The sequence below is a fragment of the Thiomicrospira sp. S5 genome (assembly GCF_003991075.1).
GTDB lineage: Bacteria > Pseudomonadota > Gammaproteobacteria > Thiomicrospirales > Thiomicrospiraceae > Hydrogenovibrio > Hydrogenovibrio thermophilus.
Genome location: NZ_CP014470.1, coordinates 57,672 through 115,342 on the forward strand (window position 1 = coordinate 57,672; position 57,671 = coordinate 115,342).

Genomic DNA, 57,671 nt, shown 5'->3' on the forward strand with positions numbered 1-57,671 from the left:
CATGGTGAGTCTGGCGTTGGTGTTGAGTTTTTACCGATTATTGAAAGGACCGGACATTCCCGACCGTATTCTGGCGTTGGACACGCTGTACATCAATTCCATCGCTTTATTGATTCTGTTCGGATTGTATCTGGGCAGTCCACTGTATTTCGAAGCGGCGCTCTTGATTGCGGTGATGGGATTCGTCGGCACCGTCGCCTTAAGCAAATACCTGCTTCGTGGCGACATCATGGAATAAGGTGAGCATCATGTTGGAATATCTTTTAGCCGCGCTGATTCTCATCGGCGCTTTCTTCACGCTGGTGGGCTCCATCGGGCTGTTCAAACTGCCGGATTTCTTCATGCGTCTGCATGGACCGACCAAAGCCACCACTTTGGGCGTGGGCGCGATTTTATTGGCCTCGGCGCTGTATTTCAGCCTGGATAAGGACGGCGTGAGCCTGCACGAAATCCTGGTGACCTTCTTTTTGTTCATCACCGCGCCGGTCAGCGCGCATTTGATGGCCAAAGCGGCTTTACACATCAAAATCAAACAGATCGACAAAACCCGAAACCGTATCGATTGAAACGCTTTTCATGGAATTACATTAATAAAAAACGCCCAGGCCTGGGCGTTTCTTGTATTTGAATAACGTTATTTAACGTTTTCCGGCACTTTGACGCCGTGGAAAATCGCATAGAGTACCGGCACGAACAATAACGTCAGAACGGTCGCGAACGCCAAACCGGCCATGATCGCCACCGCCATGGCAACGAAAAACGCATCCGACAACAGTGGAATCATCCCCAGCACCGTGGTCAAAGCGCCCATACTCACCGGACGGGTTCTCGACAAAACCGAATGGATGACGGCATCGAATTTTTCACGCCCTAGCGACAATTCCAAATTGATTTCATCAATCAGAACAATCGAGTTTTTGATCAACATCCCCGACAGACTGAGGAAACCCAGTAGGGCCATGAAATCGAAAGGCTGGTCGGCAATATACAAACCAAAACCGACCCCGACCAACGCCAAAGGCACCGTCAACCAGATAATCAACGGTTCGCGAATCGAGTTGAACAAGGCAATGACAATCAAAATCATCAATATCAGGAACATCGGAATCGACGCCATCAAACCGGCTTTGGCATCGTTCGACGATTTGAATTCGCCTTCCCATTCCAGGTGATACCCTTCCGGCAACGGCAACGCTTCAATCGGTTCGCGTACTTTTTTGAAAATGGAACTTTTCAAAGCGCCGATGGCCGGATCGCACATCACTTTATAAATCCGTTTTCGGTTTTTTCGATGCGAAGCGGCGTCGACAAATTCGACTTTGATGTCTTTGACCACCTGATTGATCGGCACGTATTTACGCGCCCCGCTGCTCCAAACCTGAATATTGTTCAGCTGGTCGATATCAGAACGGTCTTTCTCGTCGCTTCTGATAACCATAGGGATCATTTCATCCTTTTCACGATAATGACCCACGGTTAAACCTTTAAACGTGATGTCTAGCGTCTGATTGAAGTCCTCGCGGCTCACTCCCAGTTCACGGGCACGCACTTCGTCAAATACCGGAATGACTTCCTTAACCCGTTCACGCCATTCGGAACGGATGGCGGTGGCGCCGTTTTCACGCATGATGTCTTCGATTTGATGGCCAATGTGGCGAAGAGTATCGGCATTTTCGCCGTAAATGACCGCTTCCACCGCCGGTTTGGTCGGCCCGAGCGCGAAGGCTTCCGGCCGCGGCAAAACCGATGGATAATGCGCTTCAACATAGTCGTAATATTTTTTCATCAACGCCGGAATGGTCTGATAATCTTTGACGGTGATGACCATGTAAGCGTAAGCGGACGGGTCTTTTTCCGGCGAATAGGTCAATAGGAATCTCGGCGCGCCACTGCCGACGAAGGTGGACACATCTTTGATTTCGTCGTCTTTCAGCAGAACTTGCTCGAATTCATGACTGACTTCACTGACCACACGGATATCGGTCCCTTCCGGAAAATACATGTGGAACATGAACTGATCTCGGGTGGAAGACGGAAAAAAACTGTCCTTGAGTTGCGCAAACGCCAGAAAGGAACTGTAAAGCAGCCCCAGCATCACCACAACAGTGATCCAACGATGTTTGAGAAGGACGATCAGCACCGATTTCAAACTGCGATAAAAGCGGCTCGCGAAAGGGTCGCCTTGCTGTTCCGAAACCTTGATGAACATCACACCCAATAACGGCACCACGGTAATCGCCACCAACCAGCTCAGCAATAACGAATATAGAATCACGTAAAACAACGAACGGGTGTATTCCCCCGTGCTGTCTTGAGACAGGCCGATGGCGCCGAACGCCAGAATCGCCACGGAGGTGGCACCCAATAACGGCCAAAGATTTTGTTTGACCACTTCCCGCGCCGCTTGAACCCGTTCCATTCCTTTTTGAATTCGCACCAACATGCCGTCAATAATGACGATGGCGTTATCGACCAACATCCCCAAAGCGATGATTAACGCCCCCAAGGAAATCCGTTCCAGCAGAATGCCCTGGGTTTTCATCAGAATAAAGGTGGCCATCACCGTCACGAACAAGGCCGTTCCGATAATCAAAGCGCTGCGGAAGCCCATGAAAATCACCAGCACCGCCACCACGATCAAGACCGCTTCAATCAGGTTGATAATGAACGCATTGATGGATTCGGTCACTCTGTCGGATTGCATGGAAATGGCGTTCAATTCGATACCGACCGGAATCTGAGTTTCGATTTCCGCCAGGCGTGCTTCAATGGCTTCGCCCATCTTGACGACATTACCACCCTGCACCGTCGAAATTCCCAAAACAATTGCCGGAAAGCCGTTATAGCGAATCATCTCGCTCGGCGGATCTTCATAACCGCGGTAGATATTGGCGATATCTTTGAGGTAAATCAGATTGGTTCGACCGTCCGAACCACTCGAATGAGAACCGATGACCAGGTTTTTAATGTCTTCAATGGCATCGACTTTACCGGTGGGGTTCAAGGTAATGTATTCCGGACCGACCTTTACCGCCCCGGCCGACAAAATGGTGTTTTTGTTGTGCAGATTATCGACGATTTCATCAATGCCGATTCCCAACGACACCATTTGGCTGCGATCCAATTGGATGTAAATGGTTTCATCCTGAACGCCGGTCATTTCGACTTTGGCGACGTCCGGCACCAGCAACAATTCCTTACGCAACAGTTTGGCGTATTCCTTGATTTCCGCGTAAGAAAAGCCGTCCCCGGTCATGGCAAATAAAATACCGTAGACATCCCCGTAATCGTCTTTGACGATGGGTTTCGACACGCCGGGCGGCAAACTCGGCGTGATATCGTTCACTTTGGAACGTAATTTCTGCCAGATTAGCGGTAAATCCTTTTTACCGTATTTATCTTTCATCTGAACGGTAATCACAGAGGAACCGCGTTTATTGAGCGAGCGGATTTCTTTGACTTCGCCCAGTTCCTGAATTTTGGTTTCCAATTTGTCGGAGACTTCTTCCGCAACTTGTTGAGCCGACGCGCCAGGATAGAAAGTGATGATCACCGCTTCTTTGATGGTGAATTCCGGATCTTCCAAACGGCCCATGTTTTCGTAGGAAAATAAACCGCCGACAATCACAAAAAGCGTCAAAATCAGGGTGACGGTTCTTTTTCGAATGGCGTATTCCGCGATATTCATAACCGTCTCCTCAAGGGGTTTGAGAAGCCGGAAGCAATTTCACCGGTTGATTTTCAACCAGGTGATGCACACCGGCGGTGACGATTTTGTCATCGGTTTCCAAACCGCTGAGGATTTCGATTTGGTCGCCTTTTAACTGGCCGATTTCAACCGGATGCTGATGCACCCGGTTGTCCGAATCGATTTTCCAGACCACAGAAGCCCGCTTACCGTCTGGATCGGCGAACACGGCGTTAACCGGAACCAGATTGACTTTTTTGCCCGCTTTTCCGGAAATATAAACATTGGCGGTCATCCCCGGATAGAGGTTGTAACCTTTTTTATCCAGAATGCCTAAGGTCACTTTGTAGGTTCGGGTGGAGGAATCGGCTTCGGTGGCGAATTCATTCACTTTCAAATCGAAGGTTTCTTTGGGAATGTTCTGAAACACCGCTTTAAGGTCAAAGCCGCCCTGACGTTTGTCTTCATCATTCATCACCATCAGATATTCCGGAACCGAAACCACAATTTCCAATTCGTCGTTGTTCTGCAAACTGGCGATGGGTTCCTTGGCCTGGACATCGGTGAAATTCCGGACATATTGTTTGGCAATGGTTCCGGAAAAAGGCGCTTTTAAAACAGTGTCTTCAAGCGCTTTTTTGGCCAAACGGACATTGGCGTCGGTCATATCCTTTTTGGCGCGGAGTTTGTCAAAATCCGATTGGGATATAAACTCTTTTTTGATGAGTTTTTTCGCCCGCTCATAGTCGGCTTGGGCGTTTTCAAAATCGGCCACCGCCGAATCGTATTTGGCTTGATAATCCCGTTGATCCAATTGACCGATCAAATCGTCTTTTTGGATGATTTGACCTTCTTTAATCGGCAGTTTTTTGAGTTTTCCCGACACCTGGAAAGACAGATCGACCCGGTCTTTGGCTTGCAACACCCCCGGAAATTCGCGCTGCGTCAAGAGGGTGGGCTCGGAAACGATGGTGTATTTCACTGGCCTGATGCTATTTTCCGTTTCCGGATCCTGTTGTTGAGATTCACATCCTGCCAAAAGCACCAGGCCTGGCAATAAACATAACATCAGTAAACGTTTCATGATTTTTCAAATCCTATTCAAAGTTGAAATCATCCAGATTCGGTGCCGGTGGATTGCCGTTATAAATCAGATTCATACGATATTGCATATAACTCTCGCGCATGAAAATATACGGATCCGGTTGGGAACGGATTTCACCCATTAATGTGATGACTTGGGTGTAATCGACGAATTTCTCGCCCAGAAAGAGCATGATACGACCGACATCATCGGTTTCGATCAAATACGGGTAGGTCGGGTTATAGACTGCATCGATACTGCCACCGACCAATTCCCGCGTGGTGTAAGGCCCGAGAATCGGCACCATGAAGAAAGACGCTTCCGACCAAACCCCCCATTTATAGAGCGTTTGTCCCAAATCTTCTTTTTCGTATGTCAGACCGGCCGGCGTCGCCACATCCAATAAGCCGAACAAACCAAACGTGGTATTCATCGCCAAGCGCATGAAACTGGTCAACCCGGCTTCGACATTGCCTTGAAAAAAGGCGTTGACGGTATTCAGAGGTTCTTTTAAATTCCGAAAGAAATTGCTGATCCCGGTTCGCGCCGGGGTCGGAACATAACGGTTATAGGCATCCGCCACCGGTTCCCCGACGGCATCGTTAAACGCCATATTGAACTGATAAACCGCCCGGTTATAGTCTTCATACGGATCCTGCGTGTTCATCGCCGGGCGAGTGGGAAAATCATAATCTTTCAAAATATCTTCGTCCGCCTGAACCGACAAGGAGGTCAGGCTCAAGCAAACGGCCAATAAAGCGCTTTTTAATCGAATCACGGTGTCTCTTCTTCTTTTAAATCCGGTTTTAGGGTACAGGGTAACTCAATGCCGTGCAGCGTTTCTTTAAAGGTTTGTAACACTTTGTGCCTTGGAAAGCTTTTTCGCCAGGCCATGACCACTTCCCGCTTCGCAACAGGGTCCTTAAGCGGCTTATACACCAATAAATCGTCCTGTTTCTGGCAGGCGGTACAGGGCAGAACCGTAATACCCGCTCCTGAGGCGACCATATAACGAATGGTTTCCAGTGAACTGCCTTCCAGAGTTTTTTGTAACGGATTGCTTTGGTAATTCAGATGCATCAAGCTGGGATACGCTTCCACCACCTGATCACGAAAACAATGGCCGGCGCCTAATAATAAAACCGTTTCGTTATGCACTTCTTCCAAAGCGATTTCATCTCTTGCCGCCAATGGATGATCTTTCGGCATGGCCACCACAAAATTTTCCTCGTAAAGTGGAAACACTTCCGTATTCGGTTCGGAAAAGGGCAAGGATACGATGATGATGTCCAATTCACCACTGTGCAATTTTTTCGCCAATTCATGGGTGTAATTTTCTTCAATGGATAAACGAATATTTTGGGCTTTCTGATGAAATTCCGAAATCAGATGGGGCAATAAATAGGGACCAATGGTATAGATGACGCCAAGTTTCAATTCCGTGGTTTGGGATTGTTCATCCTGGGTGATTTGCTTGATGGTTTTGGTTTTTTGAATGATTTCTTCCGCCAAATCGACCACTTGTTGTCCAATTGGAGTTATCAAGACATCGTTTTTGCGTCTTTCGAATAAAGTGACATCCAGTTCGTCCTCGAGCTTTTTGATGGCGATACTTAAGGTCGGCTGACTGACAAAGCAGTTTTCCGATGCTTTTCGAAAATGTTTTTCTTTGGCCAATTCCACCAAATATTTAAGTTCGTTTAATGTCATTCCGATTATTCACATTGAGATATAGATTTATGTATTCTTTATTTTGTTTTGTTCTTTTTGTTTTTCTTAGTCAGGCCCATTTACAGGGATAAGTTTGTTTTTGGTTTTGAATTCAATTTATTAGCCTGTTTATAATCTTAGTAATAATTGGACTATTTTTGACTGTATGAGATGTGAAACAATTGTGGATAACCGACTGGAAAAAGTTTATCCAAGATTTTATTCACAATTTGTTACAGTTTATCCAAGTCTCCATACCGAAGTTATTCAAGAGTTATTCTATGTCAATCTTACAGACAATTAAATCACGCCGCAGCGTTTATCAGTTCTTGCCCGCCCGAATTGAACGGGAATGGATCGATCAATGTCTGGAAGCGGCGATTTGGGCTCCGAATCATAAAGTCACCGAACCCTGGCGTTTTTGGGTCTTGGGTCCCAGAATGAAATCCGTTTTGGCGCATATTTACGCCGATAACCGGGCCGGGAAACGTGCTGAACCGCAAACAGAAGCGTTTAAGGACATTTACGACAAAGCGATGCTCAAGTTTCAAGCCATTCCGGAAATCGTTCTGGTAGGCCAGGTATTGCATTCGGATCCGGTCATGCGTAAAGAAGATTATGCCGCCTGCAGCTGTGCCATCCAGAACTTTCAATTGGCGGCCTGGGAATTGGGTTTGGGGGTGCAGTGGAGTACCGGTCCGATTATTGAGGATAAACGGACATTTGATGCCTTGGAAATCGATTCTAATGCCCTGGCGTTGATTGGTGCCTTATATCTTGGAAAACCGGCATGTGTCGGGGAATCCGGCCGTAAACCGATTGAAAAGGTGACGACGTATCTGGATTAAAAATTCAAGGATTCTTCGTCGTCAATCAAACTGATTTCCGGGTTCAGGGATTCCCGTAGGGAACGTTTGAACAGGAGTTTGTTCTGAACCGGCTGTGGGAGATCGGTGAACAGAATCAAGCGTTTTTCAATCATCAAATCGACCATATCTTCGATGACACGGACCATATCCAAGTCGAGTTTGTTAAGCACTTCCTTGATGAGTTCCTCGTTCTGGGAGTTTTGCAGGAACGCTTTGACTTGCGGATCGAATAGACTCGATTCGAGGTAACCCTCGGTTTCCGAAAAAGTGATGTCTTCGATTTGGTTTTGTGCGTCACACTTAATGTAAATCATAGAATAGTCGCAATTTTAGGATGGAAAATTCTAGTATAGACGGTCAGTCTGTATTTTGCATGAGTAAAAAATCTTATCAATATCATTGACCGTCAGGATTCGATTTCCGAAATGACATTCCCTAACAGTTCGGTCAAACGGTTGTTTTCCGAATAATCCACCGGACAATCGATAATCGTTACCGTATGGCTGTTTAAGGCGGTTTTCAGTGCCGGAAGCAGTTCGTTGGCGGCTTTGATGCGCACGCCGGTGGCGCCGAAGGATTCGGCGTATTTGACGAAATCCGGGTTTTTGAAATCGATGTAGGCCGAACGACCGTAACGACGTTTCTGTTTCCAGTTAATGAGGCCGTATTGACTGTCGTTCCAAATCAAAACCACAATCGGGGTTTCACAGCGCAAGGCGGTTTCGATTTCCTGGGCATTCATCATAAAGCCGGCATCGCCGGTGACGGCGACAATCGCTTTTTCGGGAAAAGCCAGTTTGGCACCGATCGCACCCGGTACGGCAATGCCCATGCTGGCAAATCCGTTGGAAATAATACAGGTGTTGGGAATCTCGGAACGGAAGAATCGCGCCATCCACATTTTATGGGCGCCGACATCGCAAATCGCAATGTCTTCTTTGTTCATGGCGGTCCGTAAATCCCAGATGATTTTTTGCGGTTTCATCGGCCAGGCATCGCTGTCGCCGAGACGGTTCATTTCCTGAATCATCGATTCACGCAATGGAAAAGGGGCTGGAACCGATTCTTTTTTCGGCAGTCTTTCGGTCAAAGCCTTGAGGTTTCGACCGATGTTGCCGACCAGTTCCACATCCGGAATGTAGCTGTAATCCACTTCGGCCGGATAGGTATCGATGTGAATAATCGTATGTTCGCGGTTCGGGTTCCAGAGATGTGGGTGGTATTCCACCATATCGAAACCGACACAAATCACCAAATCCGATTCGGCAAAACCGCCGTTTTCATAATCGCCTTTTTGCAATCCCGCCGTGCCCACCGACAAGGGGTTTTTATAGTGGGGCACCGCACCTTTCGCCATAAAGGTATTCACCAATGGAATCTGGTAATGATTGGAAAAAGCTTCCAGTTGAGAAGTGGCTTTGGCACGGACGGCACCGTTACCGACCAGAATCATCGGTTTATCGGCTTTCTGGATAATGGCGACGGCCTTGTCGATGAGTTTGTTATCCGCCAGACTGAGGCGTGATTCCACCACTGGCAGGGGTTTTTCCGGTGTGGTCATTTCGCTGACGTTTTCCGGAAAATCGATAAAGGCCGCGCCCGGTTTTTCCGCTTGTGCCAATTTAAAGGCTTTACGAACCACTTCCGGCAGAATTTCCGGTTCCAATACCTGAGTGGCGTATTTGGTGATGGGTTTGAATAAATTGACCAAATCCACGACCTGATGCGATTCTTTATGCAATCGGGTGGTGGCGGCTTGACCGGCGATGGCTACGACGGGTGAATTGTCCATATTGGCATCGGCGACGCCGGTGACCAGGTTGGTGGCGCCTGGACCAAGGGTGGAAAGGCAAACACCGGCCTTGCCAGTCAAACGGCCGTAAACGTCCGCCATAAAGGCGGCTCCCTGTTCATGACGGCAGGTAATGAAACGGATTTTGGAGTCCAGCAGGGCGTCCATCATGTCCATATTCTCTTCGCCGGGAATTCCGAATACGTATTCAACTTGTTCGTTTTCAAGACATTGCACGAAGAGTTTGGAGGCTTTCATTGACGGTTCCGTTTTGTAAATGGTTAAAAATCACCAGGCCTGGTGATTTCTGAATAATTTTGTGTTTCTAACGATTATAAACGTAAAAACAGGAGAAGCGCAAAATTCAGCTAAGAGAGGGGGGACAGAATGCCCGATTACGAGCATTCCAAACGGATAGAGATTATTTATTGACGAGGGTATTGACCACTTTCCAAAGCCCTTCACGGGAAGACGCCATGGGCACATCGGTCAGGTATTTTCCGTTGACGATAACGGCCGGAACACCGTCAATGCCATAATCCTGTGTTTTTTGTTTCGCTTTGGCGATGGCGCTGTTGACTTGGAAACTGTTGAACATTTTCTTGTAGTCTTCCGGTTTCACGCCCATCGGTTCGACGAATTTCGCCAAGGCATCGACATTGAAAATCGGTTTACGATCGCGCTGGATGGCGTCGAAATACCGATTGTGAAATTGCGTTTCAATGCCGAGAAGCTTTGCCGTGTAATACACCCGCGCCATAAAGACCCAATTCGGGTTGTTCAACACCGCCGGCATGCGTTCGAAATGAACGTCTTTCGGTTTGGTTTCCAGCCATTTGTGCAGGCTGGGTTCCAGATTGTAGCAATGCGAACAACCGTAATAAAAGACTTCCACCACGGATTTTTTATGCGGTGCAATGGATTGCGGGTTGGGCACTTTCTTGTATTCAACGCCTTCAACAATGCCCATGTCGGTATTGGCTTGCACTGGCTGAAACGCCAGTGCAAGCAGGAAGAAGGCATAAGTGACGAATCCTTTTGTCATGAAAAACCTCACTTACAGCTCACCGTAGGAATGCAGACCGGACAGGAACATATTCACGCCTAGGAAAGCGAAAGTGGTGACCAACAAGCCGACTAAAGCCCACCAGGCCATTGGACGACCGCGCCAGCCTTTCGACATGCGAATGTGCAACCAGGCCGCATAGTTTAGCCAAACAATCAGCGCCCAGGTTTCTTTCGGGTCCCAAGACCAGTAACCGCCCCAAGCTTCCGCAGCCCACATCGCACCCAAAACGGTGGCGATGGTGAAGAAAGCAAAGCCCAGTGCAATGGTTTTGTACATCAGGTCATCCATTTTTTCCAAGCTCGGCATGGTTTTAAGGAAGGACGAATCCGGGTTTTTCTGTTTGATGTTATCGGTCAACAGATAAGCCAAACCAACCATGGCTGCGATGGAGAAAGCGCCGTAACCGATGAAGTTGGCCGGTACGTGGATTTTCATCCAATAACTTTTCAGGGCCGGCACCAATGGCTGAATCACGTGGGCTTGACGATCAAACGTATACCAAAGCAGGAAAGCGACGGATGCACTGACGATCAGCATGACGAAACCGCCCATGGATCGAGTGCGCATCTTTTGCTCGTAATACAGGTAAATCAACGTCGTCAATACCGCAAATAGGATAAAGACCTCATACAGACTGCTGACCGGAATGTGGCCGTAGTCCGGGTTGATGAGATAAGATTCGCGCCAGCGAACCATCATTCCGACCAAGCCGAAAGTGGAACCGGCCCAAGCCAGGAAGGAGGCTACTTTACCGACATAATCCGATTTGGAGAACAGGGCTAGGAAATAGGCGACGGTGGCCAAGACAAACAAGGCGCTCATCCACATAATGGCGGATTGGCTGGACACCAGGAATTTCAGGAAAAATGCCTGTTCGTTAATGGCAATTTGATTACCGTGGGTCTGGTAAGTCCAAACCGCGAGTAAGCTCAAGGCCGCGACCGAGTAGGTCAGGGGTTTGATACTTTGCCAAAAACGTCCCAGTGCGATCAAACCGATGGCGGAACCGATCAGAATGCCGATTTCATAGTTATCCATGAGTTGTCCGAAGACTTGCCAGGCATAAAAGGACCCGCCGATGACCAGGATGGCCCATACCCAATCGCTGATTGAAACCGTTCGCTTCGAGATTTCCATATTAACGGAAGAATTCATAGTATTCATGATTTCACCTGTAGTTTAGATTGTACCGCCTGTACAACGTGTTCAAATTCTTTAGCCACTTCAGGCAGCTCTTTGGTATCTTTTCCGGCGATGGTCAGTTTTTTATCCGTTTCCGAATAGACCAACCAAATCCGTTTTTGTCGAACGTAGAATAAAAAGAATACCCCAATTATAAGTAATGCACTCCCGAAATAAACGATATCTTTTCCAGGGGATTTGGTGATTTGCAGACCGGTCGACTCGATTTGTTTAAAGGATGCCAAGTCGAAAAACAGCGGTGGGCCGTAGTTCGGTAAACTGTTGATGACGGTGATGGCATCTTCAAACCATTGTTTGTTGAAATCGGAGATATCGGCCAATTCCTTGACGTCTTCCTTTTCCAGAATTGACAAATACAAGGTTTGCAGGGCGATACTGGTTTGGTTGATGTAATATTCTTCGACTTTTTCCCGGTCTTTTTCCGGCACATTTTGCTGAACGAATTGGGTGATGCCGCTAAAGCCTTTTTGGCGGAACAGCACCATCAACTGATTCAACAGACGAATTTGTAATTCATAGGTGCGTTCGTCGATTCCGTCCAGTTTCGGGAAGGCATTTTCCAATACCTTGGTGGTTTCGGTTTTATTGTTGATTAATGCCAGGAAGTTGAAGAAACGTTCTTTACCACGTTTTTCGTCAGCCGGAATAAACAGATAACGGAAAGGTTCGGCCTGGCTGGTGCGCATGCCGGTCATAAAGAACCAACGGTCATCCTGCAGGCTTGGTTGCATGTAATTTTCGTATTCCCAAGCCTTTCCTTGATCGTTACGGACTTTGAAAATGATGCTTGGACCGTTGTTATGCATTTTCTTGCCGGTTTTGGCTTTTTCTTCTTCGGTGGCCGGGACGATATTGAACATCTTGAAATCGTTCAATTCGACTCGGAAAGTGCCGATCGGCGTTTTCAACGGTTCCACTTTGTCGACGGCCGTATCCAGAATCAATGGTTTGTTTTCCGGCGCCAACAATGGATGGACTTCCAATTTTAATAGACTGCCGCCGTCGCCAAATGACGATTGGTAAATGGCGTAATTTTTATAGAACAGCGGGTGGTTGACGGCAATGGTCTTTTCAATCGGTTCATCCAGATCCGGCGCCGTCAAAATCAAATCCGATTCAAAGGATTTCGGCATACCGGTATCGTAATATTCAATTCGGAAATCTTTCACTTCCAGAGTGAAAGGCAGTTTTTGCACCAGAAAACCGCGTTCATACGGTAAGAAAAGTACATCCGATTTTTGGCCTTCGGCGATGTTGACAGTACCGCGGAACGAGAAGTTTTCCGGCCCAACCCAGGATTTTTGTGGGATTTGGCTCAATGGAACCGAACGGGTTTCAGGCGCTAATTGGCCAGTTAATTCTCGGTATTTCAGCATCAGGTTGCTGTCGAATAAGGCACCGATACAGATAATGATGATAGAGATGTGGGTGAAAATATAACCGAGGCGATTCCATCGGCCTTTCAAGCCTGCAACGGTGACGCCGTCTTCACGTTGGTGGATTTTGGTTTTGAAACCCTGTTGCTTCAAAACCGCTTTGGCGGTGTCAGCGTCAAATTGTTCCGGCGTATAAGTCAGATTATGGGGTTGGTGTTTATAGGCATTGACCGACAGTGTTTCGCTGTATTGTTTCATGTCCTTGATAAAATTCGGCCCGTTACGGCTGACGCAAACGGCGGTCGACACCAGCAGGAACAACAGGACCAAAATAAACCAGGCCGCGCCGTAGACATGGAACAGGCCGAGTTGGTTGAATACTTGGGTCCAGAAAGGGCCGAATTTGATAATGTAGTCTTGAAAGGCTTGGTTCTGTTGCAGAACCGTTCCAATGACCGACGCGATGGCTAACATGACCAGCAGGGTGACCGCCAGGTTCATGGAGCCTAAAAATTGAATGAAAACCCCGGGGTTCTTCGTCCTTGAAGGGCTGGAATTACTTGATAAATCGGCCATAATAAATAATTATTCTGTATGCAGTTAGTCAAAAGATTGTAAAGTATATACCGATTGAGACCATTGATAAAGAATGAACGCCAACCAGTACGGATAATCAAAGTTTTATGCAACATCCTCTCTACCAACAAGCCCGTTATTTAATTTCTGCGCCGAATGTTAACCATTGCCCGGAAGACACTGGCTTTGAAGTCGCGTTTGCCGGTCGTTCCAACGCCGGTAAATCCAGTGCTTTGAATGTTATTACGTCGCAGCGAGGCCTGGCGAAAACCAGTAAAACGCCGGGGCGGACTCAGCTCATCAATTTTTTTGAGTGCGATGAGGAACGGAAATTAGTGGATTTACCCGGTTACGGTTATGCCAAAGTGAATGTGAATACCAAACGGGCGTGGGAACGAAGTCTTTCCGAATATATAGAAGCACGTGATTCGTTACGAGGATTGATTTTGCTGGTGGATTCGCGCATGCCGCCGACCGAAATCGATTTGACGATGCTGGATTGGACTTTGTCATTGGAATTGCCGGTACACGTATTGCTGACCAAAAGCGATAAATTGAAAAAAGGCCCGGCACAGAACAGTCTGTTGAAATTCAAACAATTATTAAAAGATCAGTATCCGCATGCCACGGCTCAACTGTTTTCGTCTTTGAAACGACAAGGTCTGGAGCAGGTCTGGTCAAAATTGGATGAATGGATGGAATACGAACGTCCGGTAAAATCCAAGGCCGAGTCATCCTAATTATCTAATTATATTCATTGTTTGAATCTTAAAAACGCCCAGGCCTGGTCATATTCAATGGAAATTGTCGTTTAGAAACGATAACCGGCTTTTAATGAATAGGTGGAGACTTCACCGATTTGGTTGAATGCCACCAAAACATCCATCACCAATAGATTAATATTGACGCCAATAGCGGCTTTCGGCATGGAGACGGTTTCGTCTCGCAAATCCGGTCCGGCCGCGCCGGTGTTGTCTTCCCGCGCCTTAACATTCCCCGTCACCATGCCCAAAGAGGCATAAGGGGTGAAATTGGCAAAGCCTTTGGAAACACCGACTTCCGCGCCATAACCATTGAACGTTAAGGCATCGATACCGGTGGTTTGGGTGTAATTCGCACTGATGTTAACGGCCGGATACAAAGTGCCGCCTTCAATCAACGCGTAACTGAGCTTGGCGCCCCAAACCTGGATATTACTGTTGAGCGCTCGGGAATAATCCAAACCGAAATTTAAATCAAATGGCAGGCCTTTAACGGCATGAAGTGTAATCGTGTCAATGCTTTTTCCGCCGTTGTTGGAGACATAGTCCATCGAATCGTTTTTCAGATTGGACATATTATAGGAAATGCCGATGTCGAAGCCCGGTAAACCAAGTGGTTCGGCCGGTTCGAGGGTTTTGGTCGACAAAGCGCCGGTCAAATCCTTAGCGAAGTCCTGAAATTGTGTTTGGCTGTCGAAATTCAAAAAATCGATTTTGGCTCCGGAAGCGAATCCGACAGAAGGAATCGCTAACAGAAGGGGTAGGGTTTTTTTCAACATAGGTCTGACTCCGTTTTCGAGCATTATAAACAAAAACCCCCTCGTTCAAGGGAATCTTGAAGAGGGGGCTTCAGACTTTTTTACTTGAATGATTTTTTAGAAATCGAATTCAACGCCCACCGACGCCATGGCACCGGAATCTTTCTGTTTATCCGAAATGCCGCTGAAATCGGTCGTTGTTGAGGCCACGTCCAATGTCAGGAAGCCGAAGGTTAAGCCGGCCGTACCGTAAGTGTATTCGGTGCCGACCATATTGCCGCGTAGCCCCAAACGGACATCCGGGATATACCAGGCGGAATTGGTGGCATAGCTGACACTGGTGGTCCACCATTGGGTGTCTTCGTTATTCAAATCGTTGGCTTTGTTCAAATCGTAGCTCCCGGCCAGCGTCCATTTACGGTTTTGGGAAAAGATTTGCGCGCCGATTCGGTATTGCGGTTTCAATTCGAATTTAGAATCGATGTAGTTGCTGAAGCTGGCGGACGTCGCGGTCGCGGATTTGTTGTTGATATCGAATTTAGGGGAGGTCAGGTTCATCCCGACGACTCCGATCATATAGTTCTGACCGGTCCAGTTAAGACCGATGTCGGCGGTAAAGTTACTGTCGCTGGAACCGGAATCGATGTCCTTGATGTAATCTTCGGTATTTTTACTGCTGTTCCCCAGGTTGTCGTCGGCAATTTCGCTGAAATCCACCAGTTTGACATTCGACATCAAGCTTAAATAACGGGCTGTAATACCCAGTGAAAGCGCACCGCTGTCGGATTTCAGTACATCAAATCCATAACTGACGGCAAACTCATCCAACTGTTTATAGCCGACACCTAAAGCGGCATCACCTGAGCTAACGGCTAAGTTACCGCCATTATCATAAGCGGTGACGTCATTTTGTTTGATGAGGTAGCCTTTGGCACCGACTTGACGGGTATAGTCAAAGGACAAACCGCCGCCTAAAAAGCTGTGTTTGACCACTAGAGGTACGGTGACACCGGTAATGGTGCTGAAATTACCCTTATTGTATTTCGTCAAAAATTCATTGGTCAGGTTTTGAAGGTCGGTCGCATCTTGAAGTGTATAAGTTCCTTTATCCAAGATGGGTTTGATCTTGTCATCCAGAAAATCCTTGGAGCCTTCCAAACCATCGAATTCCGCTTGGATTTGAACGGTGGCGCCCAAACCGAAACGAGCCCCTTCCATATCCGCGGCGGTCAGTGCATTATTGGCCGGGTTGGCCAATGGGCTGTAAAGGGTGTTCGGGTTGGAGGCATCCCCATAGCCAATATTGGAGGCAATCGGGGTATAGGAACTCGGTGCGGCCTGAACCGATATCGCCGTTGCCATTAAAATAGCGCCGGCTAAAGGGGTAGGTTTGATCATATTTTGACATTCTCCAAAGACAGTTTTCAGTTTTCTGATATTGTATTTTTATAAAAAATTTACTCCCAAAAATTTTAACCAAAAAACATTAAAAAACGAGAAAATTTCGCGGCCTTGACAAGGTTTATTGATGGACACGTATCTTTGCAGTTTTGTCATTACGATTTTTTAGGCAGTTTTAGAGGAGCTGATTTTTGGGTTTTAAAACGATCCATATCGTCTCGGAGGATATTGGCTTGTTCATTCAGACTCTCCGCAGCGGCGCTGGTTTGTTCAACTAATGCGGCGTTTTGTTGTGTTCCGCTATCGATTTGAGCAATGGCTTTATTGACTTGGCCAATCCCTTCGGCTTGTTCGCTTGAGGCTTGAGCAATCTGTTCAATCATAATGGAAACTTGCTCGACCGATTCCATAATCTGATTAAGCACTTCACCGGATTCGGTCGCCAACTGGGTTCCTTTATCAATGCGAGTGACATTTTCCTGGATTAATCCAGTAATGTTTTTAGCGGCTTCAGCGGATTTTTGGGCCAGATTGCGAACTTCGCCGGCTACCACAGCGAAACCTCGGCCATGATCACCGGCTCTGGCGGCTTCCACAGCCGCATTCAATGCCAGTAGGTTGGTTTGAAAAGCAATGCCGTCAATCAGCGTGACGATTTCGTTGATTTTATGGCTGGAATCTTGAATGGCATTCATGGCGTCGATGGTTTCATGCATCACTGTATTGCCTTGATGTGCTTTTTGCTGAACGTCCAATGCTACTTGTGCGGCTTTTTTGGAGTGGCCGGTGGTGTTTTGAACCGAACTGGTCATTTCGTCCATCGTCGCAGAGGTTTCTTCCAGTGAGGCGGCCTGTTGCTGAACACGATCACTTAAATCCAAAGCGCCGCGTGATACTTCATTGGCGGCATTATTGACTTCAACGGAAATTTCCATTGCATCGGTAACAATTTGGTTAAGTTGTTCGCTGGAGCGGTTAATGGATTGTTTTAATGTATCGAGTTGACCTTGATAATCACCATTGATGGTTTGAGTCAGGTCGCCGGATGCTTGAGCCGACATGACGGTGTTGATTTCATTGATGGCCGAATTTAACGAAGACAGGGATTCATTGACATGCGTTTTTAACCACTGCAGTTCGCCTTTGGCCTCGATTTCAACACGATGATCGAATTGACCTTTTTGCATGGCGGAAAGGGTCACATTGATTTCACGGATGACTTGATCGATGGATTGTAAAGCACCTTCAACCAGCTGACGGAAACCTTCGGCGACGTTAGAATCCATCCGCACGTCAAATTGACCATTTTCAAGTGCCTGCATCACCTTGCTTAATTCATTCATCATGAATTCAACGCTTTTCGCTGAGGCATTGACGCCCTCTTTTAAAGTGGCGAGATCCCCTTGGTATTGACCTTGCATGGAACGTGAGAAATCACCATCTGCAATGGCCTTGACGGTTTGGTTGGCTTCTTTTAAAGCTTGATTAATTTGGTTGAGCAGGGAACCGAAAGCCCGTGTCATATCGCCAACTTCATCTTGAGCATGGCTGTTCAATTCGATGTCGATTTTGCCGGTTTTTTCGACTTGTCGAATCGCCGACAGAATGGATTGAATTGGCTGAGTCACGATTTTATGCGAGGCGTGCCATAGGAACAGCATCAATATTGCCATTAATACGACAATCAGAACCAGCATTAGCAGAATGGTTTGATTCACTCCATCCATGGCGTTCACCATGTCAGGGTGATCCATGTCGATGCCGACTAAATAATACCCAATGACATCACCATCACTGTTTTTCAGAGGAGAAACAGTGATGGCTTTATTGTCTTTCAAAGTGAATTTTTTTTGAATCAGGTGATCCATGTCGAGCTGACGGAACCATTTGACGGAATCCTTGAACCAATCGTTGTGGGCTAGATAATAGGACCCAAGTTTCGGATTATTCTGGCCTTTTTTCCAACGTTCCAGGGCTTTATCGTTTAAAACCGCTATAAAATAAGCTTGTTCTTTTTGCATTTTACGCGCAATGGAGCCGAGGCCGGAACGAATGTCCAGAACGCCGACAATGGGCGAGTTGACGTCAGTGGCATGCACCGGTACCGATGCGGTAATAAACAATCCGACACCGGAAAGATCAATTTCGGCCGAGTGCGGGACTTTTCCGCTTAGAATGGCGGAAAAATCTCTGGGCGCTTTTTTACCTTTTGCCGGATCAGGTTGTTTGGCGAAAGAACGCATAAAAATTCGATTTTCTTGGTCAAAAGCGACGAATGATAGCCCGTGATAATTAGTGGTGCGTTTGAAATCGTCGGAAATATTGTTGGCGATTTTATAAAGGGAACGGTCATCGCCATTGAGAAAGAATTCCCCCAGATTCGGGTTGGCGGATACCGCACTTTGAGCGATGCTCAAAGCGGTTTCGATTTTAGACTGAATCAGCATCAGCGCTTGCTCGCGTTTTTCAGTGGTGAGGTTTTCGGCGGTTGAACTTTTTAAGTCCGAACTGAATTTTAAAATCAACGACAAGCCGATGACTAAGCCGATAATGGTTACCAGCACCATACGAAACAATAATTTGGCTGAAATGCTTTTCAACATGAGTACCCTTCCTTGAGTGTTAAAAGTTTTGGAACATCTTTACAAGAGGACAATTTTAGACGGCACGTAAAAATTGATAGTCACTATTTTTCCAGAACGTTAGATAAAATATAAAGATAACCGATAAATTAAAATGTATGGCGCATTTTTTCAATGCGCTTCGTCCCAGTTTTTGCCCTGACCGATTTCGACAATCAACGGCACATCAAGGGTTAAGGCGGATTCCATAATGGTTTTGATTTCTGATTTTGCCGAGTCGATATCTGGCTCGGCCACTTCAAACACCAATTCATCGTGCACCTGCATCAGCATTTTGATGTCCAGTGTTGTCTCATTCAACCAGGCCTGCATTTTCACCATGGCGGTTTTAATGATGTCGGCGGCGGTGCCTTGCATAGGCGCGTTGATGGCGGTGCGCTCGGCGTATTGACGCAATTGCCCGTTTTTGGCATTGATGTCGGGCAGATACAAGCGGCGGCCCATCAGGGTTTCGACATAACCCGTTTGCTTGGCATTTTGTTTGGTGTTTTCCATATAATCCGCCACGCCCGGATAACGAGAAAAATAGAGGTTGATGTATTCCTGTGCTAGGCCACGCGAAATGTTTAATTGCTTGGCCAAGCCGAAGGCGGACATACCGTAAATCAAACCGAAGTTGACGGCCTTGGCGCTACGGCGTTGTTCGGACGTCACTTCTTCCAACGGCATATTGAAAATTTCCGCCGCGGTGGCCTGGTGAATGTCCTTGCCTTCGGCAAAGGCTTTTAACAAACTGGCATCGCCCGATAAATGCGCCATAATCCGCAGTTCGATTTGCGAATAATCCGCCGCCAGCAGTTGGTGCCCGTCATCGGCGATGAAGGCTTGACGAATGCGGCGGCCTTCGGGGGTGCGAATCGGAATATTCTGCAAGTTGGGTTCGGTGGATGATAAACGCCCGGTTGAGGCCACGGCTTGTTGGTAAGAGGTGTGTACCCGCCCGGTGTTCGGATTGATTTGCTTGGGTAATGAATCGGTGTAAGTGGATTTCAGCTTGGCCAGACTGCGGTATTCCAGAATCAGATTCGGCATTTCATGGCCGTCTTCGGCCAGTTGCACCAGCACCGGTTCAGCGGTGGACGGTTGGCCTTTCGGGGTTTTTTTGATGATCGGTAAATCCAGCTTTTCGAACAAGATCTCTTGCAATTGCTTGGAAGAATTCAAGTTAAAAGGGCTGCCGGCAATCAAATGGGCTTTCTGTTCCAGTGCCGTGAGTTTTTCACCCAGTTCATAGGATTGATCGGCCAGCATCTGGCGGTCGATGAGGACACCGGTGTGTTCCATTTTTGCCAGTACCGGCACCAAGGGCATTTCAATGTCGCGGAAAACGGTTTCCAGCTTGGGCTCGGCTTGCAGTTTCGGCATCAGGGTTTGGTGCAATTGCAGGGTGATGTCGGCGTCTTCGGCGGCGTAAGGCGCGGCGGTTTCAATATCGATTTCATTGAAGGTTTTTTGTTTTTTCCCTTTACCGGCGATGTCTTCGAAATGAATGGTGGAATGGTTCAGGTATTTCAGTGCCAAATCGTCCATATTGTGGCGGGTGGCGACACTGTTGAAACAGTAGGATTCCAGCATGGTGTCGAAAGCGATGCCTTGCACGTCGATACCGGCATTTTGAAAGAGGTGCCAGTCGTATTTGAAGTTTTGCCCGATTTTTTGAATGGCCGGATTTTCCAGAATCGGCTTCAATTTGGCGATGACTTCGTCGTAAGGCAGTTGTGTCGGGGCACCGTCGTAATCGTGGGTTAAAGGCACATAGGCCGCGAAATTTCGCCAGGCCTGGCTGTTTTTGGCGTTATCGGCTTTTTCGGCCGGTTCTGCATAAGCGAAACTGATGCCGACGATTTTGGCCTGCATCGCGTTGAGCGAGGTGGTTTCGGTGTCGATGGCAAACACCTCGGCGCTTTCGAGTTTTTTCAGCCATTGGTCCAGTTCGGCCATGTCCAAAATCGTGGCATAGGATTCGGATTCGATGGTCACGCCGTCGGTTTCCGTGGCGGCGGATTTTTGGGAATGACCATTGGTAACCGTTTCGGAATGGGCTTTACGGCCACTGCTCTGGCTGAAAGGCAGGTCGCCCTTCAACACTCGCGACAACCAGTTACGCAAGTCAAAGCGCGCGAACAGGGTTTCCAAAGCGTCCATATCGGCTTCATGGCGTTTGATGTCGGCCAAGGCGATCGGCAAATCGCAATCAATGCGGATGGTGGTCAGTTCGCGGGAAAGTTTTAATTGGTCGAGGTTGGCGCGTAGGTTCTCGCCGATTTTGCCTTTGATCTCGTCGGCGTGCGCGATGAGATTGTCGATGTCGCCGTATTCCGCCAGCCATTTCGCAGCGGTTTTCGGGCCGCATTTCGGAATGCCGGGAATGTTGTCACTGCTGTCGCCCATCAGCGCCAGATAGTCGATAATCTGGTCGGGTTTCACGTGGAACTTTTCTTCAACTTTTTCCGGGGTCATCAAGGTGTCGGTCATGGTGTTGACCAGCGTGATGTGCTGGTTGACCAACTGCGCCATATCTTTATCGCCGGTGGAAAGCAAAGCGTCCATTTTGGCTTGGGTGGCGTGGTGGGCCAGGGTGCCCATCACATCGTCCGCCTCAACACCGTCAATGACCAGTAACGGAATGCCCAGCGCTTTGATGATGTCGTGAATCGGCTCGATTTGAATGCGCAGTTCGTCCGGCATCGGCGGGCGGTGCGCCTTGTATTCGCTGTAGAGGTCGTGGCGGAAGTTCTTGCCTTTGGCATCGAACACCACGGCGATACGCTCAGGCTGGTACTGTTCCAGCAGTTTCCCAATCATATTGATGACCCCGAAAATCGCCCCGGTGGCATGCCCTTCACTGTTGGTCAACGGTGGCATGGCGTGGAAAGCACGGAACAGGTAGGAAGAACCGTCCACCAGAATGAAAGGGCTGTCGGGGTTGAATTTGGGTAGGATCTGAGTCATTGAATGCGTTGCCTCTAAAGGATTATGCTAAAATGTCGCCGTTTAGCGGAACTGGGTTCCGTTAGGATTAAATTCTCGTAATTTTAACCTTTTCTCAGGGCGGTTTGGGATGTCTGTTTACACTGTCGTTAATCAAGCGGATTTGGAAGCGTTTTTGGCGGATTTTAACCAGGGAACGCTGGTCGCGTTTGAAGGCATCAGTGCCGGCATTGAAAACACCAACTATTTTGTCGATACCACGGCCGGGCGTTTTGTCCTCACCATCTTCGAACACCACAGTTTCGACGAGTTGCCGTATTTTCTCGACATCATGGCGTTTATGGCGGAGCACGCCATTCCCACCGCGCACCCCAAGCCGACGCGTGACGGTTCTTATCTCAAGGAACTAAAAGGCAAGCCGGCGGCGCTGGTGGAGCGTTTGACCGGTTCCGGTGTGGAGCATCCGACGTTAAAGCAATGCGAAGTGATGGCGACGTATTTGGCCAGGTTCCATTTGGCCGGGCAGGATTATGACGCTTTCCGCGCCAACGATCGCGGTTTGGACTGGATGCAATCGACGTTCGAATTGATTCGTTCCCATTTGCCGCAGGATGAAGTCGATTTGATCGAATCCGAAATCACTTATCAGGCGCAGCAAGATTGGACCCACTTGCCGAAAAGTGTGATCCACGCCGACCTTTTCTGTGACAATGCCTTATTCAATGGGGATGAGTTATCGGGTATTATCGACCTGTATTATGCCTGCAATTCCGCCATGTTGTATGATTTGGCGGTGATGGTAAATGATTGGTGTCGACTGCCGGATTTAACCTTGTGTGAGGAGAAAACCGCGGCGGTGTTGAGGGCCTATCAGCAAGTGCGCCCAATGACCGAACTGGAACAGCAAACCTGGCCGGCGGCGTTGCGAATGGGTGCGTTGCGTTTTTTCTTGTCGCGTTTGAAAGACAAGCATTTGCCGAGAGAAGGCGAAATGACGCAAATCAAAGACCCTAACGTTTTCAAAAGCCTGCTTCTGGCCCATCGTTCGCATTGATTTTGGCATCAAAACTCTCTAAATTTTCTGAAAATCCAACCCTGTTATTTCCCCGGAATTAAAAAATTCTATCGAAAAATCAGTAACTTTTGCTGGCGCTTCCGGTCTCAATTGTTATATTGATGTAACACTATATCATCGGTTCATTATATTCTAATAAATTGATACCCAATTTGTATTTATGGGTAAAGCCCAAGCTGTCCAAAGAAGGGGGTTCTATGCACTCAGTTTTCAAAAACCTTTGGTTTCGAGATCCAAAGGAAAAACCGACTTTCATCAACGATAACGCCGTGAAAATCCGCGCCGGAATGTTGTTGATTATTCCGATTTACATGACTTACACCTTGATTGACGTGGTGTTCGGTTCCAGTTGGTCGGTTCTGGAAAACACCACCATGATTGATACTTTGGAAACCGATTGGAACTGGCACACCATTTATCAAGTCCAGGCCACCCAGCGGGTGTACGATTACACCATCCAAACCTGGGTATTGTTCTATGGCCTGTTTGAAATGATTGCCGGGATGTTCGTCACCACCTCGCGTTTGTCGCCGACCATCTACATTGCTTCCTTTCTGGCGAAAACGCAGAAACCGAATTGGAAACCGTTGGTGCCGAAACGCTTTGCCTGGACGATTGGCGCGTCTTTCATCACCGTTTGTTTGGTTTTCTTTAATCCAGATGTGTTCGCCAACTGGGTGAATACACTTTTCAGCAGTAAATTGTTGCCAACCACAGAGAACTATATGTCCAACTGGATTCCGTTGATTCTGGTTTGGGTGTGTTTCGGCTTTATGTGGCTGGAAGCGATTCTCGGATTCTGTGTGGGCTGTAAGGTACACGCCTTGTTGGTGAAAGTCGGTATTTTCAAAGAAGAATGTGAAGCTTGTAACAACATTGATTGGGACGAAATTGCCCGTAAACATGCGGAACGTCAAGCGCAGGAAACGGCGCCAACCAACTCCTAAGAAACCGCTCAATCCTTTAATCAAAAACCGCCAGGCCTTTATGCCCAAGGGTATGGCGGTTTTTTGTTTTTGGCGGTTGGATGCGTTTGGGGGATGCGGTTTGGTATTATTTCGCCGGGTCGACGTAGCCGCCGATACTGGTATTGCAACGGAACCAACCGGCAATGCTGACGCGTTCATGTTGCGCGGGCAACACTTCGTGCGGAATCCATTCACTCATAAACACCGCCATCTTCCCCATTTCCGGCAGGATTACCGCCAGGCGTTCGTCGCCTTCTTCGGCGTAAAGCACCAGTTCCCCGCCCCAATCCGGTTGCCAGTTTGGGTTGAGATACAACACTGTGGTCACCATGCGGTTGGCGCGCCCGCGAAAACTGTCGAAGTGTTTTTTATAGAAATCGCCGCGTTTATAAAGCGCAAAATGGCATTCGTATTCGAACAGCCCTAAAAACAGTGCACGGTTCAATTGGCAGCGTAATTCCGCCATTTGTGCCAAGTACAACTGCTGGGCATCCGTGGCGCCGTTGAGCCATTTGATTTGGTCACGCCGAATCGATTCGTTGATTTGATGAATGTCGCCGCGGCCGATACCGGCTCTCTGCAAGTCGCCTTGAGCATCGTAAGCTTCCACTTCGGATAATAACTGTTCACACAAAGAATCGGTTACGGCATTCGGCCATTCATACCAACCTTGTTCGACCAAGGCATCCAACAGTTCATTCAGGGCTTTGGGGGTGAGTTTCAGCGGCATAAGCGCCTCCAGAGACAAGACGAAGGATTATGCGCCGAAAAGAAAATTTTGGCAACGAAAAGATGGGCTTGAGATGGAATAAAGAAAGGAGGCAAGCTGATTGCCGGCGCCGAACGAATGTCGTCGCCAGGCAATGGAAAGCCGGTTGGATTACCAGGCTTTGTACGGAAGGAATTTACCGTTCATGGTGACGACAACGCGGTCACCAGCGGGGTTCTCTTCTTTATCGATGTCCATGGAGAAATCGATGGCACTCATGATGCCGTCGCCGAATTTTTCATGAATCAATTCTTTCATGGTTGGACCGTAAACACCGACAATTTCGTACAAACGATAAATCAATGGATCGGTTGGCACCGCTTTTTCCCATGATTTGTGCGGGTAGGCTTGCAAAGCGGCTTCAATATCCGCGCCCAATCCCAAGAAAGCGGCCACTTTCGAAGCCGGCTCGGCGTCCAAGTGGTTCATCCCCAAACAAGCGGATGTGGTATAGACTTCACTCAATCCTGCGGCCGCCGCAATATCACTCCAACCAACGGATTTCTCCGCTTTAGCCAGGATAATCGCTTCGGTCATTTCTACTTTTGACATCATAGTCTTTGTCTCCAATAAAGAGCATCTTGTGGTTTCAGAATCGATTCTGTCGCGAACCAAGGTGCTCTAAGTTAATTAAAATGCCATGACCATAATGCAAGGCTTGTGCCAATTTATTAAGTAGTTGATTTTGTTAAAAATTATCTATTTTTTGCCGTTTCTATCCTTTCTTTTTGTCAATAATTGTTAACAAATATTACCAAATGTAAAACTTTGTAAGTAATTTGTAGACATTTTCCGTTAATTTATTAATCTGAATTATAAACAATATTATGTAAATATTTGAAAAATAATATTTTGTTAAATTGTGGCATCCTTCACGCTATGACTGGGTAAGTTTCGAAGAAGTCGAAATTATTCACTTTAAAAATTTACGAGGAGTCTCAAATGAGCGAAGTCTATATCCCTTCATGTATCCGTCCAATCGATAACGATGGTTTGAACAAATTGGCCGAAGCCGGGAAAGCCGCACCGGATACCATCAAAACATTGAAGTCCAAAACCGTATTGGAAGGTCAGTTCAAAAACTTGAACTACATCCGTGATTTGGACCCGGTTGTTGTGGACGAGCCACCTGTCTTGTTGGGTGAAGACACGGCACCAAACCCATCTGAAATGGCTTTGCTGTCTTTGGGTTCATGTTTGTCGGTAGGCGTTCAAGCCAACGCAACAGCGCGTGGTATTAGTTTAACCAAATTGGAAATCGAATTGGAAGGTGACATCAACATCACCGCTGTTTGGGGTACCGGTGATGTGGATCCAAACAAAAAATTGGGTGTCACCGAAGTGCGTGCCATGTTCACCATCGAATCACCAGAAGCATCCAAAGAAGATTTGGAAGCTTTGGTTGCGCACGCCATCAAATGGTCACCAGTTGCCAACACTTATATGAATGCGGTGGATCTGTCCGGTAAGTTAGTCGGTTAATCACACTGTCCAGGCCTGGCGGTTTTCGCCAGGTTTTCCCACTTTGAAGGAGAATGACCATGATTAGTCAAATTGTTCAAAAAGATCTGAAGCCGTTAACTGTGGCGATTGATCATGGACAGTACACGACCGAAATTTTATCGAAAGTTGGCCAGGCCGGCGCGTTTCGTCACCACATTCCATCCCTGAACAATGGTGATTTGAACCTGTTCGGAACCATTCAGGATATGGCGACCGTGTCCGAAGAATGTATGTCGACCGGCTTTATGATGTGGGCGCAGTCCGTCTGTACCTGGTACATCGAAAACTCTGAAAACGAATGGTTGAAGTCCGACATCTTGCCGAAAATGGTGGATGGCGAATATTTCGGTGCCACGGCTTTGTCGAACCCGATGAAGTATTTTGCCGGCATTGAAGACCTGAAATTGTCCGCGGAAGAAACCGAAGACGGTTACATCATCAACGGCACCTTGCCTTGGGTATCCAACTTGTTGGAAGGTTCTAGCAATCACTTCTTCGGCTCGATTTTCAGCGTGCACGACCATGACAAAAACTATGAAAAAGATGTCATGGCCCTGATTCCATGTGATTTGGAAGGCTTGACCATGAAACAAATGGCCGAATTCGTCGGTATGGAAGGCACAGGAACCTATTCCCTGTTGTTCGACAACGCCTTCTTGCCTAAGAAATACCTGTTGGCCGACCCTCTGAAACCGTATTTGGAAAAAATCAAAGCCGGATTCATTTTATTGCAAACCGGTATGGCCGCCGGAGTCATTAAAGGCGCCGTCAACGAAATGGAAAAAGCGAATCTGACCTTGTCCGAGATCAACGAATATCTGGACGATTCGCCGGAAGAAATAACAGAAGATTTGGAAGATGCCATCGATTTGATCGAAGCCCTGTGCGAAGACCCTTTCACACCGGGACAAGAATACATCAAGTCGGTACTGGAAGCCCGTTTGCTGGGCGCGGAAATCTGCAAACGCGCGGCCGATTCGGTCATGCAGCACGCCGGAGCCAAAGGCTATCTGGTGGATGCCGCACCGCAACGCAAACTGCGTGAAGCGTATTTCGTGATTATCGTCACGCCATCCATCAAGCATCTTCGTAAGGAAATTGACCGCATCGAAGCGGCATAGGAGACCAAGATGAGTGAAGATTTTAAAAAGTATATTTGTAAGACATGCGGTTTGATTTACGACGAAGAGCTGGGCGATCCGGATTCCGGATTGGCGCCGGGCACGCGTTTCGAAGACATCCCGGATGACTGGTACTGCCCTTTGTGCCTGGTGAGTAAATCGGATTTCATTCCACTGGACGAAGCGAAGGCGAAATCTTCACCGGATGGTGCGCCTAAGCGCAAAGCCAGCACCCATGCCGACGTTTTGATTATCGGCGCCGGTTACGCTGGTTGGCAAGCGGCGGAAAACGTTCGTCAAGCCATGCCGGACGCCGAAATCAGCTTGCTCACCGCTTGTGACGGAACCGTCTATCCGAAACCGTCCCTGTCCATGGCCTTAAGCCAAGGGAGAACGCCGGACGACTTAAAAGAAATGACCGCCGAAGCCAAAGCCGCCGAACTGAATATGGGTGTTAAAACCCGGACCAAAGTCATGTCCATCAACACCAAGCGTAAAAAGGTCATGACCACTTCCGGCAGCTTCCAATACGACAAATTGATTCTCGCGACCGGTGCCAAAGCCCTGTCGCCAACCGTGGACGGCAATGCCGCCCAGGACATCATGACCATCAACGACCTGCCGGCTTATAGACGTTTCCATAAAGCCCTGGAAGGCAAAAAATCCGTCACCCTTATCGGCGGCGGTTTGATTGCCACCGAGCTGGCCGAAGACCTCAGTTCACAAGACATCGAAGTCAATATGGTGGTGCGTGGTTCGCATTTGATGAGCCAGATTCTGCCGCAGGCCATTTCCCAGTCGTTGGAAGAAAAGCTGCAAAGCAAAGGCGTCAAGCTGTACAAAAACTCCGAACTGGTGGACATGAATCAAGCCGAAAACGGGTATAGGCTGAACACCGACCAAGGCGAATACATCGAAACGGGAGTCGTGGTCGCCGCCATTGGCCTGGCACCGAATTTGGAATTGGCCAAAAAAGCCAAGCTGGAAACCAATCGCGGTATTTGCATTAACGGCGCTTGCCAAACCTCTGACCAGGATATCTTCGCGATTGGCGACTGCGCCGAAGCCGGTGGCGTGTTGCAAGCGTATCTGGAACCGATTCGTCGTCAGGCCAAAGCCATTGCCGCGCACTTGAAAGGCGAAGACACTGACCAGTTCCAAGTGTTGCCAAGCTTGATCAAAACCAAAACACCAAGCTTGTCCATTATGATCAGTCCACCATTGCACGCCACGCACGGCCAATGGGAGCAAACCATGATGGTCGGCGACAACCAACGCCTGCTTTACAAAGAAGGCGAGGACGTCTCCGGCTTCGCCCTCAGCGGCGACCTGGTTACCAGTGCCAACGCTCTTTACCAAGAGTTGTTCAGTGCGTAATTCAGCATTTAATCTGCACCCAAAACAACGCCCAAAAAGCGTTACAGCTCATAAAAGGTCACTTCGGTGGCCTTTTTTATTGAATTGACGACTGAAAGCATGATTATTCACCTTTTTGTTTGAGGTTGTCTTCCAGTGCTTTAGTCAGGCTTTCAGGTTCATATTCTTTTTCTGCATAGCTTTCGACTCTATCCATAAAGCTGTTGGGGATTTCTATTTTATGAGCAATTTTGTTATAGCTTTTAGAAACGTTGACCGAACCATTCTCTCTAAAAACAGGTTGATTTATTCTGACTTCGGCGTCTTTTACTCTTTGGAATGTACAGCTTGTTGTTCCTGAAATATAATCAAGATTTTTATACAGTCCTCTTTCGTACTCGGCAATCGTATAACTTCCAATAGAACTACGTTTATCTTTCCCGTAGACAATTCCTACTAAATCCAATCCAAATTTGGCGCCTAAAAGATGGGTGCCACGCTTAGTGATTCTTTTGTAGATGCTTGATGGTTCGTTTGTTGTTAATGCTCTAACCGATTTTTTTCCATATCGAGAGTCATAACGCAATTCTGTATTCCAAGGTAAGTTAGCCGAAGAGGGGATATATAAGTCCAGCATGCAGGCAATTGGAGTGCGGCATTTCTCCATATCCCCAAAGTAACCGCATTGTTTAATGTAATAGGTTCGGTCTACTCGGTAAGCCAAGGCTTCCGCTCCTTTTAAGGAATCATCAATCCATTTTTCCGGCATGCCGAAGCGTTTTGCAAATGCGGTTGTATAGACCCAAACATGGGGATCGTAAGCATAGGTGCCGGATTTTCCGGAAGCCTTAAATCCCTCTGCCGTGAAGCGGGATTCGTAGTTCCAGTTTTCACGGGGTTCGGCCTGGACGGATGATGTTAATCCCAGTAAGCAAAAGACTAAAAGCCACCAGGCCTGGCGATTTTTAAGATATTGACCGAAGGTTGTGGTGCTTGGATGTTTAGTGGGATGGTGAATCATGAATATAGCGTCGTTAAAAAATAAGTGTTTTTCATTATAAATGAGAGAGATAATTTAATGAAATTTGGTTTTAGCTAGCTAATCAAAAATCCGTTCTTTAATGACAGGATTTTTAGGCGCCATTTGCTATAATAAAAACCAACTTATATTTCTATTTCAAACGGAGGATATTGATGATTGTTGTTAAAAGCCTCCGGGTAGTTTTTTCGTAGATTTAGTCTTCGCTACCCGGTCAGTGTACCGGGGCCTTTTCAGCCCCAGAATTTGATTTCTTACAACGCTTAAGCGTTATGGGGCTTATGATGACATCACATTATTCGACATCACATTATTCTCTTCATCAATTAGGGTGGAAACCCTTTTTTCAACACCAACTGTCACTTGATGCGTTGGAAACCTTGATTCCGGCGCGCGTCTTCGGCGTCGAACGTTCGATTATTCAGTTATTGACCACGGAAGGTCCGTTGTCCATGACGATAACACAATCCATTCCTAATCTGGCGGTGGGCGACTGGGTTTTAATCGATGCCGAGCATCGCTTTGTTCGCTTGTTGGACCGAGCGTCGTTGTTTTCGCGAAAAGCGGCGGGCACACGGGTTGATCGCCAATTGATTTCCGCGAATGTGGACTCGGTTTTGATTGTCAGTTCTTTGAACAACGATTTTAATTTGAACCGCATTGAGCGTTATTTGGCGTTGGCGCATGAGGCTGGTGTGGAGCCGATTGCTGTGCTCACCAAAGCCGATTTGTGCGATGAGCCGGAATCGTTTGTGGAAGCGGTTCAAGCGTTGGATAGGATGCTGCCGGTGTTTGCGGTGAATGCCCATGATTCCGTGACTTTACAGGCGTTGGAACTCTGGTTGTCGCCCAGCCATACGCTGGCTTTTTTGGGGTCGTCCGGCGTGGGCAAATCCACGTTGGTGAACACGCTGTTGGGCGGCGACGTTCAGGAAACCAATCGGATTCGCGAAGACGACAGCCGAGGGCGTCATACCACGACGGCGCGTTCGCTGCATTTGACGGCATCCGGCCTGTTGTTGCTGGATACGCCGGGGATGCGTGAATTGCAATTGGCGGATTGCGAACAGGGCGTGGAGGAAACCTTTGCCGACATCGCCACTTTGGCGGAGCAGTGCAAGTTTTCCGATTGTCAGCATCAGTCCGAACCGGGGTGTGCGGTTCGGGCGGCAATTGAATCCGGTCAGTTGGCGGAGCGCCGTTTGGTGAATTACCACAAGCTGATGAAGGAGCAAGCGTTTAACGCCGTGACTTTGGCAGAAAAACGCACGCAAGACAAGCGCTTCAGCAAAATGGTCAAATCCGTTAAACACCTCAAGCAACGATAACTTGAAGCCGGTTTACGGTTCATCTCAAAAACCACCAGGCCTGGTGGTTTTTTACTTTCTGCGTACCAAGCGAATCACATAAAGCTCAGTAGCAGTGTCAGGGTCACAAGCGACAGCACGGTGGAAAAGAGTACCGTTTGGGCGGTGGTGACGGCTTCGCGCCGATAGTATTCGGCCAACATGAACGGTCCGGTGCCGGTTGGCAAGGCGGCTAACAGGATGGCCATCATCGCCAGTTCATAATCCATTTCAAACACGCTTAGTGCTAACCAAGCGACTAATAACGGTTGGGCAATCAGTTTGATGGCGGTCAGTTGCCAGGCGGTTTTGCGTGCCGTGGCGGTATTCTCATTGGAAGACGCCACCGCATCCGCCAGAAAAAGCCCCAAGCTGACCAGAGCGGCCGGGCTGGCGGCACCGCTCAACAGGGTTAAAAAGGTTTCCAAGCCTTGCGGCAGTTGCCAGGAGGTCAAGGCAAACAACATCCCGGCGATGGGCGAGACAATCAAGGGGTTGAGAAACACGGCTTTGAGCACGTTTTTGATTTTAAGGCGCAAGCTGGCTTCCGCTTGCAGGCCGGTTTCAATCAGGATAATCGCCATCGCAAAGACGATACTGACCACGATAATGCTGGCAATGGTGGTCGGCACCTGACTGGACGCTCCGAACACCAGAAACAGCAGTGGAAAACCGACATAACCGGTATTGGAATAAGCGGCGGAAACACTGTCGATGCTGGCATCGGCCAGCGGCACGCCTTGTTTGAGGCGCCAGATGATCACCAACACAAACAGGCCAACCGAACCGATGAGATACACCAGAATGAAATCGGGCAAGTAGAGTGCTGACCAGTTGCTGTTGGCCATGATGTCGAACAGCAAAGCAGGCAGCGCCAGCCAGACCACGAAACGGTTCAGCTCGCTGGCGGCGGTTTGTCCCATTACGCCGGTTTTGCGGCTGATGAATCCGGCGGCGATCAGGCCGAAAATGGGTAACAGAATTGAAAGGGTTCCAAGCATGAAAACGGGTTATGTCAGTGATGTGAAAGCGTTAGTATAGCCAGCCTGCCGGTCTAAAGACAGGCTGAGTGGTCAAAACCGCCAGGCCTGGCGGTTATTGGGTATTCGGGCATTGGTCGGAGAGAACCTTGTTAAGCCCTTCCGCGGACTTTTCAAACGTCAGTTGGCCGTTCTTGACGGTAAAAATATACAGGGTGTCGAAGTCGCTGCCGTGCCATTTTCCGAAATTGTAGTCGGCCCCATAGATATCGTTGACGTGTTTGGCAATGTCTTTAATTCGGGTGTGTTGCCAGACGATGAGCGCGGTTTTTCCTTCGTATTGTGATGAGGTGGCGAGCTGGGCGATGGCTTTGGGTTTGTCCACGGCCACACAAAGGTTGACGCCGGTGTTGAAGAAGGTGGCGGTTGGCAAAGCGGTTTGAAAGGGTCTCAAGGAGAAAGCGCCTTTTCCGTCGGCACCGTATTTGGTGGTGAAGTGCGGCGAAGGGGTAAAGACCGCATCGATGGTTTTGAATCGGTTTTGCATCACTTGCGGAAGGTGCAGTGCCCGGTTTTCACCCCGACAATTGAGGACGCCACGGTCATTGGCGATGGGTCGCGGTTTTTCGCCGTGCCGAGCGATGATGAGTGTCAGGTTTTGGGCCGGGGTTTCCGAGGCGGTGCATAGGGCGGGTTCTGAAGCGGCCACATGGCCGATGCCGGATAAAAGCAGACTGATCGCAATGAATGGGGTGAAGAACTTGGCCATGGCGGCTCCTTAACGCGAGGGTATCAATACGGTTAATCGTAACCGTATTTTATCCTCCGTGCGGGGATTTCTGTCGCTTTTATAACCCGAGTTTTTTCAAGCGATAACTGAATTGACGCGGTGTCATGTTCAGCAGCAGGGCGGCGCGGGTTTTGTTGCCGCGCGCCATTTCCAGAGCCTGTTTGAGTTGTTCGGACTCGTCTTCGGACACCCGCCAGTAAGCGCGCTTGTCGTCCATGGCGGTTTGGCCGTTCGGAAATGCCAGACCGTTGTTAGCATGGGGCGCGAACCCGTTAGCGGTCGCTTGGCCGTTCACCACTTGCGGTTCTTGCGAGAATGCTTCAAGGTTCGGGGTGACCGGTTGCAGTTCGTTTTCCAGCGGTTTGACATGGCCGCCGTGGATAATCGCGCTTTCTTCCTGAATGATTTTTTCAATCAACCGGGCGGAAATCAGACGGCCTTTGTCGGCCATCAGCACAGCACGTTTCACCACGTTTTCCAATTGGCGGATATTGCCTGGCCATTCATAGCCTTCCAAAAACGCCATGGCGCCTTGGTCGTAAATGGCGCTGGTGTGGTATTCCTGGTTGGCCTGGTTGAGGAAATGGCGCGCCAACAGGCGGATATCGCCCTCGCGTTCGCGCAGCGCCGGCAGTTCGATCGGGAAGACGTTCAAACGGTAGAACAAATCCAGGCGGAAGCGCCCCTGGTTGACGGCTTCGTGCAAATCTTTGTGGGAAGCGACTATGATGCGGGTGTCGACATGAATCGGCTTGGTGGCGCCGACGCGGGTTACGCAGCGTTCTTCCAGCACGCGTAACAGTTTGGCTTGCAGGCCAAAATCCAAGTCCCCGATTTCATCGAGGAACAGGGTGCCGTTGTTGGCGAGTTCGATTTTGCCTTGCTTGGTTTGGGTGGCGCCGGTGAAAGCGCCTTTTTCATGCCCGAACAATTCGGACTCCAGCAGATCCGGCGGGATGGCGGCACAGTTGATGGCAATAAACGGGCCGTCTTGACGGTGCGACGCCAGATGCAGCATTCGTGAAAAACGCTCTTTCCCCGTCCCGGATTCGCCTTTCAGCATGACGGTGACGGCGGTGTTGGTGGCGCGGCTGACTTTGTTCAAGGCGGCGCGCAAGGCGGCACTTTCCCCGATGATGCCGTATTGGCTGCCTTGGCCAAGCGCCATGGCGCGTAACTGCTCGTTCTCTTCTTTCAGCAATTGGGTTTGCTGTTCGATCATGGCGTTCACCGCCAGAATTTCACTGATGAACAGCGACATCAGTTTGAGAATGCCCAAATCGCGGTCCAGCGAACGGGGGCGTTTGCTCAAACGGTTAACCGCTAAAACGCCGACGGTGGTGCCGTTTCGGACAATCGGCGTAGCGATGAAAGCCACGGTTTCCTGCGGAAGCGTGGAGCGGTCGACGGTCCGGAACAGGTAGTCGTCTTCACGGTCGATGTCGGCGACGATAATGGGGCTGCCGGAGTGCATGACCTTCCCGGAAATCCCTTCGCTGATGGCGAAACGCCCTTGGGCGATTTCTTCTTTGGTCAGGCCGTAAGCATAAGCGGTGTGCAGGTAGCCGGAGCTGCTTTCCTGCAACAGGACACGGCCACGGTTCAGCCCCATTTGACGCGAAATCAAGCTCAGGATGGTGTGAATCGCTTTTTCAGGCTCGTAGGCCTTTTCGATTTGCTCAGCCGCTTCCTTTATGACAATATATTCCGACTGGTTGGCAATATCTAAATGTTCAACGTGTTTCACAGAACCTACCCTTAAAGCGTAAACGCTTTCATATTAGGGCACCTCGACTAACCCTCAGTGGATTCTGGCAACGCCAAGTTTGTTCAGATCAAGGCATGAAGCTGCAGGAATGTCTAGACCTTGCAAAGCTTCATAACGCAGAACTGGCAAACTTGACTAAGCCCCTTCGGGCGGGTCTTGAAGGCGGATTCTTCGTTGTTGTGATTCTTGACCTTAGAATGGCTAAGGTCGGCGATTCACGCCTAGAATAAGCCGCCTTCAAGTCCCGCAGAATCTCACTGAGGGTTAGTTGAGGTGCCCATTTTGTTACAAAAAATGGAGAACCCTCATGCCGATTTCCTGCCATCTGTACGACCAATTGGAAGTGGCCACCATGCGGAAGCAGAAGGTGCGACTGAGGTTTGAACCACCGCATTCCGAAACGATTTTCGAAGGGGTGATTACGGACTTGTTCAGCCGCAACGGTGAGGAGTTCTTTAAAGCAAAAAACGGCGACCGGGAGAACCCGGTATGGCCGTTGGAAGGTTTGGTGTCCATTGAGATTCTCAAAGACCCGAAATAAAAAGGCAGGGGATGGAACGCCCCTGCAAAAAGTCACAATATTATTCAACACGCCATGAATAACGTTTGATTAAGGTCACGGCAATGAAATCCAGTAGGTAACCGATAATCCCGATGACCACAACGATGGCCGCCAAGGCCGCATAGTCAAGGGTGTCACGCGCATCATTGATGGCATAACCCAGTCCGGAGGTCACCCCCAGGTATTCCGCAGGAACCAAGACTACCCAGGCGACACCGATGGCGAGACGAATCCCGGCGAAGACATCTTGTGCGATGGCTGGCATGATTACGCGACGTAGCATCTGGTAACCGTCGGCACCCAGGTTTCTCGCCACTTGGAACCAGTTAGGGTCGATACGTTGCACGCCGTGTGCGGTACCGAATACGATGGGCCAGATGGTTGCCATGGCCAGCAGGAAGATGATGGCCGCATCCCAGGTTTCGAAAGCCAGTACGGCAATCGGCATCCAGGCCAGCGGGCTGATCATTCGCAGAAATTGGAACGGCATATTGGCGATTTGACGCACCATTAAAAAGTAACCCACCAAAATCCCGGTCGGCACCCCAATCACAATCCCCCAAAAAAGACCGTATACAATGCGGTACAAGCTGGAATAAATGGTTTCCCAGATGGTGCCGGTTTCAACCAGATACCACAGCGCTGAGAAAGTCGGTCCGGGTGCGAAATCGGCAAAGGCTTGCGTGTCCGGATTAGACGCGATTAACAGACCACCGACCCACCAGACCAAGAGAAGAATTCCCATCCCCACACTTGCGTTGATGATGCTTTGCATCCAGCCGGGCAGGCTTTTAAAGCCCGCCAATGCTTGGCCGAACGACAACTTTGTTGTTGCAGCCGAGTTACTCATAGTTTAAATACCTCTTCACGATGTGTTGGGTCAGCTGGGTTAACACCCGGTACCTTGTCCCAAACGTCGTATTTGTTCATGGCGTTGGTGACGTAGTCGTAATTGACCAGGTCTTTCAGCGCATAGTCGATATCCAGGTTGTCCAGGAAGGTTTTGTCCCCGGTCACCAAGGTTTCTTTCAATTGTTCCATCAAGAATTTGGTCGCGGATGGATATGGATATGGGTTGAAGTCGATACGGCCGATGTCCCAATCCGGGTGTTTGATTGCTTTTGGATCTTGATAATCCGCAGGCGAATAATCCGTCATTGCTTTTTCCACTACCTTGGCTTTCATCGGTAGGTAACGCTTGCCTTCACGTGACAGCATTTTCGCGACTTCTTCTTTGTTTTCCTGAGCGTATAGACCGCCTCGGACCACCGCGTTCATGACTTTTTGTGACCATTCCGGACGCTTGTTGACGTCGTCATCGTGCATACAGACAACGCAGCAAGGATGGTTTTCCCAGATGTCGCCGGTGAAGCGCAACATTTTCGCGCCGGCCAGGACTTCACCCGCCGCGTTGAACGGTTCCGCCACGATGTAAGCGTCGATTTTCTTCGCCGCCAAAGCCGGTGGCATATCCGGTGGTGGCATGATTTGCAGGTTGACTTGGTTTGGTTTCAACGGATCGGTCTGATCCTGGATAACCGGCTCCAAACCAGCGTTTTTCAGTGCCATCTGCAATACGATGTTGTGCATGGAGTACCAATAAGGCACGGCCACTTGCATGCCGCCCAATTCCGCAAACGACTCAACACCGGTGTGTTTCCCGACAACCAGGCCGGAACCGTTGGTGTGTGCCCAACCGGTGATTTTGACCGGGAAGTTGTTGTTGTAACGCATCCAGATTGGAATCGGCTTCAGGAAATGCACCAGGTTGAATTTGTGCGCCGCGAAGCCTTCGATCAATGGCGACCAACCGCGAATCAAGGTCGGTTTTTCCACTTTCAGGCCTTCTTCTTCAAAGAAGCCCATGCCGTGTGCGACCAAAAGTGCACTGGCGTCGGTGATCGGCAAATAACCGATACGGACGACTTCGTCTTCCGGAGGCGTCATGTTGGCGAACGCCTGTGTGGATGGTAAACTCATGGCGGCGGCCAAGCCACCGGTGGCGGCCATGCTGTCGAGAATGAACTCACGACGGCCTTTGGTCGGATTAAATGTATAGTCGTGTTTGGATAATTCGTTATCGCAATTGCAGTATTGACACATGTTGGTTCTCCTTTAAAGCGATGGAATATTAAGCATTCGATTCGGCGACACTTCGCTGCTTGGCCAAGTCAATTTTTTCGAATTCGTTAAATAGGTTTTCTTTCAGGGTATTGAACTCTTCCAATGAGCGGTCGCGCGGGTAGTCGAGCTTGACTTCCATTTCACCGACGATTTCCCCAGGGTTCTGGCTCATGATGACAACGTTGTCGGCCATGGCCACGGCCTCTTCGATATCGTGCGTGACCAGAATCATGGTGATGCCCTGGTTGTGGCAGATTTCGGAAACCTCGTTTTGCAATTGGGAGCGGGTAAAGGCATCCAATGCGGAAAAAGGTTCGTCCAACAGCAGGATTTCCGGCTCCGTCGCCAGAGAGCGTGCCAGTGCGACACGTTGCTGTTGCCCGCCGGACAATTGCTGTACGTTTTTGTCTTTGTGCTCGGCCAGACCGACCATGTCCAACAATTCTTCCACGCGGTCTTTTTTGTCGTTATAGGTTCCGGAGAACACCAGACCCAAAGCGGCGTTTTCACGCACCGTCATCCAAGGGTAGAGCGATGGTTTTTGGAACATCATGTTCCATTTTGCGCTGGGTTTGGTAACGGTGTGAGCGTTGATACGCACCGCACCGTCGGATGGAATCAACAGACCGGCAATCATTTGCAACAGGGTGGATTTACCACAGCCGCTTCGTCCGATCAAAGCCGTCAGCTGACCTTTCGGAATCGTCAGGTTGATGTTCTTCAGAGTGGGTTTGGTTTGTTTTTTAAATGTATGGGATAATTCTGAAATCCATACATTGGAGCCTTTTGCTGTCATAATCGAATCTTCTTTTATCAATTAAATTTATTAATGGTATAGCTTAGGTGGTGCCAACAAATATAAGTTTAATTAAATCAACAACTTAATTAAATTTTATGACAAACTTCGGCTGAAAATGAATTGGTTTGTTAACAATTGTTAACATTTTGTAGCACTTTGTCGTTTTTTGGTGCGTATGGCTGAAATGTCCGCTTCAAACGGCTTTCAGAAAAAGAAAGGCCCGCGTCAGCGGGCCAAGTGATTTTTATCAGTCAAAATGGTTTTCTGTTAAAACTTAACTTCACCCCAGACCCACAGTTTTGTGGTGTCGACCAGGTTGTTGTTCGCGGAAGAATCTTTCGCTGTATAGTTGGCGTATTTCACACCCACCGTGTAGATTTTGGCGAATTTCTTAGCCACCAACAAATCGTATTCCGAACCGTAGTCGTCACCACCTGTGTCGGCGCTGAAGTCATGGTAAATCGCAGCCAGTTTCAAGCCTAATGCTTTACCGGAAACGCTCAGGTAGTTATCCACCAAACCGTTGATTGGTGTCCCACCGGCCGGTCCGATGAACATATCCGCCCAACCGTTGAACAAGTGAACCGTACCCAATGGTGTTTGGAAGGAACTTTTGCCGTCACCGCCCAGTTTTTCCTGACCGGCTAAAATCTTAGCGGGACCGACGCCGACACCCAATTCGAAACGGGTGTAATCACCGCCCACGTCCCCTTTGGTGTTGGCGTATTTGCCCTGAGTCGCGTATTCAGCGTGGTAGAACAGTTTGAAGGTATCGCTCATTTTCGCTTTACCGGCGAAGCGGGCACCGTAGGTTTCACTGTCGGTCAAGTTTTGCAGGTCGTAATCCAAAAGGTAACCGTAACCGGTGATGGTGCCGAACGGGATGCCGGTGAATTTGGCTTGGATCGCATTGGACGTCATGGTTTGGTTAACACCGACCGGGTTGCGAACGTTCATGAGGTACGCATAGTCGATTTCGGTGTATGGAATGGCTTTGGTTTTCAAGCTGGCGGCGGTGTAAACCTGTTCCGTTTGACGCCAACCCACGTTCCCCAAGAAACGGTTGTCGAAAATAATACGTTGTTGACCGACTTTCGCGGCTGTCTCTTTGTATTTGTAACCGACCCAAGCCTGGTTCAATACGGTGATGGTAGGATCTAAAATAACGGCTCTGTTACTGTCTCCACCGGCTCCTGGCCCTGCGCCTACGAAGTAATCTTTACGGCTACCCAATGATTCGGTACCGGACATTTCGACCATACCGTTGAAGCCGTATAGGTCACCCGTTGTGTAACCAATACGGGTTCTTTCGGTAATGGCGGTCGCGTCTTTTTTGCCTGTTTGTTCAACGCCTTCGTAACGAACGCGGACATCGACATTCACTTTACCACCGGTTAGGGCGTCGGTGAATTGGTCTGCTTGTGCTGTTTGCGAAACCGCCATGCTGGATACCGCGATGGCCGAGCTCGCTAGGATGCTCTGGATAGAGCATGATAGAACCGTTTTTTTCATAATGATCTCCTTGTCTGAGCCTTCCGTATTGCATTGGATGTGCCAGCACAAACAAAGTGAATAAAATCAATAGATTATATTTATATGCACCCAAAATTTTGTTTAATGCGGTTGACAATACAGTTCAATCACCGACAAATTGTTCGGAATTGTTAACAAAATCAAGGTAAAACGGAAAGGAGGAAAACCGCCAGGCCTGGGTGTTTTCAAGACATGGCTTACAACAAATGTTGCCAAAAGAGATTGGCGGTCAGTGTGACGAAAGTGATACCGAGCAAGTTAAACGCCAAACCATAAGTGGCCATGGTTTTCACCGAAACGGCGCCGCTGCTCATGGCAATGGCATTTGGAGGCGTGGAGATCGGTAACATAAAGGCGTAACTGGCGCAGACGGTGGCGACCATCATCAACAAACGGCTGTCGAGTCCGCTTTGTTCACACACGGCCAGTAAAATAGGGAGTACCATCGCAATCAAAGCCGTGTTGCTGGTGATGATGGTGCTGAACGTCACCAGAAAGGCAATGATGGCGATGACCAACCAGGTGGGAAACACCGCGATGTGTTGTAACAGCCAGGCGAGTTGATCCGCCAGGCCGGTAGTGGTGAAAGCCCCGGCGATGGCAAATCCGGCGCCGAACAGAAAGATGATTTCATAAGGGATTTTTTTGGTGTCCTGCCAATTGAGAATGTCGAAGGGCGGTAAAAACAGCAAAAGCCCGAAACCGAGTAAAAGCCCTTTTTCATTGAACCCGCTCCAGCCGAGTAACGACGTCGCCAAGGCATTGATGACCAAAATCGCCACCAAAGCCGAGACCAAATAAAGCACTTTTTTCTGGCCGGAGTTGAGGGGTTGCGGTTTGAAGTCGGTTTTCAGGGTTTCGTTGACGGTGCCCAGCGCCAGGACCCAGCCCACCACCACGAACATTGCCGCCACCAACGGCAGCACCATCAACACCCAGTGGGCGAAACTGATACCGGGAATCAAATGTTGGTCGAAAAACCCGAACAGAATCAGATTCGGTGGGGTGCCGATCGGGGTGAGAATGCCGCCGACACTCGCGCCGTAAGCGATGGCGAGCGCAAAGCGCATTTGCAGTTCGCGTCGCTCGGTCAAAAACAGCGCCAACGGCATTAACAACAAGGCGGTGGTGGTGTTGGACAAAAAAGCACTCAAACCACCCGAGGTGATGGATAAGGCGTAAATCATCCCCCTTGGTGTAGCGGGAAACACCGCCAACATTTTCTGGGAAATCACATGATGCAATTCGGTTTTTTCAATGGCAATGGCGAGCATAAAGCCGCCGATGAACAGGAAAATAATCGATTGGGCATAGTTGGGCGCCACTTCATTGGTGTGGGTGATGCCGAACAGCGGAAACAGGACGATGGGTAATAACGCCACCCATCCTAACGGTAAAGCTTCATTGCTCCATAAAAACACCATGGTCACGACGATGCCGAGCAAGGTCGCTTGAATGCCGGGGAGAAAAGGGGTTAAAACCGCAAAAACCACCAGGCCTGACAGAATGGCCCAGATTAACCCTTTAATTTGTTGGGATTTTTCAATCAAGTTTTTTCCTTTTTCGGTCGAAAAAAGTGGCGGTAAACAGCCTAATCGACGGCGATAGCGATATAATGGAACAAATATGCAACCGATGCAAGCGACCTGCTTTCTTACGCAAATTATTGTATGGTTGTCGCCCTTCTTTTTGTTAAATGTTTCAGTGAGCGAATTCTAAGATGAATGCTTCCCAAGGTCGTACGACCGTTCAAAACATCGGTTTGTTTTTTATTGTGTTGGTTTTGGTTTACGGGGGCGGTTTCGCGGCCTTTTCCCATTTCAAAACCCAGTCGAATCTGGCTTTGGAAGACCTGAAGCAGCAAATCAATCATGAAGTGGCGCTGTTTGAAGACATTCAAGCGCAAATGGGTTACGGTCAGTTCATCCATAATTTCAAGAATCTGGTGATTCGTGGCGAGCAGGACTATCGTGCCAACAGCTATTCGCAACAACTGCAAGCGAATCTGGATCAAATCCAGGCGGACATCGACGAATACCGGCGCTTGCCGGGACTGAAGGCGCCGGAAACCGACGGGTTGAATGCCATTGAAGCCGTGGTGGCACAGTATCAGAAGATGGCCGATAAGGTACGCGAGCTGAAATCGCTGGGGTTGAGTGTGGAAGCCATCGACCAGCAAATCGTGGTGGACGACCGTCCGGCAATGGAGGCGTTGCAGGCCTGGTCAAAATTTCTCAAAGCGGATGCCACGCAACGCATTGCTGCACTGCACGCGGAAGCGGACCGTAATGAACTGATACAGTTGGCGGTGATTTTCGGGATTTCCTTATTGTTGACTTGGCTGGCGTTTGAATGGCTGGTGCGTCGCGCACTGGTTAAGCCGGTTTCACATATCAACCAACAATTGACCCGAGTGTGTGATGCCGAAGGCGATTTGGATATCCACGCCGACATTTGCGTGGAAGGGGCACGCGAAACCCGGCGTTTGGGCCAATACATCAACGGTATGTTGCAACGCATCCAGAACGAAGTGGCCAAAATGAACTCGGTCAAAACGGTGGTGGACCAAAGCACCGCCAACATCATGCTCGCCGATAAAGACCTGGTGATCACCTACATGAACAAATCGATTGTCAATACCTTGAAAAAGGTGGAAAAGGACATTCAAAAGATGTTGCCGCACTTTTCCACCGAAAAGCTGGTGGGGCAAAACATTGATGTGTTCCACGTGAATCCATCACACCAGCGCAAATTGTTAGCGGAGTTGACCGATACTTATGTGGCGAAACTGACATTGGGCGAATTGCATCTCGACATTATTGTCACCCCGATCTGGGGTGCGGATGGTGAACGCACCGGGTTTGTGACCGAGTGGAAAGACATCACCGAAACCGTCAAGCTGGAGAAGATGCAGGAAGCCGTGGAACAAAACCTGAAAACCATGGTGGAAAAAGCTGCCAAAGGCCACATCGGCGCGCAAATTGATGTTTCGGCACTGGACGGTTTTATCCGTGACTTGGGTGAGCAAATCAACACCATGTCCAATGCCATTCATGTCGCCAATAAGAAAATCTCCGACGTGATCGTTCACCTTTCCAAAGGCGATTTAACACCACGGGTGGAAGGCGACTACGAAGCGGACCTGGGCGCCATGCAGGCCGCCATTAATCAATCGTTGGATAATTTGTCGTTGATAATGGCGCAAGTGAACGTTTCCGTTCGGGAAATTGCCGAAGACATACAAGCCACCACAGAGCGTAACACCAACGTATCGTCACGTTTGCAGGAACAGGCGGCGTCTATTGAAGAAACCGCCGCGACCATGGAAGAGATGACGGCTGCCGTGCGTAACAACGCCCAAAACGCGCAGCAAGCCAATGATTTGACCGTTCAAGCCAGCGATAAAATGGCCGAAGGGGCACACATCATGCAACAGACCATTCAAGCCATGCAGGGCATTAAAGCGTCCAGTGATCAAATCGAACAGATTATCGGCCTGATTGACTCCATTGCATTCCAGACAAACCTGCTGGCTTTGAACGCGGCGGTGGAAGCCGCTCGCGCCGGAGACCATGGCCGTGGGTTTGCGGTGGTGGCCGGTGAAGTCCGTAATCTGGCCGGTAAGTCGGCGGATGCCGCTCGGGAAATCAAAACCTTGATTGAACAGTCGGTTTCGCAAGTGGAAAACGGCACACAGCTGGCCGAACAGTCCGGTGCGTCTTTGGATGAAATTAACTTGTCCATTCGTCAGGTGACGGAACGGGTCAGTGAAATCGCCACGTCTTCCTTACAACAATCGCAAGGGATTGAGCAGTTAAACCAAACCATTGTCTCATTGGACCGCAACACGCAGGAAAATGCTCAATTGGTCGAGTTGTCCGCCAACAGTGCGGAATTGATTGCCGGGCGCGCCAAAGAGCTGGTGAACCGGATGCATCAATTCACCATTGCCGGGCCTTTCATGCAACAGGCGGAAACTGAATTGAAAATTCATCACTCGGATAAGACGGCGGACAAAGACTAGGCAACGCTGGACGTTTCCGCCAAAGTTTCGCATAATGAAAAGAAAAAAGACGTAAAGCAAGAAAAGCCGGTGATCCATAATCTGGGTGGCGGCGATGAATGGGAGGATTTCTAACGCTTCCAAACGCTATGGGGCACTCGTAAGGCTGTTTGGGTGTCGGAGAAGGATTAAAGGTTCTATTAGATGAATCAATATCGCGACAGTGTGACGCTTGAACAGTATGAAGAATGCTTAGGCGATAAGAGCTTTTTCTATGCACACAATGCAGATGGCATTTTCACCTATGTCAGTCCGTCCATTACCGACGTTCTAGGGTACTCTCCCGAGCAGTTTCTCGTTCATTACAATCAATATCTAACGGATAACCCTAAAAATCGCTTGGTGCAATCCAATACGGAAAAGGTGTTGGCCGGAAAGAAGGTGCCCGCCTATACTGTGGAGATTTATCATCAAGACGGCAATGTTCGGTGGTTGCAGGTTCAAGAATTTGGTGTTTGTGATGAGAATGGACAAATTGTTTCGGTTCAGGGGTTGGCGACCGACGTTACAGTTTATAAACGCACGTTAAGGCAACTGGAGGTACAAACTCAGCGATTCCAGCGAGCTGAAAGTATGGCCAAAGTGGGTAGCTGGGAATTGAATCTGAATACGCAAGCCTTATATTGGTCTGAGGAAGTCTACCGCATTTTTGAAGTCAATCCAGCCCAAGTCACCCCTTCTTATGCGTTTTTTCTGGAAAATGTGCACCCTGAAGACAGAGCCATAGTGGATGAAATTTATCACCATTCCTTGAAAAAAAGAGCGCCCTATCAAGCCGAGCTTCGTTTATTGATGCCGGATGGCCGCATTAAGTATGTTTTGATGGAAGGTGCATCGGATTTCGATACGGATGGCTGCGCTTTAACCTCATCAGGTACGGTGCAGGATATTACGGCCTATCATTTAGCCAAGCAACAATTGGTGGAAAAACAAGCCTTATTAAAAGAAGCAGAGACCATTGCCAAAATTGGCTCTTGGGATTATGAAGTGACCACTGGAAAGGTGCTTTTATCGGACGGCTGTTTTGCCATTTTAGGGTTGCCGGTCGGTACTAAGGTCACTTACGACCAGTTTATTGACATGGTGCACGAAGAAGATCGTTCTTTGGTTGAATCTGGATTTAGCCAGCACTTGGATTCTGATAAAAAACACACTTTTATTTATCGTATTGTCCAGCCAAATGGCGACTTCCGTTATATCGAGCAACATGGCATTGCCCGTTCGTCAGAAGAAGGAGACTTGATTCGTATAGTGGGGACTTTGCAGGATATTACCATCCAGTATCAGGCACAACAGGCGTTAAAAAAACAAAAAAGGCTCTTGCGCTCGGTGATTAATGCCACCAGTGATTTGATTTTTATCAAGGATGCCATGGGGGTTTATCAAGGTTGTAACCCGGCGTTTGAACGTTTTACCGGTAAAGTGGAAGCTGAGATTGTCGGCAAAACCGATTACGATTTGTTCGACTGGGAGGTGGCCGATTTTTTCCGTCAGCAGGATTACGCCATGTTCGACAGTGGGAAGGCTCGGCAGAATGAAGAGTGGTTAATTTACCCCGACGGCTCAAAGGTATTAGTGGATACCTTAAAAACCCCCTTTTACGGTGAAGACGGTAATGTCTATGGTTTGGTCGGCGTCAGTCGAGATATTACCGAGCGTAAAAAAGACGAAGAAAAACTCTATTATCTCGCCCACCATGATGATTTAACTGGCTTGGCAAATCGCCATTTATTTACCAGCCTGTTGGATCAAGCCATTTCACACAGTGAGCGCCATCGGGAAAAACTGGCGATTTTGTTCATCGATCTGGATCATTTCAAGCAAATTAACGATTCCCTGGGCCACCAAATCGGTGATCAGGTATTGGAGCAAGTCGGTAAACAGTTGCAAACCACCGGTCGCAAGTCCGATACCATCGCCCGTCTCGGTGGCGACGAGTTCGCCTTTTTGATGCGTGACCTCAAACATCCGGAAGATGCCCAAGTGGTGGCGCAAAAGGTGCTAAAAGCCTTAGAGAAGCCGTTTTTGGTGGAAAGTCATAAGTTGTATATTGGTGCCAGTATCGGCATCAGCATTTACCCCGATAATGGCGAAACCTCCGATATCTTATTGCGCAATGCCGACGCCGCCATGTATCGTGCCAAGGATAATGACCGCAACACCTACGCTTTTTACACCGACGAACTCACGCAGATCGCGTTTCAGCACATTCAACTCGAATCCGAATTGCGACGCGCCTTGCAAGAAAATGAATTCGAGGTGTATTATCAGCCCAAATACGAGTGTGAAGGCAAACGCATTGTTGGGTCCGAAGCCTTGATTCGCTGGCAACACCCGACGCGCGGCATGCTGTTGCCCGGCCAGTTCATTGCCGAAGCCGAAAAGAGCGATTTGATTATCGAACTCGGCGAATGGGTGCTACGGGAAGCCTGTATCCAGAACGCCAAATGGCACCGCATGGGCCTGAAATCCGGCCGGGTGGCCGTGAATGTCTCCGGGCGCCAGATCACCAAGCACGACCTCAGTGCCACCGTACAGCGGGTGCTGCAGGAAACCGACTGCAAACCCAAATGGCTGGAGCTGGAAATCATCGAACGGTTTGTGATGAATTCACCGGAGCAAACCCTGCAGGTGTTGAATGAAATTCACAGCAGTGGTGTGGCCTTTGCGATTGATGATTTCGGGATTGAATATTCCTCATTGTCGTATCTCAAACAGATGCCGTTAAATACCCTGAAAATCGACCTGTCGTTTATTCGTGACATTCCGGAAGACAAAGACGACATGGCGATTGTCGAGGCGATGTTGGCGCTGGCAAAAAGCTTCAACCTCATCGCCGTGGCCGAAGGCGTGGAACGGGAAGAACAGTTGGATTTTTTACGGGCTTCCGGCGCCGACCGTTTTCAAGGGTTTTTATTGAGCCGCCCTATGCCGGCTTCCGAGTTTGAAGCCTTATTGCAAACCCACCCGACGCTTTAATTCGGCAATCAAGCCATTCACAAAAACCACCAGGCCTGGTGGTTTCCCATCCTAATTCAGCGGTGATATCGATAAGCCTGCAAAGCGGATTTGCTTTGTTGGTAGTTGGTCAGCCGGGTTTGCAGCGATTCCGGCAGTTCATCGGCTGTGATGGGCTGGAAGTCCAGCCGATGGTAAAATGCGTCGAGATGCGGCAACGCGAAGGCGTAAAGTGCACCGTCGGTGCCGGTTTGCAGGGCGTGAATCAAATGATGGCCAAAGCCTTGTTGGCGGTGTTCGGGGCGGATGAATAAGCCGCGTAACCACCAGGCCTGGTCAAATTCCGTTGTTTCGGGTTGATCGATCGGCACCAGGCGCGCGACGCCGATGATTCGGCCGTCCAGTTCGGCCAGCCAGACAGTATCAGTCTGTAAGGGCTGGCTGAGCCGGTTTTGCTTGTGAAAATGTTTCAGACGCGCTTGATGCGACGCATCGGCTTTAACACACAGTAGAGAAGACATTGACCATACCATCCGCAAAAAGAACCTATTGCGCGCGTTGCGGCTTACCGTCGCGCAGTTGCATTTGTGCTTCGGTGCGACCGGTCGCACACCGCTTGGGTCTGGGTATTTTACAGCATCCGTCCGAGCAGCATCAGGCGAAAGGCACGGCGCGTCTGGCGCATTTGTGTTTGCAGGACTGTCCGATTTGGGTGGGGGAATCGGTTGATGCGTTGCCGGAATTACAGGCCTGGTTGCAGGCTAAGCCGACGCTGTTGCTGTTTCCCGATCCGGAGGATAAGGGCGTTGATAGCGTGTCGAAAAAGGTCGTGTACAGCGCCGATACACTGGACACACCCGTATCCGAAATGCAGGTATTGCTGCTGGATGGTACCTGGCGCAAAGCCTATAAATTGTTGCAGACCAATCCGGCGTTGCAGGCCTTACCGAGTTTGCAGTTGAGCGGCGAATGGCGGTCTGCCTATGCCATTCGTAAAGCACCGAATGCCCAGAGTTTATCGACGCTGGAAGCGATTCATGCGGTATTGTGTGAATTGGAAGGGGAACCGTCGCGGTTCGACGGCTTATCGTTGGCGTTGGACGATTTTGTGGCGCAGCGCCAGGCGTTTGCGAACGGAAGCGACGATTCCACCAGGCCTGGCGAAAAGCGGTGAAAGGTGTTTAGTCGCTGACTTCCGGCAAACGCGCAATCCAAAGGGCCGCCAGCACCGCAATCACACTCAATACCAGAATCACCACCTGAATTGACAGGATGTCCGCCAATAAACCGATGGCCCCGCCGGCCAGCATCGTCAGGCCGATGACCGTATTGCTCAAAGCGACGTAGGTCGCACGATTGTCGGCATTGGCCAAATCCACCAGATAGACTTTACGCCCCAACCGTACGCCGCTGTGAAATACCGTCAACAGCAGGAAGAAACCGGCATGCACCAACGGGTTTGACAGCCACGGGCTGCTACTTTCCGCCAGCGCGAACAGTACAATCCCCAATACCCCAGCTGCCAACGAGGCCAGAATCATCACCAGACGACTCGAACGGTCGCCCATTTTTCCCCATACCGGCGCGCTGATGGCACCGGCAATGCCGCTGGCGATAATCAACATCCCCAAACCGCTGAGGTCGTTTTCGCTGTATTGCTGGGCCAATAACACATAAAACGGCGGCGCGAGTGCCGTGCTCAGCAATAAGGCCCGGCCGATGACGTATTGGCGGAAAGGTCGGTCGGTTTTTAACAACGCGAAGCTTTTAAACGCCGTGGCAAAGGCATTGCCGCCGCCTTCGGTCGCGCCGGGTTGCTCTTCAATCTGCGCAAACACGACAAAAGCAATGGCCCAGAGAATGGCGCCGATCCATAACAGCCCCGCCAATAAATCCGATGAGGGATTTTGGCTGAAAAACTCGATATAGACCCCAACGCCTAAGGTCGCGACCCCAGCAATGCCGGAGCTGATGCCCATTAAATTGCCGCGCCGCCCTTTGGAAATGGTTTTGCCCAGGACGTCTTTGGCGGAAACGGAGCAGAGCCCGCGCGCCAGACTGAACACCACCAGCGATACAATAATGGCCCAACCGGCCGCGACACCGCTGACCCAGCCGGCGGTCAACGCCATGACGGCGAGTGCGATGGCCGATAAAGCCGCCCCCAATAACCAAACGCCTTTGCGTACCGGCAGGTGACGCACGGCCGCGGCCACGAACAGTTGCGGCAACAAGACACCGGCCTCGCGAATCGGTACCAGAAAGCCCGTGAACACCGCCGGGGTGCCTAAAGCGCCCAACAACCAAGGCAAGGTCAGTTTGGCGCTGGCGAGCTCGTCGGCGATTTTGCCGAGAAAATTAGCGATAAGGTACGCGAAGAAATTTTTCGGTTGGTGGTGGCAGGCCGCATCGGGGATGTCTTTACAGACGCGGGCGTCTTCTTCGTTGTTGATGAGGTCGTAGGCTTTGTCGAGCCGGGATTTGTCGTGTTGTGACATGGTTTCGTGAAAGGGTCTCTAAAGGTTAAAAATCACCCGGCCTGGGCGTTATCGGTTTAATGGATATCGAACATCAGGCCGACATAGGTGGTGAGCGCCATCGCCAGAAAGCCCCAGGTGGTCATGCGCATGGCGCCTTTCAGCATGGGCGCACCGCCGGTTTTGGCGGCAATGGCTCCCAGAACGGCTAAGAGTGCCAGCGAACAAGCGGCAATAATCAGGCCGAGGTTTTCCATCGGCAGGAAGGCCACCAATAATACCGGAATGGCGGCACCGGAGACAAAAGAAGCGGCGGAAGCCAATGCCGCTTGCATCGGGCGAGCGGTGTGGATTTCCGACAGCCCGAGTTCGTCTTTGGCGTGCGCGCCGAGCGCGTCGTGTGCCATCAATTCTTTGGCGACCTGCATGGCGGTGGCGTCACTGACGCCGCGTTGGCGGTAAATCAGCGCCAGTTCGGCGTGTTCGACTTCCCAGTTTTCTTCCAGCATGATGCGCTCTTTTTCCAAGTCGGCCTTTTCGGTATCAGCCTGCGAGCTGACCGAGACGTATTCCCCAGCGGCCATCGACAGCGCACCGGCCACCAGAGCGGCCACCGCGACCAGTAAAATGCTTTCTTTATCCGCCCCGGAAGCGATGACCCCCACCAGCAAACTGACCACGGAAATAATCCCGTCATTGGCACCGAGGACGGCGGCTCGCAGCCAACCCATGCGGTGGCTGTAGTGTTCATGCATTAAATGGGTTTCAAGCATTTCAGGGGTGAAGCGAACCATATCGTATCCTTGTTCCATCGGGCGACCTGTTTTCAAATTAAATTCTGAAAATTCTAGCCACCTTTTAAGACGATTCTGTGTCTTTTTGATGATGATGTTGTGAAAAAAACCAGCCGATGACGAAACCGACGCCAATCATCACCGCTACCAAAACGGCGCGCGGCACACTGAGGCTCCACATCAGGAATTTGACTTCCACCGTCACCAGGTTTTGCAGGATGAAAATAACCGAGAGGGCGATCAGTGCCCAGGAAAGAATCGATTTGAATGTCAGATTTTGCATCTTGTCCTCCTCTTAAATCCAGACTTCTTCGGCGTATTCCACGATGTGCACCGGTTTGCGATGGTGGAATTTTTCTTCGATGGCGGTTTTGAAGATTTCTTGTTTGTCGCGTTCGCCGTGGATCAAAAAGATTTTATCCAGTTGGTGGAAATGCGCCATCCAATCGAGCAGTTCGTCCTGATCGGCGTGAGCCGAAAAGCCGTTGATCATATGGATTTTCGCGCGGACTTTGATTTTTTCCCGGTAAATGCGGATTTCCTCGGCACCGTCCACCAGTAAGCGCCCCAGTGTGCCGACGGCTTGGTACCCGACGAACAGCACGGCATTGCGGGCGTTCCACAAGCGGTGTTTGAAGTGGTGCAAAATGCGTCCGCCGGTACACATGCCGCTGCCGGCGATGATGATGCAGCCGCTTTCTTCGTCATTGATGCGCATGGAATCGCTGCCTTTAATCGAATATTCCAGATAGGGGAAATCGAATACCGAGTCGCCTTTGGCGTGTAAGGCTTCGGCATTTTCGTTCAAATCGGTGTGATACTGGTTGTATATTTCGGTGGCGCGAATCGCCATTGGCGAGTCGAGAAAGACTTTGCAGGTCGGCAATTCGTTGTCGTAATACATCTGTTTCAACAACAGCAGGATTTCCTGCGAGCGCTCGATGGCGAACGACGGAATCAACACATTGCCCTGGTTCATCAGGGTGGTGACGATGGCTTGTTTGAATTCGGAAATACTGCCTTCCAGCGGGCGGTGATTGCGATCACCGTAAGTGGATTCGATGTACAAGGCATCAGCGTGCTCGACATAGGCTGGCGGCGGCATGGCGACGTCTTTGTGGTTGCCGAGATCGCCGGAAAACACCACCGTTTTCGGTTGGTCGTCTTCCTGAAAGTCGATTTGAATGCTGGCGGAACCGAGAATGTGGCCGGCATTGCGGAAGGTGGCGGAGACGCCCTGTGTTAATTTTGCCGGTTGGTCGTATTCGGCGTATTGAATGCTTAAGTCGAACACCGCCTGGACATCGTCCATGGTGTAGAGCGGTGGGCGGACTTTGTCTTCCTCGCCGCGACGCTGAGCTTTTTTCAGGTCGGTCTTATAGTCTTCGCGCATGATTTTCGCGCTGTCCATCAAAATGACCTGCATGAGATCGTAGGTGGCGCGCAGGCAAACGATGCGACCGCTGAAACCTTCATTGACCAGTTTGGGAATGCGCCCGACGTGGTCGAGGTGGGCATGGGTGATGAGCAACAGGTCAATGTCCGCCGGGTTGAAGCCGAAATCGTCATTGGCCTGTTTGGTGGCGCGGCCTTGAAACATCCCGCAGTCCACCAGGATTTGCGGGCCCTGTTTTAGCTGTAAATAATGGCAGGAACCGGTGACGGTTTCGGCTGCTCCGTAGGATTGAATCGGTGTCATAGTGCACCCCTCGAATGGTAATCGCTCAAAGACGATTTCATTTTACAGGAATTACGTAAAAAAGCGCTTAATAAAGTGATTGCGCCAGATCAAAAAACAGCTTCAAACCCAATAGAGCGAGTAGGCCGGCGGTGATGAGGTGGAGGCGCCGTTGCGCCGAGTCCGATTGATTGAGGATTTTCAAGGCACCCGCGAACAGCGCGATGCTGCCGAACACCAACAAAGTGGCGAGAATGGCCAAACCGCCCAGCACGAGTATTTGCGACGTGAAGTGTTCAGTTTCGCGGGCGACGAACTGCGGCAGAAAGGCCAGAAAGAACAGGGTCACTTTCGGGTTGGTGATGTTCATGACTACGCCGCGGCGATAGAGTTGTCCGGCACTGAGTTTGGGTAACGGCTGACTGACATGGCAATTGGCGGCACGGTAGCTTTGCCAAGCCAAATACAACAGATAGACCGCACCGAGGGTCTGGATGGCGGAAAACAGCCAAGGGGATGTTTTCAGCACCAGCGCCAACCCGAAGGCGACGGCCAGCGTGTGACCGACCAGCCCGGTGCAGAGCCCCAGAGTCACCCAAAGTCCGGCCGTTTTGCCGTGCACCACCGACTGCATCAAGACAAAGAGGTTGTCGGGCCCGGGCGACAACGCAAGCAGAATCATCAAACCGGTGAAGGGCAGTAAGGTATCAAGTGCGGGCATAGTGTCGACAGGGGGAATCAAAAATGACCAGGCCTGGGCGTTTTGGGTCAAGCACGTCAGGCCTCTTTGGAATAGACGGTTACGCGGTTGCGACCGGCGTGTTTGGAATCATAAAGCGCCATATCCGCCAAGTGAATGACTTCGGAGGTGGTTTCGCCGTGTTCGATGGTGGCCAGGCCGATGCTGACCGTAATGGGGCGGCTGACCGGAAACTCGTGGGCCTGGACTTTTTGACGGCATTCTTCCGCCAATAGAACCGCCTGGTGGGCATCGATTTCTTCGAGAATGACGATGAACTCTTCGCCGCCCCAACGGCCGATGTGGCTTTTTTCGGTGAAGGTGTTGCGCAGGCAGCGTGCCATGTCTTTCAGCACCAAATCGCCGGAGTGATGGCCGAAGGAGTCGTTGATGCTTTTGAAAAAATCGATGTCGATGAACAGGATGGTGTAGAGCCGTTGATTGGTTTCGTAACGGGTTTGCAGGGTTTCCAGTATGCGTTCGATTTTCAGGCGGTTATGCAATTGGGTCAAGGCATCGGTGGTGGAGAGACGTTCCAATATCCGGTTTTTTTCCAGCAGGTCGGATTGAGCTTCGGTCAAGCGCTGGGTGCGGTGTTTGACTTTTTTCTCCAAGGAATCGTTGGCCACTTTGAGGCGCAGGTTCATCATATGGAAGCGCCGTGCCATCAGGTAAGCGAAGAAAAAGCTTACCAGCACCAGCAACGTGGCGACCAGCACGATTTGGTGCATGGTTTGGTCGATGTTGCGGCGCGATTGCGAAATGAGTTTTTGGGTTTGCTGGGACTGAAAGCGTGAAAAGTCATTGATGCGTTGGCCGAATTCCGACAGCTGCTGCATGCCTTCGTTGGCGAGGATGTCCTTACCTTTTTCGATTTGCCCTTCCAATGCCAGTTCGGCGATGGATTCCTGTAACGGGTCGGCCGCTCGGGCGAGGGATTGAATGCCTTGATACCATTCCTGTTCGTTTTGGCCGATGAGTTTGGCCAGCTGGTCGCGGTATTTGACGTAGTTGGAGCCGTCTTGATAAAACGCCATCATCGCTTCGTCTCTGGCGAAAGCATCGTCCAGCAGCAGCATCAGGCTGAGGTTGATATTGCGTTTCTGGCCGTAGAGTTGCAGGTTGAGCAGGTTATGCAGTTTTTGATATTGGGTGTTGATGACATGGGACGCCTCATCGAGGGTTTCCGTGGTCATTTTTTTGGACACCGAAACCAGTGTGAAAACCAATACGATAATCGACGTCAAAGCGATGGCGATCAGTAGGTTGTCCGCATTGAAAAACTTTTTTCGCGTCATGGGGTTATCGAGGTTTCGGGTTTGTAAAAATCAGTAACAATCCATTTTAGCGTATCTACGTAAAAATAGGGTAACTTTTTGAAATCACACCGTTTAATCGTCCTGAAGCCCGGAAGAAGCGGCTTTGGGCACCACCCAGCTGTGACTGAACCAGCGCCAGCGTCCGTCTTGGGTGGGTTGGGTGCAAGCGTAGCGGCTGCGGGGCGGTGGAATCGGGTTTTCGTCCCAGATTTCCAGGGTGGTGTCGTCCAGCCATTGCTGTTGCAAGCGATCGCCTTGCGGGTTGAAGCATTGGATGTTGCGGCCGGGCGGTTCCGTGAACGACAGCGTCAAGTGTGGCGGGTTATTACGAATAATCGGGTCGAAAGGGTCAATGTTTTCCACCGGCAGAACCACCGCGTTGACCTTTTGTTTAAAGGCTTCCATATCGGCAAAGGCTTCGCTCATCGGAAAACGCATCAAGGCGCGTAAGTCGGAGTAGCGGTTGACGGCGCCGGAATTTTGGGCAATGCCGACATAGCCCATTTCTTTGACCAGGTTGGCGAGGGCTTCGGAAAATTCGCCATAGGGATAGGACAGCAATTGGGTCTGGTTGGTCTCGGCGCCCAGTTCGGCCTGTAAACGTTGTTGTGCGCCACTGACTTCCTCGCGAACCCGTTTTCGCCAGGCCTGGTCGGATTCGTCGGATCGACGAATCAGCGGGTCGTGGGAGCGGGAATGGTTGACGAACTCGATGCCGTCGCCCTGCACTTCGCGCATTTGTTCCCAAGTCATGCTGGAGCGATAGCCTTGGTCGATGGCGTCGGTATTGACGAACACCGTCATCGGCCAGCCGCGGGCTTTGAAACGGGGAATGGCTTCCTGATAAACGCTGATCCAGGCGTCGTCTACGGTAAACACCACGGTTTTGTCGGGAATCGGCGTTTGGTTTTGGAACGCCGTGACCAGTTGCGACAGTGACCAGACGTGGAAATCGTTTTCCGCCAGATAATCGAGTTGGTCGTCAAATTGCGCCAAACGGATATTGGTGCTGGGCACGGAATCTTTACCGAAATGGTGGTAAATCAGAATCACCGCGCTGTTATCCACCGCTGCCGGTGCTGGTGGTGCTGTGGCCGCCACCGGCGCTGAGGAGGCTTCCGGCGGTTGCGGCGGCCAGGTGATTAAGCCGACGATTATCACCCCAGCCAATAACATCAATCCATACCCGATTGGGTGCGATAAAAGGCGTTTCGATTTTCGGGGCGGGTTTGGCATGATGTGACTCCTCAATCACCGTTTAGTTGTGTTGTGACTCGCAAGTTGCCAGGCCTGGCGGTTTTTATTGTTTTGCCTGTTGGCCTGAAGGTTTTTTATTTCGTTTTTATCTCGAGTGCCGTGGAATCGAGACCAATTTACCACATCAATCGGTGCGATGTCTAAACAACCAGCCGGCCATTGACAGGGTGACCAGCGCGATGATCATCATTGGCCAGATTTGCGGCCAGAGGCTGTCAAACGACATATCTTGCAGGAAAACACCGCGCACCACTATCAGGAAGTAGCGCATCGGGTCGAGGTACGTCAGCCACTGAATCACGTCCGGCATGTTTTCGATCGGCGTCGCGAACCCGGACAGAATGACCGCCGGAACCATGAACATAAAGGCGCCCAGCAAGGCCTGCTGTTGAGTGGTGGACAGCGAGGAAATCATCAAACCGATGCCGATGGCGGACAGGATGAAGAAGAACAGTGCGAACTGTAACAGCAGGTAATCACCGCGGAAGGGCACGTCGAACCAGAAGATGGCGAGCAGGACGATGACGTTGCTTTCAAACAGACCGATGAGCAAACCGGGCAGAGACTTGCCGATGAGGATTTCCACCGGCAAAGCGGGGGTGACCAACAGTTGGTCGAAGGTGCCTTCCTCGCGTTCGCGCGCCACCGACAAGGCCGTCACCAGCAAGGACACCACCAGTACGATCAACGCCACGATACCGGGCACGAAAAACCAATTGCTTTCCAGGTTTTCGTTGAACCAGTTGCGGGGCACCAAGGCAATCGGCGGATTGGGCAAGTCATGGCGTTCGGCCCAGTCTTGGTTGAAGGCCTCCACCACCTGAGCGACATCGTTTTGCGCCAGCAAGGCGGTGTTGGAGTTGCGGCCGTCGACAATCACCTGCATTTGGGTTTTTCCGGTGCTCATCAGGCGGGAAGAGAAATCGCTCGGAAAGCTGACCACAATCATGGCTTGTTTGCGGTCGATAATGTCCGGCACTTCGCGATTGCTGTGGAGGTGGGCGACGATTTCAAAGGTATCGGAACCGGACAGATGGCCGATGATTTCCTGCGACACCATACCTTGATCCTGATTGAAAATCGCCACCGGCGCCTGTTTCAAATCGAAGGTGGCGGCGTAACCGAAGACGAACAGCTGAATCAGCGGCGGCCCGATGACTACGAAGCGGGTGCGTTTGTCTTGAAACAGCACGCTGAATTCTTTTAGGGTCAACGCCCAGATGCGGGCCCAGGATAACCAAGCCATCAGTCCAACCTCTTATAGGATTTTTTCAACACAATCAGCGTTAAAACCAATCCCATTAAAACCAAAGCGGCGAGATTGGGCAGAATCACCCATAAAATGTCCCCGGCGAGGAATTCGGTTTGCAGCAAGGCGACGAAGTAACGTGCTGGGACGATGTGCGTGACCCATTGGATGAACAGGGGGGTACTGCCGATGTCGAAAATAAAGCCGGACAACAGAAAGGCGGGCAAAAAGGTGACGATGATGGCGATTTGCCCGGCGACGAATTGGGTTCGGCCAACGGTGGAAATCAAAATGCCCATCGACAGCGCCACCCACAGAAACACTGCCGAACTCAGCAGCAGCCAGGCCAAAGCGCCGCGTAACGGCACCTCGAACAGGAACAGGGCCATCACCAAACTGAGCAACATGCCGCCCATGCCCAGCACGAAATACGGAATGACTTTGCTTAACAGCAGCTCTTGAATTGATACCGGCGTGACCAGCAGGGCTTCCATGGTGCCGCGTTCCCATTCGCGTGCGATGACCAGCGAGGTCAGCAGAGCGCCGATCAGCGTCATGATGATGGCAATCAAGCCCGGTACCAAAAAATAGCGGCTGTTGACCTCGCTGTTGAACCAGATGCGGGTGAGCTGTTCCACCGGCTGACTGAATTCGATGCCACGCGCGTCGCCGTAGGCGATCAGCCACTCCGCCCAGGTACCCTGCACATAACCGTTGATGAGGTTGGCGGTGTTGGAATCCACTCCATTGACCAGCAATTGTACCGGCGCGGCGTCGGTTTGATGGAATTCCCGCGCGAAATTGCTTTTAAGAATCAACAAGGCTTGGATGTCACCGGTCTGCATGGCGTTTTGGCCGTCGTTGACGGTCAGGTAATTACGGGTGTCGAAATATTCCGAACGGTGGAAACGGCTGACGAAACTTTGTGATTCCACCGAGGGTTGTTGTTGGACGACGCCGAGTTTGATGTGTTTGGCATCGAGGTTGACACCGTAACCGAAAATCAGCAATAGAATAATCGGCAGAATAAAAGCGATGCTGATGCTGCTCGGGTCGCGGATAATTTGCAGAAATTCCTTGCGAATTAACCCCCGAATACGCATCCAGCGGGCTTGACGTGTTGTCGCACTCATCCGACGGCCTCCGAATTCTGGGACTGGTTGGGCGCTGCCGGCTCGGTTTTTTGCTGTTCAATGATGTGGATAAAGGCTTCTTCCATATCGGTTTGACCGGCGTTTTGTTTGATGTCGGCCGGTGAGCCGATGGCGAGAATCTGGCCGCTGGCCATAATCGCCATCCGGTCGCAATATTCCGCTTCTTCCATGAAATGGGTGGTGACCATAATGGTCACGCCCTGTTCGGCCAGCGCATTGATTTTGTTCCAGAAATCCCGCCGTCCCATCGGGTCGACACCGGAAGTCGGTTCGTCCAAAAACAGAATGTCCGGCTCGTGCATCAGGGCACAGGCCATCGCCAGGCGTTGCTTGAAGCCGAGCGGCAGGTCGTGGCTGGTCTGGTTTAGGTAGGTCTCCAGTTCGAACATT

General features: G+C 50.0%; 49 protein-coding genes (2 of these 49 cut by a window edge). 14 read left to right on the forward strand and 35 right to left on the reverse strand.

Going from position 1 to position 57,671, the window contains the following annotated elements; genetic code table 11:
* Both AYJ59_RS00250 and AYJ59_RS00255 read left to right on the forward strand, forming a co-directional pair.
* Positions 1-238 carry the 3' portion of a K+/H+ antiporter subunit F gene (locus tag AYJ59_RS00250; RefSeq protein WP_029939302.1) on the forward strand. Its footprint begins 32 nt before the window's first position, so 238 of the gene's 270 nt are visible here — the last part of the coding sequence; its start codon lies beyond the left edge, outside the window; its stop codon occupies positions 236-238.
* Between the two features lie 10 nt (positions 239-248).
* Entirely contained in the window at positions 249-566 is a 318-nt protein-coding gene (locus AYJ59_RS00255) for a Na+/H+ antiporter subunit G (RefSeq protein WP_068650071.1), read from the forward strand.
* Between the two features lie 68 nt (positions 567-634).
* Here the strand turns inward: AYJ59_RS00255 and AYJ59_RS00260 are convergent, their stop codons facing one another.
* Genes AYJ59_RS00260 through AYJ59_RS00275 form a run of 4 tightly spaced genes read right to left on the reverse strand, consistent with a single transcriptional unit; the run spans position 635 to position 6,482 of the window.
* The gene (locus tag AYJ59_RS00260; RefSeq protein ID WP_127118963.1) at positions 635-3,688 is read right to left on the reverse strand and encodes an efflux RND transporter permease subunit; all 3,054 of its coding nucleotides are present in this window, start codon (positions 3,686-3,688) and stop codon (positions 635-637) included.
* Positions 3,689-3,698: 10 nt separating this feature from the next.
* Entirely contained in the window at positions 3,699-4,772 is a 1,074-nt protein-coding gene (locus AYJ59_RS00265; RefSeq protein ID WP_127118964.1) for an efflux RND transporter periplasmic adaptor subunit, read from the reverse strand.
* A gap of 13 nt (positions 4,773-4,785) precedes the next feature.
* Positions 4,786-5,550 (reverse strand): MlaA family lipoprotein, encoded by a 765-nt coding sequence (locus tag AYJ59_RS00270; RefSeq protein ID WP_237260348.1) that lies wholly within the window; start codon positions 5,548-5,550, stop codon positions 4,786-4,788.
* Entirely contained in the window at positions 5,547-6,482 is a 936-nt protein-coding gene (locus tag AYJ59_RS00275) for a hydrogen peroxide-inducible genes activator (RefSeq protein WP_127118965.1), read from the reverse strand. Before AYJ59_RS00275 ends, AYJ59_RS00270 begins: the two co-directional genes overlap by 4 nt.
* Positions 6,483-6,763: 281 nt before the next feature.
* Between AYJ59_RS00275 and AYJ59_RS00280 the strand changes: the two genes are divergently transcribed.
* The gene (locus AYJ59_RS00280) at positions 6,764-7,330 is read left to right on the forward strand and encodes a nitroreductase family protein (RefSeq protein WP_127118966.1); all 567 of its coding nucleotides are present in this window, start codon (positions 6,764-6,766) and stop codon (positions 7,328-7,330) included.
* Here AYJ59_RS00280 and AYJ59_RS00285 read toward each other — a convergent pair.
* The 5 genes from AYJ59_RS00285 to AYJ59_RS00305 all read right to left on the reverse strand — a co-directional run bounded on the left by AYJ59_RS00285 (position 7,327) and on the right by AYJ59_RS00305 (position 13,292).
* A complete protein-coding gene (locus AYJ59_RS00285) occupies positions 7,327-7,665 on the reverse strand; it encodes a hypothetical protein (RefSeq protein ID WP_127118967.1) in 339 nt (112 codons plus the stop codon). The genes AYJ59_RS00280 and AYJ59_RS00285 overlap by 4 nt on opposite strands.
* Positions 7,666-7,757: 92 nt before the next feature.
* Positions 7,758-9,401 carry an acetolactate synthase large subunit gene (locus tag AYJ59_RS00290; RefSeq protein ID WP_127118968.1) on the reverse strand — a complete coding sequence of 548 codons (1,644 nt, stop codon included), beginning with the start codon at positions 9,399-9,401 and terminating at the stop codon, positions 7,758-7,760.
* A 163-nt stretch (positions 9,402-9,564) separates the two neighbouring features.
* Positions 9,565-10,188, reverse strand: a complete 624-nt coding sequence (locus AYJ59_RS00295; protein WP_127118969.1) for a thiol:disulfide interchange protein DsbA/DsbL — start codon at positions 10,186-10,188, stop codon at positions 9,565-9,567.
* A gap of 12 nt (positions 10,189-10,200) precedes the next feature.
* Positions 10,201-11,376, reverse strand: a complete 1,176-nt coding sequence (ccsB, locus tag AYJ59_RS00300; protein WP_127118970.1) for a c-type cytochrome biogenesis protein CcsB — start codon at positions 11,374-11,376, stop codon at positions 10,201-10,203.
* Positions 11,373-13,292, reverse strand: a complete 1,920-nt coding sequence (locus AYJ59_RS00305; RefSeq protein WP_237260349.1) for a cytochrome c biogenesis protein ResB — start codon at positions 13,290-13,292, stop codon at positions 11,373-11,375. The genes ccsB and AYJ59_RS00305 overlap by 4 nt, the downstream gene beginning before the upstream one ends.
* Before the next feature lie 182 nt (positions 13,293-13,474).
* Between AYJ59_RS00305 and yihA the strand changes: the two genes are divergently transcribed.
* Complete coding sequence (yihA, locus tag AYJ59_RS00310; protein WP_127118972.1) at positions 13,475-14,107, forward strand: ribosome biogenesis GTP-binding protein YihA/YsxC; 633 nt, start codon at positions 13,475-13,477, stop codon at positions 14,105-14,107.
* 71 nt (positions 14,108-14,178) lie between these two features.
* Here yihA and AYJ59_RS00315 read toward each other — a convergent pair whose 3' ends face one another.
* The 4 genes from AYJ59_RS00315 to polA all read right to left on the reverse strand — a co-directional run bounded on the left by AYJ59_RS00315 (position 14,179) and on the right by polA (position 21,881).
* Positions 14,179-14,907, reverse strand: a complete 729-nt coding sequence (locus tag AYJ59_RS00315; protein ID WP_127118973.1) for a hypothetical protein — start codon at positions 14,905-14,907, stop codon at positions 14,179-14,181.
* 96 nt (positions 14,908-15,003) lie between these two features.
* The gene (traF, locus tag AYJ59_RS00320; protein WP_164730702.1) at positions 15,004-16,248 is read right to left on the reverse strand and encodes a conjugal transfer protein TraF; all 1,245 of its coding nucleotides are present in this window, start codon (positions 16,246-16,248) and stop codon (positions 15,004-15,006) included.
* Between the two features lie 194 nt (positions 16,249-16,442).
* On the reverse strand, positions 16,443-18,890 hold the full coding sequence (locus AYJ59_RS12900; protein ID WP_164730703.1) for a methyl-accepting chemotaxis protein: 2,448 nt from the start codon (positions 18,888-18,890) through the stop codon (positions 16,443-16,445).
* Between the two features lie 150 nt (positions 18,891-19,040).
* Positions 19,041-21,881 carry a DNA polymerase I gene (gene polA / locus AYJ59_RS00330; RefSeq protein WP_127118975.1) on the reverse strand — a complete coding sequence of 947 codons (2,841 nt, stop codon included), beginning with the start codon at positions 21,879-21,881 and terminating at the stop codon, positions 19,041-19,043.
* A 109-nt stretch (positions 21,882-21,990) separates the two neighbouring features.
* Between polA and AYJ59_RS00335 the strand changes: the two genes are divergently transcribed.
* Both AYJ59_RS00335 and AYJ59_RS00340 read left to right on the forward strand, forming a co-directional pair.
* On the forward strand, positions 21,991-22,914 hold the full coding sequence (locus tag AYJ59_RS00335; protein ID WP_127118976.1) for a homoserine kinase: 924 nt from the start codon (positions 21,991-21,993) through the stop codon (positions 22,912-22,914).
* Between the two features lie 218 nt (positions 22,915-23,132).
* On the forward strand, positions 23,133-23,882 hold the full coding sequence (locus tag AYJ59_RS00340; protein WP_127118977.1) for a DUF4395 domain-containing protein: 750 nt from the start codon (positions 23,133-23,135) through the stop codon (positions 23,880-23,882).
* 106 nt (positions 23,883-23,988) lie between these two features.
* Here AYJ59_RS00340 and AYJ59_RS00345 read toward each other — a convergent pair whose 3' ends face one another.
* Together AYJ59_RS00345 and cynS are read right to left on the reverse strand one after the other, a co-directional pair.
* The gene (locus AYJ59_RS00345) at positions 23,989-24,633 is read right to left on the reverse strand and encodes a 2OG-Fe(II) oxygenase (protein WP_029939283.1); all 645 of its coding nucleotides are present in this window, start codon (positions 24,631-24,633) and stop codon (positions 23,989-23,991) included.
* Between the two features lie 150 nt (positions 24,634-24,783).
* On the reverse strand, positions 24,784-25,227 hold the full coding sequence (gene cynS, locus AYJ59_RS00350) for a cyanase (protein ID WP_068646751.1): 444 nt from the start codon (positions 25,225-25,227) through the stop codon (positions 24,784-24,786).
* A gap of 387 nt (positions 25,228-25,614) precedes the next feature.
* On the opposite strand from cynS, the gene AYJ59_RS00355 reads away from it, so the two are divergent.
* Genes AYJ59_RS00355 through AYJ59_RS00365 form a run of 3 tightly spaced genes read left to right on the forward strand, consistent with a single transcriptional unit; the run spans position 25,615 to position 28,673 of the window.
* Entirely contained in the window at positions 25,615-26,154 is a 540-nt protein-coding gene (locus AYJ59_RS00355; protein WP_029939281.1) for an OsmC family protein, read from the forward strand.
* A gap of 59 nt (positions 26,155-26,213) precedes the next feature.
* Positions 26,214-27,296 carry an acyl-CoA dehydrogenase family protein gene (locus AYJ59_RS00360; RefSeq protein ID WP_127118978.1) on the forward strand — a complete coding sequence of 361 codons (1,083 nt, stop codon included), beginning with the start codon at positions 26,214-26,216 and terminating at the stop codon, positions 27,294-27,296.
* Positions 27,297-27,305: 9 nt separating this feature from the next.
* On the forward strand, positions 27,306-28,673 hold the full coding sequence (locus AYJ59_RS00365; protein WP_127118979.1) for an FAD-dependent oxidoreductase: 1,368 nt from the start codon (positions 27,306-27,308) through the stop codon (positions 28,671-28,673).
* A 103-nt stretch (positions 28,674-28,776) separates the two neighbouring features.
* Here AYJ59_RS00365 and AYJ59_RS00370 read toward each other — a convergent pair whose 3' ends face one another.
* Entirely contained in the window at positions 28,777-29,673 is an 897-nt protein-coding gene (locus AYJ59_RS00370) for a hypothetical protein (protein ID WP_127118980.1), read from the reverse strand.
* Positions 29,674-29,972: 299 nt separating this feature from the next.
* Between AYJ59_RS00370 and rsgA the strand changes: the two genes are divergently transcribed.
* On the forward strand, positions 29,973-31,019 hold the full coding sequence (gene rsgA, locus AYJ59_RS00375; protein ID WP_237260350.1) for a ribosome small subunit-dependent GTPase A: 1,047 nt from the start codon (positions 29,973-29,975) through the stop codon (positions 31,017-31,019).
* A gap of 74 nt (positions 31,020-31,093) precedes the next feature.
* Here rsgA and AYJ59_RS00380 read toward each other — a convergent pair whose 3' ends face one another.
* From AYJ59_RS00380 to AYJ59_RS00390, 3 genes are all read right to left on the reverse strand, one after another.
* Complete coding sequence (locus tag AYJ59_RS00380; protein ID WP_127118981.1) at positions 31,094-32,038, reverse strand: AEC family transporter; 945 nt, start codon at positions 32,036-32,038, stop codon at positions 31,094-31,096.
* 94 nt (positions 32,039-32,132) lie between these two features.
* Positions 32,133-32,786: a histidine phosphatase family protein gene (locus tag AYJ59_RS00385; RefSeq protein WP_127118982.1), complete on the reverse strand. Its 654-nt coding sequence runs from the start codon at positions 32,784-32,786 to the stop codon at positions 32,133-32,135.
* 79 nt (positions 32,787-32,865) lie between these two features.
* Positions 32,866-34,554 (reverse strand): sigma-54 interaction domain-containing protein, encoded by a 1,689-nt coding sequence (locus AYJ59_RS00390; protein WP_127118983.1) that lies wholly within the window; start codon positions 34,552-34,554, stop codon positions 32,866-32,868.
* Positions 34,555-34,882: 328 nt separating this feature from the next.
* Between AYJ59_RS00390 and AYJ59_RS00395 the strand changes: the two genes are divergently transcribed.
* Entirely contained in the window at positions 34,883-35,116 is a 234-nt protein-coding gene (locus tag AYJ59_RS00395; RefSeq protein ID WP_127118984.1) for a Rho-binding antiterminator, read from the forward strand.
* A gap of 40 nt (positions 35,117-35,156) precedes the next feature.
* Here the strand turns inward: AYJ59_RS00395 and AYJ59_RS00400 are convergent, their stop codons facing one another.
* The 5 genes from AYJ59_RS00400 to AYJ59_RS00420 all read right to left on the reverse strand — a co-directional run bounded on the left by AYJ59_RS00400 (position 35,157) and on the right by AYJ59_RS00420 (position 41,143).
* Positions 35,157-35,987, reverse strand: a complete 831-nt coding sequence (locus AYJ59_RS00400; RefSeq protein WP_127118985.1) for an ABC transporter permease — start codon at positions 35,985-35,987, stop codon at positions 35,157-35,159.
* Complete coding sequence (locus tag AYJ59_RS00405) at positions 35,984-37,240, reverse strand: ABC transporter substrate-binding protein (protein WP_127118986.1); 1,257 nt, start codon at positions 37,238-37,240, stop codon at positions 35,984-35,986. The genes AYJ59_RS00400 and AYJ59_RS00405 overlap by 4 nt, the downstream gene beginning before the upstream one ends.
* A 28-nt stretch (positions 37,241-37,268) precedes the next feature.
* Positions 37,269-38,057, reverse strand: a complete 789-nt coding sequence (locus AYJ59_RS00410; RefSeq protein ID WP_029939270.1) for an ABC transporter ATP-binding protein — start codon at positions 38,055-38,057, stop codon at positions 37,269-37,271.
* A 270-nt stretch (positions 38,058-38,327) separates the two neighbouring features.
* The gene (locus tag AYJ59_RS00415; protein WP_127118987.1) at positions 38,328-39,572 is read right to left on the reverse strand and encodes a hypothetical protein; all 1,245 of its coding nucleotides are present in this window, start codon (positions 39,570-39,572) and stop codon (positions 38,328-38,330) included.
* Between the two features lie 218 nt (positions 39,573-39,790).
* A complete protein-coding gene (locus AYJ59_RS00420) occupies positions 39,791-41,143 on the reverse strand; it encodes an SLC13 family permease (protein ID WP_127118988.1) in 1,353 nt (450 codons plus the stop codon).
* 170 nt (positions 41,144-41,313) lie between these two features.
* Here AYJ59_RS00420 and AYJ59_RS00425 point away from each other — a divergent pair, with 170 nt between their 5' ends.
* Both AYJ59_RS00425 and AYJ59_RS00430 read left to right on the forward strand, forming a co-directional pair.
* The gene (locus tag AYJ59_RS00425) at positions 41,314-43,617 is read left to right on the forward strand and encodes a methyl-accepting chemotaxis protein (RefSeq protein WP_127118989.1); all 2,304 of its coding nucleotides are present in this window, start codon (positions 41,314-41,316) and stop codon (positions 43,615-43,617) included.
* Between the two features lie 183 nt (positions 43,618-43,800).
* A complete protein-coding gene (locus AYJ59_RS00430) occupies positions 43,801-46,635 on the forward strand; it encodes a sensor domain-containing protein (protein WP_127118990.1) in 2,835 nt (944 codons plus the stop codon).
* A gap of 56 nt (positions 46,636-46,691) precedes the next feature.
* Here the strand turns inward: AYJ59_RS00430 and AYJ59_RS00435 are convergent, their stop codons facing one another.
* Entirely contained in the window at positions 46,692-47,135 is a 444-nt protein-coding gene (locus AYJ59_RS00435; RefSeq protein WP_164730705.1) for a GNAT family N-acetyltransferase, read from the reverse strand.
* On the opposite strand from AYJ59_RS00435, the gene AYJ59_RS00440 reads away from it, so the two are divergent.
* Positions 47,135-47,788, forward strand: coding sequence for a tRNA-uridine aminocarboxypropyltransferase (locus AYJ59_RS00440; protein WP_127118992.1), 654 nt, complete (start codon positions 47,135-47,137; stop codon positions 47,786-47,788). The genes AYJ59_RS00435 and AYJ59_RS00440 overlap by 1 nt on opposite strands.
* A gap of 7 nt (positions 47,789-47,795) precedes the next feature.
* Here AYJ59_RS00440 and AYJ59_RS00445 read toward each other — a convergent pair whose 3' ends face one another.
* The 10 genes from AYJ59_RS00445 to AYJ59_RS00490 form a co-directional block, all read right to left on the reverse strand.
* Complete coding sequence (locus tag AYJ59_RS00445; protein WP_127118993.1) at positions 47,796-49,112, reverse strand: MFS transporter; 1,317 nt, start codon at positions 49,110-49,112, stop codon at positions 47,796-47,798.
* 56 nt (positions 49,113-49,168) lie between these two features.
* Complete coding sequence (locus AYJ59_RS00450) at positions 49,169-49,885, reverse strand: VIT1/CCC1 transporter family protein (protein ID WP_127120344.1); 717 nt, start codon at positions 49,883-49,885, stop codon at positions 49,169-49,171.
* A 64-nt stretch (positions 49,886-49,949) separates the two neighbouring features.
* On the reverse strand, positions 49,950-50,168 hold the full coding sequence (locus AYJ59_RS00455) for a lipopolysaccharide assembly protein LapA domain-containing protein (RefSeq protein ID WP_038151794.1): 219 nt from the start codon (positions 50,166-50,168) through the stop codon (positions 49,950-49,952).
* Between the two features lie 12 nt (positions 50,169-50,180).
* Positions 50,181-51,584, reverse strand: coding sequence for an MBL fold metallo-hydrolase RNA specificity domain-containing protein (locus tag AYJ59_RS00460; protein ID WP_127118994.1), 1,404 nt, complete (start codon positions 51,582-51,584; stop codon positions 50,181-50,183).
* Between the two features lie 67 nt (positions 51,585-51,651).
* The gene (locus AYJ59_RS00465; protein WP_237260351.1) at positions 51,652-52,335 is read right to left on the reverse strand and encodes a LysE family translocator; all 684 of its coding nucleotides are present in this window, start codon (positions 52,333-52,335) and stop codon (positions 51,652-51,654) included.
* Positions 52,336-52,340: 5 nt separating this feature from the next.
* Positions 52,341-53,600, reverse strand: a complete 1,260-nt coding sequence (locus AYJ59_RS00470; protein ID WP_127118995.1) for a diguanylate cyclase — start codon at positions 53,598-53,600, stop codon at positions 52,341-52,343.
* Positions 53,601-53,693: 93 nt separating this feature from the next.
* On the reverse strand, positions 53,694-54,857 hold the full coding sequence (locus AYJ59_RS00475) for a polysaccharide deacetylase family protein (protein ID WP_127118996.1): 1,164 nt from the start codon (positions 54,855-54,857) through the stop codon (positions 53,694-53,696).
* 145 nt (positions 54,858-55,002) lie between these two features.
* Positions 55,003-56,124 carry an ABC transporter permease gene (locus AYJ59_RS00480; RefSeq protein WP_127118997.1) on the reverse strand — a complete coding sequence of 374 codons (1,122 nt, stop codon included), beginning with the start codon at positions 56,122-56,124 and terminating at the stop codon, positions 55,003-55,005.
* Positions 56,124-57,260 (reverse strand): ABC transporter permease, encoded by a 1,137-nt coding sequence (locus AYJ59_RS00485; protein ID WP_206197886.1) that lies wholly within the window; start codon positions 57,258-57,260, stop codon positions 56,124-56,126. Before AYJ59_RS00485 ends, AYJ59_RS00480 begins: the two co-directional genes overlap by 1 nt.
* Positions 57,257-57,671, reverse strand: the 3' portion of a protein-coding gene (locus AYJ59_RS00490) for an ATP-binding cassette domain-containing protein (protein ID WP_206197887.1). The gene runs 1,388 nt beyond the window's last position; 415 of the gene's 1,803 nt are visible here — the last part of the coding sequence; its start codon lies beyond the right edge, outside the window — the gene reads right to left on this strand; the stop codon is at positions 57,257-57,259. The genes AYJ59_RS00485 and AYJ59_RS00490 overlap by 4 nt, the downstream gene beginning before the upstream one ends.

Bases quoted from the DNA above. Each gene is read 5' to 3' on its own strand.
- AYJ59_RS00255 (WP_068650071.1), top strand. From the start codon at position 249: ATGTTGGAATATCTTTTAGCCGCGCTGATTCTCATCGGCGCTTTCTTC.
- AYJ59_RS00260 (WP_127118963.1), bottom strand. From the start codon at position 3,688: ATGAATATCGCGGAATACGCCATTCGAAAAAGAACCGTCACCCTGATT.
- AYJ59_RS00265 (WP_127118964.1), bottom strand. From the start codon at position 4,772: ATGAAACGTTTACTGATGTTATGTTTATTGCCAGGCCTGGTGCTTTTG.
- AYJ59_RS00275 (WP_127118965.1), bottom strand. From the start codon at position 6,482: ATGACATTAAACGAACTTAAATATTTGGTGGAATTGGCCAAAGAAAAA.
- AYJ59_RS00280 (WP_127118966.1), top strand. From the start codon at position 6,764: ATGTCAATCTTACAGACAATTAAATCACGCCGCAGCGTTTATCAGTTC.
- AYJ59_RS00285 (WP_127118967.1), bottom strand. From the start codon at position 7,665: ATGATTTACATTAAGTGTGACGCACAAAACCAAATCGAAGACATCACT.
- AYJ59_RS00290 (WP_127118968.1), bottom strand. From the start codon at position 9,401: ATGAAAGCCTCCAAACTCTTCGTGCAATGTCTTGAAAACGAACAAGTT.
- AYJ59_RS00295 (WP_127118969.1), bottom strand. From the start codon at position 10,188: ATGACAAAAGGATTCGTCACTTATGCCTTCTTCCTGCTTGCACTGGCG.
- ccsB (WP_127118970.1), bottom strand. From the start codon at position 11,376: ATGAATACTATGAATTCTTCCGTTAATATGGAAATCTCGAAGCGAACG.
- AYJ59_RS00305 (WP_237260349.1), bottom strand. From the start codon at position 13,292: ATGAACCTGGCGGTCACCCTGCTGGTCATGTTAGCCATCGCGTCGGTC.
- yihA (WP_127118972.1), top strand. From the start codon at position 13,475: ATGCAACATCCTCTCTACCAACAAGCCCGTTATTTAATTTCTGCGCCG.
- AYJ59_RS00315 (WP_127118973.1), bottom strand. From the start codon at position 14,907: ATGTTGAAAAAAACCCTACCCCTTCTGTTAGCGATTCCTTCTGTCGGA.
- traF (WP_164730702.1), bottom strand. From the start codon at position 16,248: ATGGCAACGGCGATATCGGTTCAGGCCGCACCGAGTTCCTATACCCCG.
- AYJ59_RS12900 (WP_164730703.1), bottom strand. From the start codon at position 18,890: ATGTTGAAAAGCATTTCAGCCAAATTATTGTTTCGTATGGTGCTGGTA.
- polA (WP_127118975.1), bottom strand. From the start codon at position 21,881: ATGACTCAGATCCTACCCAAATTCAACCCCGACAGCCCTTTCATTCTG.
- AYJ59_RS00335 (WP_127118976.1), top strand. From the start codon at position 21,991: ATGTCTGTTTACACTGTCGTTAATCAAGCGGATTTGGAAGCGTTTTTG.
- AYJ59_RS00340 (WP_127118977.1), top strand. From the start codon at position 23,133: ATGCACTCAGTTTTCAAAAACCTTTGGTTTCGAGATCCAAAGGAAAAA.
- AYJ59_RS00345 (WP_029939283.1), bottom strand. From the start codon at position 24,633: ATGCCGCTGAAACTCACCCCCAAAGCCCTGAATGAACTGTTGGATGCC.
- cynS (WP_068646751.1), bottom strand. From the start codon at position 25,227: ATGATGTCAAAAGTAGAAATGACCGAAGCGATTATCCTGGCTAAAGCG.
- AYJ59_RS00355 (WP_029939281.1), top strand. From the start codon at position 25,615: ATGAGCGAAGTCTATATCCCTTCATGTATCCGTCCAATCGATAACGAT.
- AYJ59_RS00360 (WP_127118978.1), top strand. From the start codon at position 26,214: ATGATTAGTCAAATTGTTCAAAAAGATCTGAAGCCGTTAACTGTGGCG.
- AYJ59_RS00365 (WP_127118979.1), top strand. From the start codon at position 27,306: ATGAGTGAAGATTTTAAAAAGTATATTTGTAAGACATGCGGTTTGATT.
- AYJ59_RS00370 (WP_127118980.1), bottom strand. From the start codon at position 29,673: ATGATTCACCATCCCACTAAACATCCAAGCACCACAACCTTCGGTCAA.
- rsgA (WP_237260350.1), top strand. From the start codon at position 29,973: ATGATGACATCACATTATTCGACATCACATTATTCTCTTCATCAATTA.
- AYJ59_RS00380 (WP_127118981.1), bottom strand. From the start codon at position 32,038: ATGCTTGGAACCCTTTCAATTCTGTTACCCATTTTCGGCCTGATCGCC.
- AYJ59_RS00385 (WP_127118982.1), bottom strand. From the start codon at position 32,786: ATGGCCAAGTTCTTCACCCCATTCATTGCGATCAGTCTGCTTTTATCC.
- AYJ59_RS00395 (WP_127118984.1), top strand. From the start codon at position 34,883: ATGCCGATTTCCTGCCATCTGTACGACCAATTGGAAGTGGCCACCATG.
- AYJ59_RS00400 (WP_127118985.1), bottom strand. From the start codon at position 35,987: ATGAGTAACTCGGCTGCAACAACAAAGTTGTCGTTCGGCCAAGCATTG.
- AYJ59_RS00405 (WP_127118986.1), bottom strand. From the start codon at position 37,240: ATGTGTCAATACTGCAATTGCGATAACGAATTATCCAAACACGACTAT.
- AYJ59_RS00410 (WP_029939270.1), bottom strand. From the start codon at position 38,057: ATGACAGCAAAAGGCTCCAATGTATGGATTTCAGAATTATCCCATACA.
- AYJ59_RS00415 (WP_127118987.1), bottom strand. From the start codon at position 39,572: ATGAAAAAAACGGTTCTATCATGCTCTATCCAGAGCATCCTAGCGAGC.
- AYJ59_RS00425 (WP_127118989.1), top strand. From the start codon at position 41,314: ATGAATGCTTCCCAAGGTCGTACGACCGTTCAAAACATCGGTTTGTTT.
- AYJ59_RS00430 (WP_127118990.1), top strand. From the start codon at position 43,801: ATGAATCAATATCGCGACAGTGTGACGCTTGAACAGTATGAAGAATGC.
- AYJ59_RS00435 (WP_164730705.1), bottom strand. From the start codon at position 47,135: ATGTCTTCTCTACTGTGTGTTAAAGCCGATGCGTCGCATCAAGCGCGT.
- AYJ59_RS00445 (WP_127118993.1), bottom strand. From the start codon at position 49,112: ATGTCACAACACGACAAATCCCGGCTCGACAAAGCCTACGACCTCATC.
- AYJ59_RS00450 (WP_127120344.1), bottom strand. From the start codon at position 49,885: ATGGTTCGCTTCACCCCTGAAATGCTTGAAACCCATTTAATGCATGAA.
- AYJ59_RS00455 (WP_038151794.1), bottom strand. From the start codon at position 50,168: ATGCAAAATCTGACATTCAAATCGATTCTTTCCTGGGCACTGATCGCC.
- AYJ59_RS00460 (WP_127118994.1), bottom strand. From the start codon at position 51,584: ATGACACCGATTCAATCCTACGGAGCAGCCGAAACCGTCACCGGTTCC.
- AYJ59_RS00470 (WP_127118995.1), bottom strand. From the start codon at position 53,600: ATGACGCGAAAAAAGTTTTTCAATGCGGACAACCTACTGATCGCCATC.
- AYJ59_RS00475 (WP_127118996.1), bottom strand. From the start codon at position 54,857: ATGCCAAACCCGCCCCGAAAATCGAAACGCCTTTTATCGCACCCAATC.
- AYJ59_RS00480 (WP_127118997.1), bottom strand. From the start codon at position 56,124: ATGGCTTGGTTATCCTGGGCCCGCATCTGGGCGTTGACCCTAAAAGAA.
- AYJ59_RS00485 (WP_206197886.1), bottom strand. From the start codon at position 57,260: ATGAGTGCGACAACACGTCAAGCCCGCTGGATGCGTATTCGGGGGTTA.